36 protein-coding genes, 1 tRNA gene and 1 pseudogene are annotated in these 43977 nt (G+C 58.0%); 29 read left to right on the top strand and 9 right to left on the bottom strand.

Going from position 1 to position 43977, the window contains the following annotated elements; translation table 11 throughout:
- The 4 genes and pseudogenes from B3Q33_RS10910 to B3Q33_RS10895 all read left to right on the top strand — a co-directional run.
- Nucleotides 1–348, top strand: a pseudogene (locus tag B3Q33_RS10910) (epimerase); the annotation flags it as partial.
- Entirely contained in the window at nt 345–1142 is a 798-nt protein-coding gene (locus B3Q33_RS10905; RefSeq protein WP_272962214.1) for an SDR family NAD(P)-dependent oxidoreductase, read from the top strand. The pseudogene B3Q33_RS10910 and the gene B3Q33_RS10905, both read left to right, overlap by 4 nt.
- Complete coding sequence (locus B3Q33_RS10900; RefSeq protein WP_084573489.1) at nt 1142–1885, top strand: sulfite exporter TauE/SafE family protein; 744 nt, start codon at nt 1142–1144, stop codon at nt 1883–1885. The genes B3Q33_RS10905 and B3Q33_RS10900 overlap by 1 nt, the downstream gene beginning before the upstream one ends.
- Nucleotides 1886–2208: 323 nt before the next feature.
- Complete coding sequence (locus B3Q33_RS10895; protein ID WP_272962215.1) at nt 2209–2799, top strand: GNAT family N-acetyltransferase; 591 nt, start codon at nt 2209–2211, stop codon at nt 2797–2799.
- Between the two features lie 428 nt (nt 2800–3227).
- On the opposite strand, the gene B3Q33_RS10890 is transcribed toward B3Q33_RS10895, so the two are convergent.
- Both B3Q33_RS10890 and B3Q33_RS10885 read right to left on the bottom strand, forming a co-directional pair.
- On the bottom strand, nt 3228–3911 hold the full coding sequence (locus tag B3Q33_RS10890; RefSeq protein WP_272962216.1) for a class I SAM-dependent methyltransferase: 684 nt from the start codon (nt 3909–3911) through the stop codon (nt 3228–3230).
- Entirely contained in the window at nt 3877–4971 is a 1095-nt protein-coding gene (locus tag B3Q33_RS10885; RefSeq protein ID WP_035248567.1) for an alpha/beta fold hydrolase, read from the bottom strand. Before B3Q33_RS10885 ends, B3Q33_RS10890 begins: the two co-directional genes overlap by 35 nt.
- 212 nt (nt 4972–5183) lie before the next feature.
- Between B3Q33_RS10885 and B3Q33_RS10880 the strand changes: the two genes are divergently transcribed.
- On the top strand, nt 5184–5414 hold the full coding sequence (locus B3Q33_RS10880; protein ID WP_035248566.1) for a hypothetical protein: 231 nt from the start codon (nt 5184–5186) through the stop codon (nt 5412–5414).
- Between the two features lie 45 nt (nt 5415–5459).
- On the opposite strand, the gene B3Q33_RS10875 is transcribed toward B3Q33_RS10880, so the two are convergent.
- Entirely contained in the window at nt 5460–6158 is a 699-nt protein-coding gene (locus B3Q33_RS10875; RefSeq protein ID WP_035248563.1) for an HNH endonuclease, read from the bottom strand.
- Nucleotides 6159–6418: 260 nt separating this feature from the next.
- Here B3Q33_RS10875 and B3Q33_RS10870 point away from each other — a divergent pair, with 260 nt between their 5' ends.
- The 5 genes from B3Q33_RS10870 (at nt 6419) to B3Q33_RS10850 (ending at nt 9827) form a co-directional block, all read left to right on the top strand.
- Nucleotides 6419–7030: a hypothetical protein gene (locus B3Q33_RS10870; RefSeq protein WP_272962217.1), complete on the top strand. Its 612-nt coding sequence runs from the start codon at nt 6419–6421 to the stop codon at nt 7028–7030.
- On the top strand, nt 7030–7632 hold the full coding sequence (locus B3Q33_RS10865) for a hypothetical protein (RefSeq protein ID WP_272962218.1): 603 nt from the start codon (nt 7030–7032) through the stop codon (nt 7630–7632). The genes B3Q33_RS10870 and B3Q33_RS10865 overlap by 1 nt, the downstream gene beginning before the upstream one ends.
- Nucleotides 7633–7693: 61 nt before the next feature.
- Nucleotides 7694–7963 (top strand): hypothetical protein, encoded by a 270-nt coding sequence (locus B3Q33_RS10860; protein WP_272962219.1) that lies wholly within the window; start codon nt 7694–7696, stop codon nt 7961–7963.
- The gene (locus B3Q33_RS10855) at nt 7960–8217 is read left to right on the top strand and encodes a hypothetical protein (protein WP_035248556.1); all 258 of its coding nucleotides are present in this window, start codon (nt 7960–7962) and stop codon (nt 8215–8217) included. Before B3Q33_RS10860 ends, B3Q33_RS10855 begins: the two co-directional genes overlap by 4 nt.
- Nucleotides 8214–9827, top strand: a complete 1614-nt coding sequence (locus tag B3Q33_RS10850) for a PepSY-associated TM helix domain-containing protein (RefSeq protein WP_272962220.1) — start codon at nt 8214–8216, stop codon at nt 9825–9827. The genes B3Q33_RS10855 and B3Q33_RS10850 overlap by 4 nt, the downstream gene beginning before the upstream one ends.
- Nucleotides 9828–9896: 69 nt before the next feature.
- Here B3Q33_RS10850 and B3Q33_RS10845 read toward each other — a convergent pair whose 3' ends face one another.
- Complete coding sequence (locus tag B3Q33_RS10845) at nt 9897–11204, bottom strand: OmpP1/FadL family transporter (protein WP_272962221.1); 1308 nt, start codon at nt 11202–11204, stop codon at nt 9897–9899.
- A gap of 399 nt (nt 11205–11603) precedes the next feature.
- Entirely contained in the window at nt 11604–12503 is a 900-nt protein-coding gene (locus B3Q33_RS10840) for a fatty acid desaturase family protein (protein WP_272962222.1), read from the bottom strand.
- A 130-nt stretch (nt 12504–12633) separates the two neighbouring features.
- Here B3Q33_RS10840 and B3Q33_RS10835 point away from each other — a divergent pair, with 130 nt between their 5' ends.
- Nucleotides 12634–13650 (top strand): AraC family transcriptional regulator, encoded by a 1017-nt coding sequence (locus tag B3Q33_RS10835; protein WP_035248548.1) that lies wholly within the window; start codon nt 12634–12636, stop codon nt 13648–13650.
- Nucleotides 13651–13708: 58 nt separating this feature from the next.
- Here the strand turns inward: B3Q33_RS10835 and B3Q33_RS10830 are convergent.
- Nucleotides 13709–13785, bottom strand: a tRNA-Arg gene (locus B3Q33_RS10830).
- Nucleotides 13786–14061: 276 nt separating this feature from the next.
- On the opposite strand from B3Q33_RS10830, the gene B3Q33_RS10825 reads away from it, so the two are divergent.
- From B3Q33_RS10825 to B3Q33_RS10765, 13 genes are all read left to right on the top strand, one after another.
- Nucleotides 14062–14385, top strand: a complete 324-nt coding sequence (locus tag B3Q33_RS10825) for a DMT family transporter (protein ID WP_414431148.1) — start codon at nt 14062–14064, stop codon at nt 14383–14385.
- A gap of 117 nt (nt 14386–14502) precedes the next feature.
- Entirely contained in the window at nt 14503–15192 is a 690-nt protein-coding gene (locus B3Q33_RS10820; protein WP_035248541.1) for a response regulator transcription factor, read from the top strand.
- Nucleotides 15193–15196: 4 nt separating this feature from the next.
- On the top strand, nt 15197–16279 hold the full coding sequence (locus B3Q33_RS10815; RefSeq protein ID WP_272962224.1) for a FecR domain-containing protein: 1083 nt from the start codon (nt 15197–15199) through the stop codon (nt 16277–16279).
- Nucleotides 16280–16282: 3 nt separating this feature from the next.
- The gene (locus tag B3Q33_RS10810; protein WP_272975176.1) at nt 16283–18877 is read left to right on the top strand and encodes a CHASE2 domain-containing protein; all 2595 of its coding nucleotides are present in this window, start codon (nt 16283–16285) and stop codon (nt 18875–18877) included.
- Between the two features lie 109 nt (nt 18878–18986).
- On the top strand, nt 18987–19445 hold the full coding sequence (locus tag B3Q33_RS10805) for a c-type cytochrome (RefSeq protein WP_272962228.1): 459 nt from the start codon (nt 18987–18989) through the stop codon (nt 19443–19445).
- A gap of 2 nt (nt 19446–19447) precedes the next feature.
- Nucleotides 19448–19795: a c-type cytochrome gene (locus B3Q33_RS10800; RefSeq protein WP_272962226.1), complete on the top strand. Its 348-nt coding sequence runs from the start codon at nt 19448–19450 to the stop codon at nt 19793–19795.
- Nucleotides 19796–19956: 161 nt separating this feature from the next.
- Entirely contained in the window at nt 19957–26166 is a 6210-nt protein-coding gene (locus tag B3Q33_RS10795; protein ID WP_272980205.1) for a carboxypeptidase regulatory-like domain-containing protein, read from the top strand.
- Between the two features lie 68 nt (nt 26167–26234).
- Nucleotides 26235–29348 (top strand): transglutaminase-like domain-containing protein, encoded by a 3114-nt coding sequence (locus tag B3Q33_RS10790; protein ID WP_286827530.1) that lies wholly within the window; start codon nt 26235–26237, stop codon nt 29346–29348.
- Between the two features lie 478 nt (nt 29349–29826).
- Entirely contained in the window at nt 29827–30903 is a 1077-nt protein-coding gene (locus tag B3Q33_RS10785; protein ID WP_286827529.1) for a hypothetical protein, read from the top strand.
- A 211-nt stretch (nt 30904–31114) separates the two neighbouring features.
- Nucleotides 31115–32056 carry a hypothetical protein gene (locus tag B3Q33_RS10780; RefSeq protein WP_272961671.1) on the top strand — a complete coding sequence of 314 codons (942 nt, stop codon included), beginning with the start codon at nt 31115–31117 and terminating at the stop codon, nt 32054–32056.
- Nucleotides 32046–32306 (top strand): hypothetical protein, encoded by a 261-nt coding sequence (locus B3Q33_RS10775; protein ID WP_272961672.1) that lies wholly within the window; start codon nt 32046–32048, stop codon nt 32304–32306. Before B3Q33_RS10780 ends, B3Q33_RS10775 begins: the two co-directional genes overlap by 11 nt.
- Before the next feature lie 117 nt (nt 32307–32423).
- Nucleotides 32424–32921 carry a hypothetical protein gene (locus B3Q33_RS10770; RefSeq protein ID WP_272961673.1) on the top strand — a complete coding sequence of 166 codons (498 nt, stop codon included), beginning with the start codon at nt 32424–32426 and terminating at the stop codon, nt 32919–32921.
- Nucleotides 32922–32924: 3 nt separating this feature from the next.
- Nucleotides 32925–33395, top strand: coding sequence for a hypothetical protein (locus B3Q33_RS10765; RefSeq protein WP_272961674.1), 471 nt, complete (start codon nt 32925–32927; stop codon nt 33393–33395).
- A gap of 128 nt (nt 33396–33523) precedes the next feature.
- On the opposite strand, the gene rep is transcribed toward B3Q33_RS10765, so the two are convergent.
- Nucleotides 33524–35545, bottom strand: coding sequence for a DNA helicase Rep (rep, locus tag B3Q33_RS10760; RefSeq protein ID WP_272975182.1), 2022 nt, complete (start codon nt 35543–35545; stop codon nt 33524–33526).
- A gap of 116 nt (nt 35546–35661) precedes the next feature.
- On the opposite strand from rep, the gene B3Q33_RS10755 reads away from it, so the two are divergent.
- Entirely contained in the window at nt 35662–36351 is a 690-nt protein-coding gene (locus B3Q33_RS10755) for a pseudouridine synthase (protein ID WP_272961676.1), read from the top strand.
- A gap of 294 nt (nt 36352–36645) precedes the next feature.
- On the opposite strand, the gene B3Q33_RS10750 is transcribed toward B3Q33_RS10755, so the two are convergent.
- The gene (locus tag B3Q33_RS10750; protein ID WP_272961677.1) at nt 36646–37710 is read right to left on the bottom strand and encodes a fatty acid desaturase family protein; all 1065 of its coding nucleotides are present in this window, start codon (nt 37708–37710) and stop codon (nt 36646–36648) included.
- A 134-nt stretch (nt 37711–37844) separates the two neighbouring features.
- Between B3Q33_RS10750 and B3Q33_RS10745 the strand changes: the two genes are divergently transcribed.
- The 4 genes from B3Q33_RS10745 (at nt 37845) to B3Q33_RS10730 (ending at nt 41699) form a co-directional block, all read left to right on the top strand.
- Nucleotides 37845–38873 (top strand): AraC family transcriptional regulator, encoded by a 1029-nt coding sequence (locus B3Q33_RS10745; RefSeq protein WP_035250627.1) that lies wholly within the window; start codon nt 37845–37847, stop codon nt 38871–38873.
- A 292-nt stretch (nt 38874–39165) separates the two neighbouring features.
- Nucleotides 39166–39654, top strand: a complete 489-nt coding sequence (locus tag B3Q33_RS10740; protein ID WP_035250625.1) for an NUDIX hydrolase — start codon at nt 39166–39168, stop codon at nt 39652–39654.
- Between the two features lie 73 nt (nt 39655–39727).
- Nucleotides 39728–40483 carry an SDR family NAD(P)-dependent oxidoreductase gene (locus B3Q33_RS10735; RefSeq protein ID WP_035250623.1) on the top strand — a complete coding sequence of 252 codons (756 nt, stop codon included), beginning with the start codon at nt 39728–39730 and terminating at the stop codon, nt 40481–40483.
- Between the two features lie 19 nt (nt 40484–40502).
- On the top strand, nt 40503–41699 hold the full coding sequence (locus tag B3Q33_RS10730) for an acyl-CoA dehydrogenase family protein (protein WP_035250620.1): 1197 nt from the start codon (nt 40503–40505) through the stop codon (nt 41697–41699).
- Between the two features lie 644 nt (nt 41700–42343).
- Here B3Q33_RS10730 and B3Q33_RS10725 read toward each other — a convergent pair.
- The gene (locus B3Q33_RS10725; RefSeq protein WP_286827528.1) at nt 42344–43834 is read right to left on the bottom strand and encodes a YifB family Mg chelatase-like AAA ATPase; all 1491 of its coding nucleotides are present in this window, start codon (nt 43832–43834) and stop codon (nt 42344–42346) included.
- Nucleotides 43835–43977: the final 143 nt, after the last annotated feature.

The raw sequence follows: 43977 nt of genomic DNA, 5'->3' as shown, positions 1-43977 counted from the left end.
TTTATCTGGGATCAGGATGTGGTGGCGATCATTCAGAAAGGCGTTCTGGAAGGCAAAGCCGGTCGCTACAACCTGGCTGGTGACGGCGCCCTCAGCATTCATGAGCTGGGCCGCTTGCTGGGTAAACCGGTGGTCTCCGTGCCTGCAGGCCTGATTCGTGCGGCCCTGTGGATCGGCAACCGCCTGGGCCTTACCCGTTACACACCCGGGCAGGTGAATTTCCTGCGCTACCGGCCGGTGCTGGCCAATCGACGACTCAAGGAAGACTTCGGCTATATCCCGCGCAAGACCTCGGAGCAGGTGTTCCGCTTCTATATAGCCGGGCAACAACAGAGGAACGATGAATGAAAACAGTACTAATTACCGGGGCCGCGTCCGGCCTCGGTTGGGCCCTGTCCCAGCAGGCTTTCTCGCTGGGACATCGGGTCATCATGACCGATATGAACGCCCTGCTGCTGGCAGCACGGGCCGATGCCCTGGCCAGCCAGGATCCATCCCGGGTTTCCTTTCACCGGCTGGATGTGACCGACAGTGAGGCCATCACCGCACTGGTGGCCTTGCTCAAGGAAAAGGAAGGTGGCCTGGATGTGCTGATCAACAACGCTGGTATTACCCACCGTTCCCTGGCGGACAAGACTGACATTGCCGTATTCCGCAAGGTCATGGCGGTGGACTGGCAGGCGCCGGTGGAAATGGCCGTGGCCTGTTTGCCGCTGCTCAAGCGTAGCGGTGGTGGCATCATCAATATCGGTTCCATGGCCGGCTGGATGCCGGTGCTGGGGCGAGCTGGCTACTGCAGTGCGAAAAGCGCCCTGAGCCAGTTTTTCGAGGTGCTGCGCGGCGAGGTGGCGCAGTATGGAGTGCATATCCTGATGGTGTATCCCAGCTTCCTCGACACGCCTATTGAAACCAATGCTTTGGGCCATGATGGTCAGCCTGCCGCACACCCCCGTTCCATGGTGGGTGCCATGCAGACGCCGGAGTGGATGGCAGAGCGAGTGTTCGAGGCCTATTACCGCAAGAAAAAGCGCCTCTTCCCGGATCGTTTTACCTGGTTCGCCAGCCTGTTGTGGCGACTGGCGCCGGACTTCTACCAGCGCATGATGGTGCGCAAGTTCGCTTCCGAACTGGAACCGCATTAATGGCAGAGATGATCACGCTGCCCTGGCTGCTGCTGGGGCTGTTTATCTTTCTGGCCTTCACCACCGAAGCCGCCACCGGGTTTGGCAGCATCGTCATTGCCCTGTCGCTGGGGGCGCTGGTGTTGCCGATTGCAGAGATTCTGCCGGTGCTGGTGCCGCTCAATATTGTCATGAGCAGCACCCTGAGTTGGCGTCACCGCCGCGCCATTCACTGGCCCACCCTGTGGAAACTGATCCTGCCATTGATGGTGGTGGGGACTTTGGCCGGTTACGGGTTGCGTCCCTGGCTGGGGGACCAGTTGCTCAAGAATGCCTTCGGTGTGCTGGTGCTGTGGTTCAGCGGACGGGAGTTGTGGCGAATGTGGCGTGGCGCGACTGCCTCAGCCCATGGCGGCCTGTGGGCCCGCGTGTGGATGTTTCTGGCGGGTATCACCCATGGTCTGTTTGCCTCCGGTGGCCCGCTGCTGGTCTATGCCCTCAGCGGCCTGTCCCTGGACAAGCAACGCTTCCGCGCCACCCTGATTCTGGTGTGGCTGGCTCTCAACAGCCTGCTCACCCTGGTGTTCCTGCTGGATGGCAGCCTGCTGCCAGCAGCGCCCCGTATTGCCATGCTGGTACCGGTGGTCATCGTTGCCATGGTGGTGGGGGAAGTGTTGCATCACCGGGTCAACGAGCAGCGATTCCGGCAGGCGGTGTTTGTGGTGCTGGCCGTGACCGGGGGGATTCTGGCCTGGCCGGGGTGAGATGAGCTACGAGCTACGCTCGTTNNGGATAGGGAAGGTCTGGAAAGTTACTCGTGCTTCGTCATTTCGACGAAGCCGCTGTAGGAGCGGCGCTTGAGCCGCGAACCGCGCTTGCGCGGAAATCGACCGTAGGGCGATCAGGCCATTCAGACCTCGACAGGTCTATCCAAACACAACCAGCCCATACCCAGCCCAATGTGGATTGGATTGCCCGGCGGCGACCAGGTACTTCGTGGCTCCACTCTTACCCAAAAGGCAATTTTCCTTTCCTCTGTCATAATGCTATTGGTTTCCTGTCGTCCGGTTTATGTTCAGGAGTTGCCATGTCCCATGTGGAGATTCGTCCGGTTACCGGTTTTGCCGTAGAGCCCTGGCTGGATGAGCTGGCTGAACTGCGCATTCAGGTATTTCGGGATTTTCCCTATTTGTACGAGGGGGATCGGGACTACGAGCGTCGTTATCTGGATCGCTATGCCCAGTCTGATCGCAGCGTCTTTGTGTTGGCGCTGGAGTTCAACCGGCTGGTGGGGGCGGCCACGGCATTGCCGCTAATGGATGCGGACGAGGAATTTCAGGCACCGTTCCGGCAACTGGGCGCGGAGCTGGGTTCGGTATTCTATTTTGGCGAGTCGGTATTGCTACAACCTTATCGGGGTGAGGGGGTTGGCCACCGCTTCTTTGATCTACGCGAGCAGTACGCGGCGGATTTTGGATTTCTGCACACGGCGTTCTGTGCCGTGGAGCGCCCGGATGACCACCCTCTGCGCCCTGACAGTTATCGCCCGCTGGATGATTTCTGGCGCGGCCGGGGCTATTTCCCCCAGAGGCAGCTGGTGGCCCATTTCGACTGGACTGACGTGGGCGAGGTGACACCTACCCGCAAGGCCATGCAGTTCTGGCTACACAGTCTTTAATCGGGCCTAAGAAAAAGGGTGGCTCAGCGGCAATCCGCCGGCGGATGTCTGTTTGTAGATGACTGTTTTTGCCGAGTTTTCTTCTCTGCTGCTAGATATGCAGCTTTGCGCGTTTTTAATATTGCAATAATTGCGTATTTCGTTTGTGTGGCGCTGCCATCAATCTTTCATCTATATGAGCGATTAACCGTCAACTTGTGCCTCCTATACTCGGTGCCTCGAGTGTGAATTTGTTGTGAAGGGGGGCTTCATGGAGCGTGATTACCGCACTCATCAACACTGGGCGGCTCGCCTTGCCCGACAGGCCGTGATTATCTTGCCGCTGGCATTGCTGGCGGTGGGTGTCGCGGTGATGGTGGCAGGGTAACGACAGGTTCGATGCAGGGCGCCGGATAAAAATCTGAAACGCGAGATCTAGGGGCATTTATTTACCGATCGGTGTCGGGCGCCTTCTGCATCAACACCACCGGATTGTCCACCAGCGAGATGTGCCAGCCCTGCTTCCGGGCCAGCCAGGCGAAGGTGTCCGGCTGCCAGAAACACACATGGGTCGGGTCGCGGTGGTAATACCAGTGGGCAAAGGCGTTATCGTCGACCAGCCAGTGGGTCATGATGCCCAGCCAGCCGCCGGGTTTCACCAGCAGGGCGAATTGCTGCCATTCCCGTTCAGGGCGGTGCAAGTGCTCCACCACTTCCGTGCAGGTGACAAAGTCGTATTGCTGATCCAGCGGTGCCGGATCCGGGTCGTAGATCGGGTCATAGGTGCGACAGGCAAACCCGCGCTCGTTCAGCATCTGTGCCAGCGCCGGGCCCGGTCCGCAGCCGAAGTCCAGGCCGCAATCGCCGGGTTTCAGGCGCTCGCATAGCGGGTCCGCCAGCTGTGACAGAAATCGCCGATAGCCGGCGTCCCCGGGGGTATTGTCGTGATGGTCATAGTGGGCTTTTTCCGTTTCCGGGTCTGGCAGTGTGGCCGGGTCTGCAAAGGTCAGCTGGCAGGTGCCGCAACGAAAAAAGTCACGGACATCCAGCTGGGCAAACGGTTGTGCGAGGTTGCCGCAGAGCGTGCAATGCAGCATGTCAGCTTGATTCCAGCCACCGCTGGATGCGCGCATAAGTGCGGCTTTCCTCGATCATGGTCATATGGCCCATCTGGTAGAACAGCTCTCGGGTGAGCCCGTCGGCCTGGGGATAGAGACGCGTGGCGAGCCCGCTGTCCACGGTTACCAGCCAGTCGCCGCGGGGTTGTGGGTGGCCCGGTTCGCTGACACTGCCGGCAATGAAAAGTTGCTCCACCTGGCTATCCAGCGGCACCTTGCTGCTGGGGCGTGATTCGTCCAGGGGACGGTCCCGCCACTGGTCTTCCAGCACATAACCAAAGCGCAGGTCGCGGATGCCGTCGGAGCGCAGATTGGCCAGCCGCATCAGAGGGCGGGAGTAGGGAGTCGCGCCGAGCAGGCGGTTGGCCTGATTGCCGGCGCGTTCCAGCATGGCGCCCTGATGAGGGGAGCCCAGGCAGGCCAGGTGAGTGACCTTGTCGGTCCAGGCGTCGCCGCGCTGGCGGCCCTGATGCAGGGCGCTGCGGGCCACCAGCCCCCCCATGGAGTGGCCAATCAGGATGACCCGCCGGGGCAGGGCGGTATGGGCCAGCAGCCCGGCCAGTTTGCGGCCATTGTCGGAGATGTGCAGGCCGGTGTTATAGCGCAGATAGCGCACATCGGCTTTCATCTCACCGCGGGCCCAGTGGCTGAAGGCATCAGCCGCCGGGTTGTTCCAGCAGGCATCGTTCATACACAAGCCATGGATAAACACCACCAGGGTGTCGCCCTGCACCGGACCGGTGGGCAGTAGAGCCATCGGCAGGGAGTAGGGGCTATTCTGTTCGGCCAGCAGCTGACCGAAAATGCCGTTGACGATACTTTGCAGGTCCAGGCTGTCACGAAGTTCCCGGTTGGGGTCCGCCAGCAAGTCCGCCATGCCTGCCACATTGCCCGCCTGGCGAAAGCCGTAACGGATCAGGTTGTAGACCATCGGCGCGGGGGTGTAGTCGTTGCCGCGCAGGCCGAACGGATTGGCTACGGTGCCATGAATATCCTGCACCACCTGGGTGATTTCGTTGCCCACACGGGTAACCAGTTGCGCCAGCCCGCCCACATTTCGGCCTATTTGCTTCATGGGTTCTCCTTATCTTGCCTGCATCATAGCAGGGCGCTGCCAGTCTGTCGGAAACGACGGGCGTGGCTGCGTAAAAATCCTTCGGCGTATTGGGCTGGCAACGTAATGATTCGTAAAATGCCCGCGCTTTGCGTGTTTGTTCTTGGTGTGCGGCCCATGATGACGATACAGTCTGGATTGTCTTAATGACTGATATTTCAAGGAGTGAGTCTATGCATACTTTCGGTAAAGCAGCTTTAGCAGCATTGTTTGCCTCTTCCGCCCTGCTGGCGGGTTGCGACAGCAGCGACGGGCCGGTGGAAAAGGCCGGTGAAAAAGTGGACGAAGCGGTAGACTCCATGAACCCGCAAGGTCCCATGGAAGAAATGGGCGAAGATCTCGACAATGCCTATGATAGCGCTGAAGAATCAGCCGAGAGCATGAAAGACGCCGCCGAGCAGTAATGGCAGCGGATACATGCTGAAAAAGCCGCCTTCGGGCGGCTTTTTTTATGGGTGCCTTTCTGTCACCTGGCAGGTTGACAGCAATCTATCGATAGCTTGCTGTTCCGGTGGCGTGATCAGTAGCCGGTAGCGTTGTTTGATCTGTTGCCAGTGCTGCCCGTACTGGCACCAGTAATCCCGGTTTTCCGGTAGCCACTGGTCCGGGCTGCCCGCGCCCTTGCTGCGATTGGCGCTGGCAGAGACGGGCAACAGATTGCCCGGATCATTGGCAAACTGGCGCCGATGGCGTTCATCCCAACCATCGCCACCATGGCCGTGGGCATGGCGCAGTGGCACCAGGTGGTCGATATCCAGGTCGCCTGCGGCGGTAAAGGTCTCTCCGCTGTAGGGATCGTGCCAGCGTCCGCGGGCCACGGTGCATCGATCATCCCGGGTAAAGGTCACGGGCACCTGGCTGGTGGCAATCAGGATCTCCGCGCGGGTGTCCTGGCAGTCGCCATCCTCATCCAGCCAGTGGGGCCAGTCACTACGCTCATAGAGGCCGGAAAAGGCCCGTTGCTGTTGGCGGGCTTCCTGTTCCGCCTGTTGTTGCTGGCGATGCAGGGTCAGGCAGGGTTCACGGTGGCAGTGATACTGGTCGGTGGTCCGGTTGGTGTGGCCGCCCTGCTTGTCCAGGCCGCCGGGGTGGCTGTGGGCGAGGCTGGCGATAACGATCAGGAAACCAGCAAAGAGTCGATTGAGCAAAAGGGAAGTCCAGAGAGCAGCAATATGATCAGGATATTACCACGCTAATATGTAGGCGATATCTTACAGTGCAAATTAAGGCAATAGTCCGATAGCAGCAAGATACAAACGGCAACGAGGCAAAACGAAATTCCACTGTGGATAGCTCCGGCTCGTCGCTAGAGTGAAGCTGCCGGGCTGTAGCCGCTTCATGCGTGCGGTTTGTCCAGGGCGTTGTTTGCAGTGCATTTTGAGTAGTAGCAGTTGCAGGAGTCTCGGCTATGGGAAGCCAAACGGAAACGGATCGGTGGCGTCAGCAGGAGTTGGCGCTTACCGCCGTAGAACATCGCCTTCAGGCGCTGGGTGAGTATCTGGCGGTATATCGCGCCAGTTATGCCTCCAGCGGTGAAGGGCGCCACTACGCCAGGGTGCGAATGCTGCGCAAGGACATTGGTCGCTTGCGGGCCTGGTGGTGGTATCTGCAGGCGACTCGTAGAGGGGCTACCTGGTTGCCGCTGTTGCACCGTGTGGTGGGGTTGCTGGCGGTGTTTGTCAGTCCGATTCGTCGTGGTGGACGTCGTCGCCATTCTTCAGGGATGCTGCGCCACCTGACCAGCCACAGCCTGATCGAACGGGCTTATGCGGCCCTTGAGGACGATCTCCAGGGGCAGCTGCTGACCCTGCGGCTGGCCCAGTACCAGCGCCCCACGGAAAGCCGCAGTCGAGAGATCAACAGATTGCAACGACAACTGGAAGAAGTGGCTGGCCTGCGCAGCAGCGGGTTGCCCGAGCCGCGCCGGTTGACCGCCATTTGCCATCTTCTGCATCGGGTAATGACGGTGCGCCAGTGGTTGGGTCTGCAGTTACCTCTGGCTAACCTGGTGGACCGTTAATGTTGGCAGCGAATCGACTGGCCCCGGCTCTGGAAAGTCTGCCGCGGGTGTTTGCCCTGTCAGACCTGAAGCAGTTGCTGCCCGGAGAGGAAGACCAGGCGCTGGATGTGGCATTGCGTTGGCTGGAAGCTGGCGTCATCAAGCAGGTGGCGCCGCCGCGGCCGGTTTTCTTCAAGGTAATACTGGGCGAGGAACTGGATGAGGTGGATCGCTGCCGTGGCTTGTTGCGGGCTTTTCCCTCACTGGTGATGGTGGCAGGTTCGGTCCTGTGGCGGCAGGGTCTCAGTGCCCAGCGCGACACACTGCTGGAATGCTGTGTGTCGGAGAGTGAATTGAACTGCAACCTGCCGGGCGTGGCCCTGCGCTGGCGGCCACCGGCCTGGTGGGCTGCGGTGCGACAGGCCGGGGGGATTGCCGGCGATCACCACGGTGTGGCCATGCTGACCCCGGAAATGGCGTTGGCCGATGCGGCGGCATTCGGGGATGTGTGGATGCCGGATCGGGGCGCGGTGGATTGGAACCAGCTGTCTACCGCCAAACTGAGTGAGGCCACCCAGCACTTGCTGCCGCTGCGTGAGGAGGGGGGTGTCCGCACGGATTGACGGGGCCTGCCGGACTGTTATTAAATGAGAACCATTATCAGTTCTTCAGGGTTCTTTTCCCATGTGGTTTGCCGTTCTGGCCACCCTGGCCAGTGTTGTCCTTTTTTATCTTAGTGATCGCCAGCAGCGCTGGCTGGATCAGCCACTTCCGGGGCTGTCGCGGCTGCTGGCCTTGTTGTTGCTGGCTGCTTCCGCTGTCCTCTGGATGGTGACTTTGGGGATGGGTGTCGGGCTCTTTGTGGGGCTCTGGGTGTTTGCCCTGCCGGCGATGCTGTTGCCGTTGATGGCCGGGCATTACCGTGACAGCTTCCAGCGGGGGCTGCGCGGATGAGATATTTTCTGGGCGTTCTGCTCAGCCTTCCCTTGTCGTTGATGCTGATCGGGCTGCTGGCGGCGGCATTGCCGATGCCCTGGCAGGGATGGTTGGTGCTGCAACTGATTGCGGCCATCGTGCTATGGATGCTTCTGGCGTTGCTGGTGGCCCTGCCGGCAAAGACCTGGCCGCCGCTGATCGCCCTGGTGGTCGGTAACCTGGCTGCCTGGCTGGTCCTGCAGGCTACACCGCTATACGGGGTGGGCGCATGAAAGGAGAGCGTTTGCGCCGGATGATCGATCTGCATGCCTGGCTGGGCATGGCCAGCGGCCTGGCGCTGTTTGTGGCCTTTTTCGCCGGCGCCATCAATGTGTTTCACCACGAGCTGCATCACTGGCAGGAGCCACATTTCGCGGAGCAGACGACCACGCCCATGGGTATGGACCGACTGCTGGAGCGGGTCACCGAACAGTATCCGGATGCCCGCAAACGTCTGTACCTGCTTCCTGACGATGATGATCCCGGTGTGATGTGGTTTGAGTCCGCCGACAGTGATTGGGTCACCGCCCACGCCACGGATTTCAATGCCGAAGGGGTGCACGAAGCGACTCCCCGCTCGGCGCTGGCGGATTTTATCAATGAACTGCATTTTGCCCTGGGTATTCCCAATCCCGGTTGGCCGATCAATATCGGCATGACATTCATGGGGCTGATTTCGGTGATGTACGGGGTCGCGCTTTTCAGCGGGCTGCTGATCCACTGGCCGAAAATCCGCAAGGAATTCTTTGCTCTCAAGCACGAGGGCAACATGCGCCGTTACTGGAAAAACCTGCACAACGTGATCGGCATTATCAGCTTCCCGTTCCATCTGATCATGTCGGTGACCGGTGCTGCCATGGGCATGTTTACCGTGGTGGCGGTGTTGCTGGGGGCGCTGGTCTTCGGGCCCCAGTTGCGCGGGGTGATCACCGAGCAAACCGAAGTGTGGTCGGCGGTGGAGAGCCAGGGCAACACCGTAATCATGCCGCGCATGGGCGATGTGCTGTCCGCCGCCCGTAATGAGCTGCCGGAACTGACCGTGGACTGGCTGGAAATCCGCGGCTATGGCGATGCCGCCGGCTGGATTGATGTGGCCGGCTCCGTGCCGGGGTATGTGGGGCATCATGCCCATGTGGTGCTGGATCCGACTCTGGGGCCGTTGCGCGTGATTGCGCCGGGGCAGCGCAGCCTCAACTTTGCCAGCCTGTCACCGGTTTACTCCCTGCACTTCGGTGATTACGGCGGCCTGCTGGTAAAACTGTTGTATTTCCTCCTGGGGCTGCTGGGCTCGCTACTGTTTGTCTCCGGCAATATTCTCTGGTGCGAGCGCCGTTCGGATCGCACCGGCCCGGGGCGATCCTCGGCCTTTCTGTTGCGCCTGACTCTGGGGGTCTGTGCGGGTGTGGTGATCGGCGTTGCTTTCAGCTTCCTGGTCAGCAAGCTGTTGCCGCATACCCCGTTGAGCGGGCTGGTGGCCCTGGCTGAACGGGGTGTGTTTGCCGTGATTCTGGTGTTGCTGGTGGCTTGGAGTCTGCGCGCGTCGCCGCTGCGATTCAGCAGTCAGATGCTTCGTGTTGCGCCGTTCTGCTATCTCTCCATACCCCTGTTGCAGACGGTACTGGAAGGCAGCCATGCCTGGCTGGAAGCGGATAACCGGCTGATCAATCTGGTATTGCTGGCCGTGGCGGCCTGCCTGTGGGTGGTGCGCCGCCAGTTCCGCAAGCGGATACGTCAGGCCGAGCCCCATCCGTTGTGGGTGGGTAAGGTCTCCGAGGGCGATCCCAGGCACCTGACCGACACCGAGCGGGAAGCCGATGCGGTGGCCTCGGATTCAGCCAGGTAACGAAGACGCTTGCACAAAAAAAGGGCCGGAATATCCGGCCCTTTTTTGTTGGCGATAGGCTCCCTCACTTCAGAAGCGGTAGGTCGCCTGCAGGCTCAGGCCGTGGGCGCTGTTTTCAAACTCCGCCCGGTAGCTGGATTGATCCACCTTGCCCTTCTTCTCTTGCAGATACGCGTATGCCGCATCCAGGGTCAGGTCGGCGGTGGGGCTCCAGCCGGCGCCCAGGGTGAAGATGTCCCGGTCGCTGACCGGAATCCGCACGGTGCGGTGGGCATCGTTGGTGGGCGAGTTGTCCCGGGCGTAGCCGGCACGCACCACCCATTGCGGGTTCAGCTGGTAGGCGCCGCCGAAGGCAACTGCCCAGGTGTCTTCCCATTTCAGCTCTTCGGAAATGGTGGCGAAGCTGCCCGCGTAGGCCGGGTGTACGCCGCTGTTGTTCACTTCAATACCTCTCAGGCGGCTCCAGCGGGTCCAGGTGGTGCCCAGGTTCAGAGTCAGTTTGTCGGTGGCCCGGAAGCTGACAGAGGTATCCACGGATTCCGGCATGGTGATGTCCAGTTCTGCATCGTAGCTGCCATTGAGCCCGGGCAGACCGGTGGGAATCATCGGGTTGGGTGGAATCGGACCCAGCATGCCGTTGGCGCCGCTGACCTTGGTGCGACCTTCCAGTGAGTAGTCAGTCTTGGAGTGATAGGTCAGGCCCCAGTCCAGCCGGTCGTTCACTGCTACCAGCAGGCCCAGGGTATAGCCCACGGCCAGATCGTCGCCTTCGATATCCACCTCGGCATCGCCGCTGCCGGGGATCGGGCCGGGCACGGCCGCGTTCGGCACATTGCTGCTCAGGGCGCCGTCGATGCGGTTGAAGGTGGGGCCAAAGCCTACGGATACCTTGTCGGTGAAGGCGTAGCTCAGGGTGGGCTGGATGGTAACCACCTGCACTTCGCTTTTCAGGCCGTTGTAGCGGCCTTGCCAGCCATCCTCGTAATCACTGATGACGCCAAAGGGGGCGTACACGCCGATGCCGGCATGCCAGTTGTTGTTGAGCGGGGTGACGTAATAGCCAAACGGAATGGTGGTGAAGGGCACCATGTCACCGTCGTTGCTGCCGCCCTGGCCCAGTTTCCCCTGGGGGTTACGGATGTCGGTGCTGGCGTCAATAAAGGCCAGGCCGCCGCTGATCTCGGCGCGCTTCAGACGGCTCATACCGGCCGGGTTGCCATAAAGGGTGCTGGCGTTGGCGGCGCTGGAAGCGCGACCGGCGTAGGCGGAGCCGGCGCTGCTGGCGCTTTGTTCGTTGAGGGCCAGGCCATTGGCCAGGGCCTGGCTGGAAGTCGCGGCAATGGCTGCTGCCAGCAGGGCGTTGTTCGAATACTTCATGATAGCTTTCCCGAGTTGTTTTTTGCGCGGGCAAGTTAACATTCGGATACAGTTTATTACAGGTTGTTTATCGTCAATGTCGCCGAAAAAACAGGATAAAAGCGTCATTAATATGGAAACATGATGTTTATTGTTGTGAAGGTGGTTCGGGAATAAATTGAGTGTTTACCGCTGTTTGGCTCTGCGTGTGAGGGCTTGCTGGTGTTGCGGAATGGTGGAATGAGGGACAGTCAGCGTGGGCGGGAGGAAACCCGTTTCGGCGCCATTCAGGTATTTGCGGATGCAATGGTCGGGACTGCGAGGAGGAATGGGCGCGGCAATGGATGGTGCTGCCGCGCCGGAATGGGACAATGGAGAATTTGCTGTTGCCAGAGGCAGGCTGTCCGCCTTGCCAGGGATCTACAGGCCGGGACGTCTGCCGGGCTGGTTAACGGCCTTGCGGGTGAATATCCCGATGATGGGCGTGCCCTGATCCTGCAGAATCGGCTCGATGTCCCGGTGCAGGGCGTGGTACCGGTAAAACGGCACTCGTGGGAACAAGTGATGGATGGAATGCAGGTTCTGGCCCAGCCAGAACCACTCCAGCGGTTTCATCCAGCGGGGCATGATCAGGCTGTTGGTATTGCGATAGCGCTCACTGACCTTGTAGGGGTGATGCGGACGATAGGCAAACCAGTAGGCGGTGAAGAGTCCGCCGGTGTAGTAGCCGAGCAGAATCACCGCCACCGTGCCGGGCTGGTCCACCATGACCAGAAAGGCAATCCGCCAGCCCAGTGAGACCACCAGCTCGGCGCAATAAATCAGTTTTTCCTTCAGCGACGCGCTGCCCCAGCTGTGCTGAACAAAAAACGTATTCTGCACCCACTGGAAACGCAGGCCTGCGGCCAGCAAACCCAGTGGGCCTTTCTGCATTCCGCTGATAATGAAGTCCGGGTCCTTGTCCGGCTGGTTGGTGTAGCGGTGGTGGGTAAAGTGTTCGATGCGGTGGGAGGCATAGGGAATCGCAATGATCGGAGCCACCAGGTACCCGCACAGATCGTTGATCCATTTATGACTGTCATTCTGCCCGTGGATGTTGCCGTGGGCCGCCTCATGCAGCGGCGTATAGGACATATAGGTCAGCGCTGCCACCAAGAGATAAGCACCCCAGGCCGGCAGGGAGCCGCTGGCAAACAGAGAGAGTGTGGCAACAAATGCGGCTACCACGGCCAGGGTCAGTAATATTGTCGGCCAGGCGGTTTTCCCCATATAGTGCTTGGCGCAGGCAATGGCCTGCTTGTTCAGTGTGGCCGAATCCATGGTGTCGCCTCTTGTTGGTTTCATCAGGCTCAACACTACGGTGCTCCCACAACAACCAGAATAGCCGCCGTGGCCAATCGCCCTGCATAAGTGGCCAGAGTGTGACGGGGCGGTATCTGCGGGACGGGCAATGCAGCATTCAGACGACAAGCTTCATCCGGTGGCCATCAGTCAGGTCATGCTCAACTTCGCCCAGCGACATGGCATCGACCGGCAAACCTGCCTGCTCGGCACCGGTATTGCCGACGAAGCCTTGTCCAGTGGCGAGGGTCTGGTTACCCGCACCCAGGAAATGCGCCTGATCGAAAATCTCATGCTGGCCCTGCCGGCAGCCGGAGTGGGCGGTTTTGAGCTGGGTCGGCAATACAACCTGGCCACCTTCGGGGTATGGGGATTCGCCCTGCGCACCTGCAAGACCCTGCGCGATGCCGCCGCCCTGGGCGTACGTTACCTGCCGTTGAGCACGGCCTACTGCCGGATTACGGTCTGTGAGCAGGGCGATACGTTCGGCGTGACATTCGATCCTGACCCGATACCGGCGCACCTGCGCCAGTTTTTGCTCGAGCGAGACATGGCTACCGCCCTCAATCTGGTCAGGGAAATCACGCTTCAGGGGGTGGCGTTTACGGGTATCGAGTTCACTGGCGAACCGGATGTGGCGGCGTCCGCCGTGGCGGAGCTGTGCGGCGTGATGCCCACCTTTCATGCCCGCGCCAACCGTATCCTGGTCAACCGTGCCGGGGCCAACCAGCCGTTCCCCGGCTACGATCCGGTGCTAACCCGCATGCTCGAGCAGCAGTGTCGGCAGCGTATGGACACCGTGGAAAGCAGTGGCGTCGCCGGCAAGGTTCGCCAGAAACTGCTCGGAGAGCTGGGCTTGGGCGCTACCCTTAACGACATGGCCAGCGAGCTGGCCCTCTCTTCCCGCAGTCTGCGTCGCAAACTGGAACAGGAAGGCACCAGCTACCGCGACCTGGTTGAGGAGGAGCGCCGCCAACTGGCCTTGCAGCTGCTCAGCAACACCACCATGAAAATCGAAGAGATCGCCGCCCATCTGGCCTATACCGATGCCGGCGGCTTTGTTCGTGCCTTTCGGCGCTGGCAGGGCTGCTCGCCCAGTGAGTACAGGGGGGATTTGCCTGGGTGAAATCCACCGTGGGACACAAAAAAGGGGCCTCCCAGTAAGGAGGCCCCTTTCTTTTATATGGCACGCCCGAGAGGATTCGAACCTCTGACCTTTGCCTCCGGAGGGCAACGCTCTATCCAGCTGAGCTACGGGCGCAAAACCTGTTGCAGTCGACCGGATGAGGTTGGTCAGTTCCGACGATCTGCAGATGAAGAACTTGGGGGTTCAACGGGCGCGAATGATAGCCGGTTGTGGCGTTGGCGTCCATGGATGGGATGCATTGTGGGCGCAGATGCTTATAATCTGCGCGCGCCGTGTGATCACGGCAGTCATTTCGCGGCAGTCTGCCTCTTTCGGGTTTCCGGCAGTACTGTTTTCCTTACGAGCCCGTGTCTGTGACCAGACAAGTGTATCGGAGGAAACAGGATGAACCTGTACTGGATTGTGCTATTACTGGCAGTGATCGTGGAAATTGCCTGGGCCATGAGCCTCAAATGGATTCAGGTGCAGCCCGGGGTGGCGTCCATTGGCACGGCGCTGGTGCTCACCGCCCTGAACATGCTGATGCTGTCCTATGCCATGAAAGGCATTCCGGTGGGTACCGCCTATGCGGTCTGGACCGGCCTGGGTGCTGTGGGCATTACCGTGTTGGGCATTCTGTTCTTCAAGGACCCGGCCAGCCTGTCACGGTTGGCCTTCATGGGGCTGGTGGTGGTCGGCATTATCGGCCTCAAGTTGACGGCTTCACCGGCCTGATGACGAGTTTGGGCTCGCACGCGTGTGCCGTCCATTTTACAATCTTTTCCCATGAATTCCCCGATTAATCGGTACCCTCTGCGGGCAGATGTTGGCCGCCAACTGATGGAGAAAACTGTGCGCATTGCTTATCTGGAAGATGACATGGCTCAGGCTGAGCTTGTCACTCACTGGCTTAAGGAAGCGGGCCATAACTGCATTCACCTGGCCAGCGGGCGCGAGTTCATGTCCCTGTTGCGGCGTGACACCTTCGACATTCTGGTGCTCGATTGGGAAGTGCCGGATATGAATGGCTACGCCGTGCTGGAGGAAGTTCGGGCCAGCGGCAACCGCACCCCGGTGCTGTTTGCCACCCAGCGGGACGATGAGTCCTCCATTGTGGGAGCACTCAGTCAGGGTGCGGACGACTATATGGTCAAGCCTACCAAGCAAGCGGAATTGCTGGCCCGGATAGCCGCGTTAGGGCGTCGGGCGGGGGTATCGGATATGGATGATGACACTGCCCTGACTGTGGGGCCCTGGACGGTGGACCGGTCGCGACGGCAGATTCTGCTGGCGGACGAGCCGGTGAAGCTGACCGACAAGGATTATGAGCTTGCCAGCTATCTGTTCCAGAATGTGGGTAAGCTGATGAGTCGTGCCCACCTGCTGGAAAAGGTCTGGGGTATCATGACTCCGATCGAATCTCGTACTGTGGATGTGCATATCAGCCGCATCCGTCGCAGCCTGCAGATACGCCCGGAGCAGGGCTACCGCATCAAGACGGTTTACCAGCATGGTTACCGCCTGGAGCCGATTGAGGAATAACGCTATGAGGGTCTGGTTGTGTGCAGCCTTGCTGCTGGGACTGACGACTGCCGCAGCAGCATCCGACGACTGGCATTACACCCTGCGCCCGGGGGATACCCTGTGGAAGGTCTGCCAGCAGTTTGCCCAGGAACCGGCTGCCTGCTGGCGTGATCTGGCCAGCCATAATTCGCTGAAAAACCCTCATAGTGTCGAACCGGGCCAGAACCTGCTTGTCCCCATTGCCTGGCTGAAGGAAAAGCCGATTCCTGCGCGGATTGTCGCAGTTCGCGGTGAGGTGATGCTGTATCCCGCTGCCGGTGGCGAGGCACGTCAGGTGCAGAGTGGTGAGACAGTGGCCTTTGGCGATGCGCTGGAAACCGCTACCGGCGCCAGTGCCCGGTTAGAGTTTGCCGATCAGTCCGAAGTGGTGATCAAGCCTGGCAGCTTGCTGGTGGTCAACCGCTATCGCCGTTTTCTGGATCAACAGGGCGAGCAGACGGAACTGCGTCTGCAGCGCGGTAATATTCGCAACACGGTAACTCCGGCCAGTAACGATGATCGTACCTTCAAGGTCTTCACCCCTGGCGCGGTCGCGGCGGTGCGTGGTACCGAGTACTACGTCAGCGTGGACGCCGGTGAAACCACCCGCAACGAAGTGGTGGATGGCCGGGTGGATGTCAGTGCCCGGGGCACCCGTCGTGATGTGCAAGCCGGTTTCGCCACCCTGGCCCGGCTTGACCAGCCGCCCATTGAACCGGTGCCTCTGTTGCCGGCCCCGTCGGTGGAGCTGGCAGTAACCCACGAGGATGTGGCGGCGGCGTGGCCCACCCAGGCGGATGCGGCCAGTTACTGGCTGGAGTGGTATCGCCAGCGCGATGGGTTGTTGTTGGGCCAGGCGTCCTTGCAGGCCGGTCACTGGCAACAGGATTTACCGGTAGGCGATTACCGTCTGTTGGTGCGTGCGGTGGATGAAAACGGCCTGCGTGGCCACGAAAGCTGGACCAATTTCTCCATTGAGCCCGCACCAGAGCCCGTGCCTGAAAAGGATTCCAAATGGGACCTGTGGGTCTTCCTCGGCGGAGCCGCGTTGTTGCTGGCGCTGTAACGGATGCGCTCGCGCCTGAATGCCTATCAGCGTCGCTATCTGGCTGAACACATATCAGTGCTGTTTCTGGTGGTCGGTCTCTGCGCCCTGCTGAGTCTCAGCGGGGCTTTGTCCTTCGTTGACCGCTACATTTACGACAACCTTCTTAAAACCCTCCCGGACGACCCGTCCCCGGATCTGGTTATCGTCGGCATCGACGAATACAGTCTGCGGGAGATCGGTCGCTGGCCCTGGGATCGGAAGGTCCACGCCCAATTGATCAACCGTCTTACCGATATGGGGGCACGGGCGATACTGGTGGATCTGATCCTGTCCGAGCCGGACCGCAACAACCCGGATTCCGATCTGGCCCTGGTGCAGGCCATGGCGGCCAATGGCCATGTCTATCTGCCGGTGCACGTGGAGCAACTGCGGGCCGGTGGCCAGCTCATCGAAGTCTTGCCCTATGCACCGTTCGCCCGTGCCGCCGCCGGGTTGGGGCACGTGGACCTAGAGCTGGACAGCGACGGGGTAGCCCGCTCTGTGTACATGCGCTCGGGTATCGGTCAGGCCTGGTGGCCGCATATCACCCAGACCCTGCTGATCCAGGAAGGGATGCTCCCGGAGAATACCTTCCCGGCGAACAAAGGCGAGGAATTCTCCGGGCTGGCCAATGTGCGTCGCTACCACCGTTATGTGCCCTTTGTCAGCGGTCCCAACAGCTACCCGCAGGTGTCCGCGGTGGAGTTGCTGAACAACCTGATTCCGGAGCAGCTGATCCGCGACAAGATCGTGCTGATTGGTGCCACCGCTGCCGGCCTGGGTGACATGCTGCCCACGCCCATGGCCAGCCAGGGTGAGTTGATGGCCGGGGTGGAGGTCAACGCCAATCTGCTGGATGCATTGCGCTCGGATCGGCTGATCCGGGAGCTGCCCATGAGCAGTGTGCTGGTGCTGGGGGCCGTACTGGCGTTGTTGGCGCCGCTGTTGCTGCCCTATGTGCTGCCGCGCTGGAGTATTCCGCTGGTGGCCGGGGTGATTCTGCTCTGTCTGCTGACAAGCATGGTGGTGTTGGTCGTGTTGCGGCTGTGGTTCCCGCCATCCGGTGCCATGGCGGCGGCATTGATGGGCTACCCGTTGTGGACCTGGCGGCGCCTGGAATATTCCCTCTCCTATATGCGCCATGCCCTGGAGCGGTTATCCGAATACAGCGATTTGAATCAGCGCCTGACCCGGCCGTCCACCCTGGAGCAGATGGGACGGATGTTCGATCAGGTGTTGCCCGTGCGTGCCTGGCGATTGCTGGGTGGGGAAAAACCCTGGCGCGGTGGCGACAGCCTGCCGGCTGCCACCTGGAAAGGATCGCTGGCGCGCCAGTATCGTTTCAAGCATGAGGGGCGCCGCTACGAGCTGGACCTGGTGTGGCATCAGGCGCTGCATGCGGATACCTATGATTACTGGGTGAGGGCGATGCTGGTACGGGTGCGCACCCATGCTCCCACCGTGGGGCCCCGCTATGAAGTGCTGGAAAAACATATCGACCGGCTACGTCGGGAAGAGGCTCGTCAGGAGGCCCTGACCCGATTCTTCCAGGTGACCCTGGCACAGATCCGCGAAGGAGTGGTGATCGCTGATGCCTGTGGCGTCATTGTCTATGCCAACCCCCAGGCCTCCTTCCTGCTTGGCCTGGAAATGGGGGCGCTGGATGCGGGCCAGCCCATGGTGACGGATCTGGGGCGGGAGCTGGACCTGCGCGAGCACAGCTGGGACGAGCTGCTACGTCAGTCCCTGGCGGAAGGGCGCACCCAGCTGGAATGCCGCAATCGCCAGGGCGCAGACCTTTACCTGGATCTCCTGCTGGTGCATGCCGGTGATAATCCGGGCCGGATGATGATCATCTCTTTCAAGGACATCAGCGACGTGAAGCAGGCCCTGCGGGCCCGCTCGGAAATGCTGGATTTTCTCTCCCACGACCTGCGCTCCCCCATGGTCTCAGTGCTGGCTCTCACCGAGAAAATGCGTCAGCAGGGTGATGGACAGTCCCTGGATGGCTTCCTCGATAACGTGCAGCATTATGCCCAGCGCAACCTGAGTATCGCCGAGCAGTTCCTGCAGCTGGCCCGGGTGGAAGCGGTGGAAACGGTGGAAATGAACGAGCAGGACATGCTCGACGTGGTGGAGAGCGCCATCGACATGGTGCAGATCCAGGCTCAGCAGGCCGATATCACCCTGCGCTTTGATTATGACCCCCATCAGGAGGTCTGGGTGCTGGGTAATAACGAATTGCTCGAGCGGTTAATGGTGAATTTGCTCACCAATGCCATCAAATACAGCCATGCGGGCAGTTCCGTTGATGTGCGACTGTATGCCCGGGAAGAGGCCGTACTCTGTGAGGTGCGCGACCGGGGTGTGGGTATTCCGCCGGAATTCCTGGAGCGGCTGTTCCAGCGTTTCAGTCGCGCCAGCACCAGTGGTGGCGCCCGCACCCGCGGCGCGGGCATGGGACTGCGCTTCGTCAAGGTAGTGACGGAGCGCCACGGCGGTGACATTCAGGTGGATAGTGCGCCAAACGAAGGTAGCCGCTTCACCCTGTCATTACCTCGGGTGGAGATAGACTAAATCAAGCAGTGTAACAGCAAGCGTTTTGTCCCCACGCCCTGAGCGGGTATAATGCCGCCGCAGCGCCCTCGGGCGAATCACAGAGAATAGAGGTGGAATCGTGAAAAAGATGCTGACTGCCAGCTTGGTACTGGTCGCTACCCTGTTTGCCGCCGGTAACGTGGCTGCCAAGAGCGCCAAGGAAATTTCCCCGTATCCGCTGGGTGAGCGTTCTGTATTCAGTGAGCGGGCCATCGCCGAGCGTCTTCAGCCGGTGGGTTCTGTGTGTGTCGAGGGTGAAGATTGTGGCACCGCTGCCGCAGCCGAAGAGCAAGTGGCCAGTGGACCCCGCAGCGGTGAGCAAGTGCACCAGTCTGCCTGTGCGGCCTGTCATACCACTGGTGCTGCCGGTGCCCCGAAGACCGGCGATTCCGCTGCCTGGGGTTCGCGTATCGCCAAGGGTAATGCCACCCTGGTCAAGCACGCGATTGAAGGCTTCAACGCCATGCCGCCCAAGGGTATGTGCATGGATTGCTCTGACGACGAGATCAAGGCCGCCGTCGGGTATATGGTTGAGCAGAGCCAGTAACCTTGCTGCGATCTCTGGGAATTCTGCTGTCGGCCCTGTGGCTGGCAGCCTGTTCCGACGATAGCGCTCCGGCCACTGCGGATGCTTCGCAGACGCGTGACGGGGCGCAGTTGTATCGCCAATACTGTGTTACCTGCCACGGTTCCGGCGCCCTGGGCGCTCCCCGTGTTGGCAAGGAACACCGCCTCTACTGGTCCCACGAAATCGAAGAAGAAGGTTTCGACACTATCGTTCAGGAAGCCATCGCCGGCATCAACTCCATGCCCCCTCGTGGAGGCTGCTTCGACTGCAGCGACGATGAAATCCGCAACACCGTCATCTACATGCTGCAGTTGAGCGGCGCTAAATAACTGCATTCCAATGTTTCTTCAGCCGTAAAGGTTTACCGACTCTTTAGGTAAAACGCTTACGCCTTGCTTAAGAGATGTCCTACATAATGGCTTGTGCCTTGCTGGTAGCCTTTGCGCTCTATCTCATAAAAGAAGCGTAGGGTTTTCAAGCGGGGGATCGCATGGCTGCGTCACGTTCAGGTATCTGGGGCTGGGTTCGGGCTCTTTTCTGTCTGTTGTTGTTTTTTCCTGTACTGGGGGTGGGCAGTCAGGACGCTGCAAAGCAGTGGCTTGTTGATCAAATTCAGGCCGATGGAAGTCTGGATTCTCCCGCCTCCAAAGCCATCACTTTTCAGTCCTCCACAGAAGCCACAATCAACCTGCTTGATGCGGATCAGAGTCTTGTCGGTGCTTTGAGTGGTGTGACCAACTATCTTGCCTTCGTCGATGCAGACCACAGTGCGGAGAACCTGTCCCGAAGTATCCGGACGACTTACGCGCTGGGCCAGGAGTTTGGTGAGGCACAGGACGAATTGCTTAAGCGCCAAATAGCCGGTTCCGGATTTGGGGCTTTCCCCGGCTATGCCCCAGACCCATTAAGCACAGCCTACGCACTGGAAACACTATCCTTGTTGGGCATTACTCAGGAGCCTGCTGCCTATGCGCTGCAATATCTGATCAATGCCCAGAATGATGACGGCAGTTGGGCATTGGCTGGCGATGTGGGGCGAGTCCAGACTACCGCTCTGGCTATGCATGCGCTTTGGCAGTATCGCCATGTCTATGATGTGGAGTCTCCTCTGCAAGCAGCCGAGGATTTCTTGCTGGCCCAGCAAGAGGGTCAACTCTGGGGCGATACTGAAAGTTCTGCATTGGCGTTGTATGCCCTGGTGTCGCGGGCAGTTGATCGGACTTCTCTCCAGCAGGCACTGGATGCGCTGCAAAACAGGCAGAACCCGGATGGGGATTTCGAGCAGGATGTGTATGTTACGGCTCTGGCCCTGCGTGTTCTGTCAGCGGCGTCCCGTCCCGCTGAAGACATAACAAGCCTGACCGGTACCCTCGTGGATGCCCAGAGCGGCCAGCCTCTTGCAGGCGTTGATATTGCTCTTGCCGGGTCTGAATCCCGTCAGCTTGTCACCGATTCAGATGGCGGCTTTTTTGCCAATCGACTGACGCCAGGCCATTACCAGCTTTCCATGAGCAAAGGAGGGTACAGCACCCTGGTGCTCAACACGGTCCTGCAAACCGGTGACAAGCGTGATGTCGGTAGGTTGGCGCTTAATATCCAGAAAACTGATCCGGATACCGGCGAGCCCCTGCAAACCGGCATTGTCCGCGGCACCATCACGGATCGGGATAGCGGGGCTCCGTTAGCGCAGGCAACGGTAACGCTGGCCGGCACGGGCCTTTCCTCTGGCACGGCGACGGATGGCTCCTACCTGTTCAGTGAAGTTCCGGCGGGACCGCTTAGTATTATTGCTTCAGCGCAAGGCTATGAGTCAGTAACCGGTAATGCGGACATGGTGGCCGGCCAAACCCTGCTGTTTTCCCCCGGATTGAAGGCGTCGGTGCCGGAGGATGTGAGTGTTTTTGGCACCATCAGCAGCAGTCACCAGGGAGCCTCGATTAGCGGTGCAATGGTCAGCGCTGAAGTGCAGGGTGTTGCCAAATCGGTCACTACGGATGCACAGGGTCAATATCGTCTAGAGGACTTACCTGCAGGTAACCTGACGTTGGGGGTGTCGGCAGCAGGTTTTGAGAGTGTATCCGCTGAAGCAGAGGTATCTGACGGGGCCAGCGTGGAGTTTTCCCCGCTGCTTGCCCCCTCTGGCGATGCACCACAACAGCAGCCGGGTGGATTCCAAGGTGTTGTCATTGACGCGATTACCGGCCGGGGAGTTATGGGAGCGCAAGTATCCGTCGATTACCTGGATGGTACTGCACCGATAACCGTCGCTACCGACAGTGATGGGCGTTTCCAGCTCAGGGAGCTTTCGGCGGCTGAGGTAGAAATTACCATTACCGCTTCCGGCTATAGTGCCATTGGCGCCACTGCACGCGTTGAGGCGGGTGTTATCAATGACTTGGGGGAGCTGGAGCTGGCGCCACTGGATAGTGCGGTGAACAGTATCAGCGGCAAGGTGGTTGATGTGCGTACTCAGAATCCGTTGCTGGGGGTTCTGGTTAAGGTCAAGGTTTCATCCTCGACAGTGGCCGGCGAAGCAATGACGGATTCCTCGGGTCGTTTTCAAGTGAAAGGCCTGCCTCTGGGCGAATACACGCTCGAATTTTCACAAGTAGATTATCAGCCCCTGTCGTTCCCGGTTGTCATCGCAACAGGTGGCGATCTTGATCTGGGTGAAGTCCGTCTCCGCCAACCAGGGATTGATGCCTTGTTGCCTGATCTTGCAGTGCAAAGCACTCAGTCTGGAGGTCTGCTTTCAGATCCGGACACCTTCGAGGTGTCGGGTGAACTTGATGTTGTGATTATTAATCGCGGGAATGCTGATCTGACGCAGCCTTTCTCTGTACGGGTGTTCAGCGATTCAAACCGTGACGGTGCGTTTAGTCCGGACCATGATGCGGTTCTTGGCGAAACCACCGTTGAGGGGATATTGGAGGTAGATACCATTCAGCGTATCAGTGTGCCGTTTCAGGGTGATTTGCCGTTCCGTGATGCTCCTTTACATATCCTGCTTGATGCGGGCGAGGCTATTTCCGAGCTATCGGAAACCAACAATATTGAAAGCACGGCTGGTGAGTGTGCTAGCAATCAGAAGCCCTATCTGGATTTGGCCTTGTGTCTGGATTCTTCCGGTAGCGTCAGTTCTCCAGAGTTCATTTTGCAACTAGAGGGAACTGCGCAGGCTATAGAAAATCCAAATATTGTGCCACGAGATGGTTCAATGCGGCTAACCCTATTTCAATTTAGTAATAACGGCTATCTTGAAATTGATCCAACAATAGTGGAAGAAGATAATGTTTCTGAATTGGCTGATGCGATCCGGTCAGTTCGAAGAAATACTGGCGGAACGGCAATTCATCATTGTATCGATAGGGCCACAGAGGTATTAAGTGACGCCTCCCCTGAAACTGCGCTGCAGGTGATTGATGTATCAACGGATGGCCAATCCAGCCAAGCTCTTGCAGTGGCAGCTTCAGAGAGAGCCAGGAATGCTGGAATAGATGTGATCAACGCCATTGGTGTTGGCCGAGGAGCTAATGAAAGCCTTTTAAATTATATAGTATTCCCCAAACCGGCGGGCGGAGAGCGCGGTTTTGTCCTCATGGTGGATAGCTATGAGGAATACATCGAAGGTATTTCCTCGAAAGTTGCAAAAGAAACAAAGATCCCCGATTTGACTCTTGGTGCCCTTCAGTTCGTGGACAACGGCGTGGGAGAGCTGGCCTCAGTTACCATGGTTATCGGTAATGCGGGATCTGCCGACATTTCAGAAGATATCCATATCGCGCTGTTTGGTGGACACCCTGACACCGGTGCAGAAATTGGTGAGTTGGTTGTTAGTGGCGGAGTTGAAAGTGGCGCTCACAAAAATGCGGTGATGGACGATGTTGATCCCGACCAGCTGCAGGATGTCACTCTTTATGCTCGTGCTGCTATCGAGGGCCAGGTGGCAGAATGCAATAACACCAATAATCTCGCTCAGAAGAAAGTGGCCGCACGCAGAGGATCGCTCACGCTGACGCTGTCAGATAGCCTGCTAGCTCCAACCGAAGCAATGAACGTGGACTCCCTGGTGACCAATACCGGCGGGGTGGAAGCAGACTATTCAGTGCAACATAGCATTCTCGATAGTAGCGGCGCCCTGGTTGCAAATCTTGGTAGTAAACCAGTGCCAGCTTTGCCATCCGGTGAGCAGCGTTTGCTGGGCGTGGTCTGGAATAGTGGGGTGACACTGGCAGGTGATTATCAGGCGATTGCCGAACTATATAGCCAAAGTGGAGAGCGGCTTGACTCGCAGACGGTGCCCTTCTCAATCCGGGAGGGTGGAGATGTGTCTTCCCCCGTTGCGACGGTGGGTGTGGGTACTGATAAAGCCAGTTATTACCTGGGTGACAAGGCTGTCATTGAGAATACCCTGCTCAATAGCAGTAGTGGCACACTGATACAGCCTGCCAACTATCGCCTGGTTGTCAGTGACGAGAGCGGCGACGTGTTGCTCAATAAAGAATATGTATTGGCCGGTCTGGCTATTGGCCAGGTTGTGCAGCTCTACGAAAACCTGTCTCTGGAAGATGTGACCGCCGGCAACTATGAAGCGGTAGGCACCTTGACTGACGATGATGGGGATGTGCTGGCCAGTCACAGGCAGGCATTCACCGTCAGCATCAGCTCAATCAGAGCCGTGGAAGGTGAGGTCCAGGCCCGTGCTGCTAACGTGTACCAGGGGGATCCGCAAACCTGTGATTTCACGCTCCGCAATATCAGCAGCGAGGCGATACAGAACCTGACAGTGATCAACACTCGACTGGATGTGGATAACCAGGGCGAGCTGCATCGCGATACACGAACAGTGAGCTTGCAGCCAGGTGGGACAATCACTTTCTCGGATGTGTTTGGTACGGCAGGCTTTAATCTGACTCGCCATGCCTGCGCCCTGCAGGTGGAAGAAAATGGCGAGCAACGCGATATAGACAATGCGGTTTTCCAGATAGAGGAACCGCCCATTTCTCTGCAAACCACGCTCTCCGTCTCTGGGAAATCGAGATTGCTGGTGCTGGCTGATAAGCCGCAAGATACCTGTACCGCTGTCGACTGGCTGACTTTGCGCGCAGAGTTTCCGAAGCCATTATCGGCTAGCACACTGGTAAGCGTGAAGGCGCTAAATTCCCTCTTCTTCACCCTTGATCTGGAGGCATCGACACCTCAAGCCTTTACCGACTTGCTAGACAGCAATATCAGGGCCGATATGAATGTGGCGGTGACCAGCCTGACCCGGGAGGCCGTAGAGGTGCGGGTATCCGGCTCGGCGCTGCTAAGCGGCAAACACAATATTGTCGCCAAGTACCCCATATTCCTTTTCCTGCAAGGAAAGCTGGAAACCGGCCTGACCGGATTCAAGTGCGGGTATTTTCCGGCGCTTGGCCAGAAGTTGGGCGATTTTGAAGTAGTGGATATCAATGTTGCGGAAAGGCAGAGCGCCTCGCATGCTCAGGGGCATCCGGAAACGCCATCACTAGTAGAGCAGCAGCAATGGTTGGACGCCTTCCTGATGGAAAATGGCTACAGCTACACCTTGGTGGATTCTCTGGATGGTTTCCGTGATGCCTTGTTATCGGGAAATTATCAGCAGTATCTGCTGCTGGCAGACCGGGTGCCGTTAGGGCACTGGACTGCCAAGCAACTGCGGGAAGCGGTTAATCGAGGCGATGGCCTTGTGTATGCCGCCGGTGACAGGCCGCGCACTCTGCCCCTGTATCAGACCCTGGGGGTCCATCCACATGAGAGTCTGCTTGGCAACTATCTGTTTAGTCTGCTGGGTTGGGATGGCCATAGGGCGGATGGCGTGGAATTTATGCAATCCCCGCTCTCCGAACCGACCTACCTGCCACTGGCTCTGGATCGTCGGTTGCCGCGCATACATCATCACCAAGCCAATGTTGCCGCCTTGTATCAGGGGGTCAGTGACCATTCGCTTCAGTGTCTGGCTTATTCCAGTGAGCACGATGCCGTTACCTATCGCGATTACGGCGAGGGGCGGGCTGTGTATGTGGGTTACGACCTGCTGGCCGAAGCGGTAGCCGAAGGTGGCAGTGAGCACCATGCCGGGTTGCTGTCGCGGGCATTGGAATACACCACAGCAGAAAATCTGATAAATCGCCCGGGCACAGTGTTCCCTGTCACGCTGTCGTTGCAAAACACGGGGCCCGCTGTCGATGTACAGGCAGATCTGGCTATGTCTTCAGGTGGCGATGTGCTGAACACTTTGCCTGCCACACAGAATGGTCCCTTGTCCTGGCAGTTGGCTTTGGGTGAAGCCGAGCAGCGTAATCTGCACGCCTGGCTGGTTCCGAACTTCTCGCAGGGCTCGGCCGCATTAAGCGCGGAGGTGACGGCCAGCCTTGGTAGCGGTGCCTCGCTGACGCTATCGGAAATGCTGCCACTGCAGGAAGGGCCGGACACCCAGACCCTCATGGAAGTGACCCAGGCCGTACAGGCGGCCTACGGTCAGTCCCTGCTTGACCTGAAACTGAAGAAAGCGGCGCTTCTGCTGGAAATGGCGGTGGTGGCCAATAATCACGGGCACGAAGCCCTCGCCATCAAGAAGGCCCTGAAAGCCACATCGGCCCTGGCAGGCTCAAGTCACCCGGATGCCCCATCGCTACGCGTAGATCTGGATTGGGCAATTTGGGCCTTGAACCGGTAATGGGGGGCGAGAGTGTTATGAACGGAACAAGAATCGAGGCTAAGCGTATGTTACGGGGGAATGGACTCATGGAGCACAGGGGAAAGGTGCATAACGTAGACGCGCCAGCCATGGAGAAAATCCGTGAGTCCGGCCGATTTGCCCGCACCATTGCGATGGCGGCAGTGCTGTTCCTCCTTAATGGGGTGATCTGGCCATCCTGGGCAGTCGCACTGGAGGTAGAGCGCCAGAAGGACATTACCGAGCAGGCTCGCTGGGAAGCGAAGAACCAGCATCTGGATCAGGTGCTCAAGCATGTTCGTGACAGGGTCCGTGACCGTAAGGCGGTGATTGACCGGCGTTTGGCCAAGGAAGGCGGCATGCTGGACAACATGCTTTCAGCCATAGGGCTGAGCCAGCTGACCCTGGAAGGCGTGGACGATCTCAGTTGGCTATCTGGCAGGGCCGAGCATCTGCATCAGCAGGCGCTGAAAGAGTTTGATACCACCGCCAAGCGGCTGCGCGAAAAGCAGCTACCGGAAAAAATCCAGCAGCGGCATGCCAAGGCTCGCCAGCAATACCTGGAGCGCTACCAGACCATGCAGGCCCGCATGGCCGCCATGCTGGAAGCAGAGAGTCTCCAGGAGCAGCAGGACGCGGCGGCATCGCTGAAAGAGTGGATGGACAGCTTCACCCTGGAAAAACCCCGTGACCCTTTCGATCCGAACAACCTGCCCTGGGGTACCCCTGACCCGAGCCTGACCCCGGAACCGGCGACCACGGCCAGAGAATTAAGCGCCAGGAATGCGCTTCCCCTTTTCGAACGTGGCGTGCAACTGGCCAGTAACGTCATTACCCCCGACATGCTCGGACAACCCGGAGGCCCCACGGAAGAGGACCTGGCCGCCACGCTGGACGCCCAGCTCACCGATGCCATCCGTGCAAAGGCGGAAGCGCTGGATCACGATCCGGTGAAAATCTACCAGTGGGTTCGCAACAATATCGAGTTTATTCCCAGCCATGGTTCCATCCAGGGTGCGGATTACACCCTGCAACACGGTAAGGGCAATGCCTACGACACAGCCAGCTTGCTGGTTGCCTTGCTTCGTGCCGCCAACATCCCTGCCCGCTACACGTTCGGTACCGTACAAATGCCTGCCGATCAGGTGATGAACTGGGTAGGCAACGTCAACACCCCGCAAGGCGCCAGCGATCTTTTGGGGCAGGGCGGTATCCCCAATGTTGGCATGGTCAGCGGAGGGGAAATCACCCACATCAACCTGGAGCATGTGTGGGTAGAGGCCTGGATCGACTATCACCCCAGCCGTGGCGCCAAACATAGCGTGGGCGATAGTTGGGTGCCCATGGATGCCAGCTTCAAGCAATACGAGTACACCGAGGGCTTGGCCCTGGAAGAGCAAGTGCCCTTCGATGCTCAAGGTCTGGCCCAGACCATTGAGCAGGAAAGCACCATCAATGAAGAGGAGGGCTGGGTGCAGGGCGTGCCCCAGCAGGCCATGGAAGATGCCTTTGCCGACTATCGCGCCCAACTGGAGGCTTTTCTGGAAAACCAGGCCCCTGACGCGACGGTAGGGGAGGTGCTGGGCACCCAGAACATCAAGACAGTGATCCACCAGCAGCTGGCCGCCGGGCTTCCTTATCAATTGCTGACACGGAAGTTGGTAGCGTCCGAGTTATCGGATAGCCTGCGCTGGAAATTCCGTTACCAGCTCTATACTAACCAGTTTGGTCGGCAGGGCAGCGAATTAATCAGTATTCAGCAGCCCACGGTAGCCTTGGCCGGTCGCAAACTCGCCCTGTCCTTCAAACCGGCCACACCAGAAGATGAGGAGACCCTGGCCAGCTATTTGCCAGAGCCGGATGAAAACGGCGAGGTCGACCCCAGCGATATTCCCGATACTTTGCCGGGCTACCTGATCGATCTGACAGGTGAATTCACCATAGGCAACGAGGTAGTGGCCACAGCAACCTCCAATACCACCATGGGCTCCGAGCTACAATCCGAAATGGGCTATTGGCAGCCCAATCAGGGATGGCGCACCAGTCAGAACGAAGCTGTTGCTGGCGAATACAGAGCTCTGGCGCTGAACCTGCAAGGCATCAGTCAGAGTCAGGCCCAAGATCTGCAAACCGATCTGGAAAGCACCCGACAGAAACTGGAAGCGGAAGACTTCGCAGGCCTGACCAAGCGGCAGGTAGTCGGTGACCTGCTCTACAGCACCATACTCAGCTATTTCGCTCTGAATGATATACAGGACAAAATTAGCGAAAAGCAGGCCCACAGTGTGGGCTACCGTGCCCCCAGCTACGGTCTGTTCAAAACCAGCCTGTCTCCGGTCTATTTCTACGGCATTCCCCGCAACGTCAAAGCCACCGGCCTGACTATGGACGTGGATCGCTTCGCGGGAACACGCGTCGACAAGGATGGTAATGTGGAACGCCGGCTGGCGTTCAACCGTGCCCGTGGTGCCCGGCTATCAGCTATGGAACACCTGGTACCGGAACAGATGTACAGCACGGATGATGCGCCGGCCCATGGTATTAGTGCGGTAAAAGCCATCCAGCTTGCCGCCGCCGAAGGGCAGAAGATCTGGACGATTACCCAGGCTAACCTGGATCAGGCGCTGGCCAGTATCGAGTTGTCCGATGAAGTGGAAACCGATATCCGTAACTCGGTATATGCGGGCAAGGAAGTAACGGCCCATGAGAGAGCGGTGAATTTCTTTGGAAGTGAGTCCTCCGGTTATATTGTGCTGGATCCCTATAGTGGGGCTGGGGCTTATTTGATTGAGGGTGGGGAGAATGGGGGGAATATATTCTCAACGATTAAAGATATTCTTGTGTGGATAAGCTGGGAGTTTGAAAGGCCATACTTTGACTTTAGTAAATTTGGTGAGAAACTTCTCAGAATCGCTTCTTTTGTTGGTTTTTCAGCTACAGCGGTTAGTGCTTTTTCCGACCTGAAAGGCCCCTGTGGGGCTGTGTCTGCGGGCGTAATATCTGGATTTATTGCGTACTTAAATGGCTTTCTGAGCACGTTCCTGTTGGCTGTTGCATTTTCATTTATTGGTCCATTGGTTGTTGTGGCTTTGATTGTTATATTTAGTGTTTTCATGAGTATGATAAATGAGATGCTGATTGCTATGGCAACAACAGGCTGCGCTGCTGCGCGGGGGAGGTAAATGAAGAAGCCAGGTTTTTCAAGAATACTGAGAAGGTTCTATGGGGTGGAAAAAATAGACTCTAATTGGAGTTTTAGTGATTTCATAGAGTCTTTTTCACTGCTGAGTGTCTTTTTCAGCCTTTTTTTTATTGAGTATTTTGTATATGAGGTAAGTGTCCGTAATTATCTCTATAATGTTAGCGTGCCCATAATAATTGGCGCCATAGCGTACTCTGTGGTCACTAAGAATTATGCTTTTGGGCCAGCTTCTGGGGCGCTCATTCACATGCTAATAGCGTTGATTAGCGCATTTTTTTCCTATGCTTTATATTCTTGGGTCTAGGTAATCGGTCTGCTATTTGGGCTCAATGGATAGCTGCTCTAAGAAGGGTAAGTACGCTGTTAAATGATAAGGAAAGTTCTTCCTCTGTTCGACGATTTTTTATAAGGGGGCAGAGGGGCGGATATTCAGAATAACACAAGGCGGTCATTATGGAGTGGTTGTTTCGAGGGAGTGCCGTGCCCTGTCGCTGAACCTGCAAGGGATCAGCCAAAGTCAGGCCCAGTCCCTGCAAACCGATTTGGAAAGCACCCGGCAAAAACTGGAAGCGGAAGACTTTGCAGGTCTGACCAAGCAGCAGGTAGTCGGTGATCTGCTCTATAGCACCATCCTCAGTTATTTCGCCCTGAATGACATGCAGGACAAGATTAGCGAAAAGCAGGCCCACAGTGTGGGCTACCGTGCCCCCAGCTATGGCCTGTTCAAAACCAGCCTGTCTCCGGTCTATTTCTACGGTATCCCCCGCAACGTCAAAGCCACCGGCCTGGCCATGGACGTGGATCGCTTCGCGGGGACTCGCGTCGACAAGGATGGCAATGTGGAACGCAGGTTGGCGTTCAACCGTGCCCGAGGTGCCCGACTATCAGCCATGGAGCACCTGGTACCGGAGCAGATGTACAGCACGGATGATGCGCCCGCCCATGGTATTAGTGCGGTAAAAGCCATCCAGCTTGCCGCCGCCGAAGGGCAGAAGATCTGGACGATTACCCAGGCTAACCTGGATCAGGCGCTGGCCAGTATCGAGTTGTCCGATGAAGTGGAAACCGATATCCGTAACTCGGTATATGCGGGCAAGGAAGTAACGGCCCATGAGAGAGCGGTGAATTTCTTTGGAAGTGAGTCCTCCGGTTATATTGTGCTGGATCCCTATAGTGGGGCTGGGGCTTATTTGATTGAGGGTGGGGAGAATGGGGGTTACCTTAAGCAAGCGGGAGGCGGGGGTGTTATTGCAGCAGCTATTACTGCGTTGGTCTTTAATGGTTTGCCTGCAGCAGCAGCGGCTGCAGTCACTGCATCATTAGCGCTTTTAATGGTTGGGGCAATGCTGTTGTTGACTGCTTATGTAAAATTGCAGCAAGGTGAAGTGATAGCAGCCGAGATTCTTTGTAATGCTGGTGTTGTTTTTTTGACGGCGGCGCTGACATTTTTGCCAGGAGTAACAAGCAAGTTGGTTCAATTGTTTATTTCTCTGTTTGGTGGGGCGGCTGCATATAAAGGATGCTCATTGTCATGAGAAAGGTTTTTTACGTTTTTTATACTGTAATAGGAATATTGGTGTCTGAGTTTTACCCTGAATCTTGGGGGGCAGGCTGGGCTGGAGGATACTTCGCACTATTCTCTGGTTTTCTAGTTGTGATATTACTTTACTCCGTTGATTATTTTATTCTCGATTTCTGTCAAAAGAAGAGAGACTCTTAAAGTGGTGCAATAATTCTGTGGTTTTTATGGGCGATGCGTCCCTTGGCCGCTTCGCCCTGAATGACATGCAGGACAAGATTAGCGAAAAGCAGGCCCACAGTGTGGGCTACCGTGCCCCCAGTTATGGCCTGTTCAAAACCAGCCTGTCTCCGGTCTATTTCTACGGTATCCCCCGCAACGTCAAAGCCACCGGCCTGGCCATGGATGTGGATCGCTTCGCGGGCACGCGCGTCGACAAGGATGGCAATGTGGAACGCAGGCTGGCGTTCAATCGTGCTCGAGGTGCCCGGCTATCGGCCATGGAACACCTGGTGCCGGAGCAGATGTATAGCACGGACGATGCACCGGCCCACGGTATCAGTGCGGTAAAAGCCATCCAGCTTGCCGCCGCCGAAGGGCAGAAGATCTGGACGATTACCCAGGGAAACCTGGATCAAGCATTGGCCAGTATTGAGCTGTCCGATGAGGTAGAAACGGATATCCGTAACTCGGTATATGCGGGCAAGGAAGTGACGGCTCATGAGAGGCCGGTGAATTTCTTTGGGAGCCAGTCCTCCGGCTATATTGTGCTGGATCCTTATAGTGGGGCTGGGGCTTATTTGATTGAGGGTGGGGAGAATGGCTCATCTACGCAAACTTCTTCCAGTGATGTCCTTTCTTGGTTATCTACAGTTGCTGAAGAGTTTGTTGATTTGTTTGGTGGTGCTTATTCTAAGGCCTTCGTTAGCATAAAAGGCTCCATTGAAAGAATGCTTGGCTATTTAGATATTCTGAGGAGCTGCGATCCGCTAACGGCGTCAGCTGCAATTACTTCAATTGGTCTTCTTGTTTCAGGTTTGGGGGCGATTTTTGCTCTTTATGCTGCAATTCTGCCCGTTCTAATTGTTTTGATATTGGCGGTTCTGAAATCCATTATGGTTGCAGTATTTATTGAAGCTTGGACAGGAGTTTGCAAGCGTGAAGATTAATAATGGTAAAGCTCCTTTTTGGTGTTATTGGGTATTTTTTTCTGTTGCTTCAGTAACATCGATTTTTCCTCTTCATTTAGGAGGGGTTATCTGTGTTTTTATTTGGCTGAGCCCGGTAGTATTTTTAGACATGTCTTGGCGTAAGCAGAGAATGGTAGCTTTTCCTTTAATTGTGTTAGTAATCTGGTTTTTTGCAATTCTGGTGGGAAGTTTTTTGTCTGGAACCAAAATGTACTTCAATCCGTTGTAACGTCTAATAAATATTTTATCCTGGTATGTACCATATGGGGTGGCGAGCTAAAGCCTTCAAACCGACCTGGAAAGCACCCGACAAAAACTGGAAGCAGAATACTTCGCAAGCCTGACAATGGACGTGGATCGCTTCGCAGGCACGCGCGTCGATAAGGATGGCAATGTGGAACGCAGGTTGGCGTTCAACCGTGCCCGTGGTGCCCGGCTATCGGCCATGGAGCACCTGGTGCCGGAGCAGATGTACAGCACGGACGATGCGCCCGCCCATGGTATCAGCGCAGTCAAAGCCATCCAGCTTGCCGCCGCCAAAGGGCAGAAGATCTGGACGATTACCCAGGGGAACCTGGATCAGGCACTGGCCAGTATCGAGTTGTCCGATGAGGTAGAAACCGATATCCGTAACTCGGTGTATGCGGGCAAGGAAGTAACGGCCCATGAGAGGCCGGTGAATTTCTTTGGGAGTCAGTCATCTGGCTATTTTTTTACATATTTAGTGATTACATTTACGGCAGGGCTTGCGGGGGCCGTTATTCCCTTGATTATAGGCGAGATGGTGGGGCTTTTTCAGTCTCAAATTAACGAATTGGCAAGAAAGTATGCGTGTTTAGGATGATTTGTGAAAAATAAAAATATAGAAGCTTTTACTTTATGGGGTGTTTATTTTTTTTCCTCATTGGTTGTTCTTGTTTATGCCTTTTTATTTATGGAACGCTGTCTTTTTGATGGTATTGAAAAGGGGGAGGTTGCAGTTCTGTCTGAAGGGTTTTCTCCGCCGTGGTATAAAGCGTATCGTTTTTCGGATTTTGAGGATGCGGAGGCTGTAATTAATGGAGTGAACTTTTCGGTTCCCTCTGACGTGGCAAATGAAATCAGCGGAAAAAAAGTTGATTTTGTTTATGGTGAGTATACTGGCGTGGCGTATGAGGTTTCAGGTGATAAGAATGTTTATTGGAGGCTGTTCTCATTTTTTAATATATGTATAGTGATATTTCTCGCTATTTTTTTAGTAACAGTTCTCAGAGAGCTACAGCTTGTTTGCCTTCTGGCATTTGTTTTTTCAATGAGAATGCTATTCCAGATATTATGATTTTTGAAGGGTGATCTATCCATTTGAAAAAAGAAAATGACAGGTTTAAACACACTAATCCAATAACGTACGCCAATCCAAGGTCTTGGCCACAGCGACCACCAATGCCGTGACTTTTCAACAGCCTGCTAGTCCAGCAGCGCCCGAAGATTGGCAATGCTGGCCTCTGCCACCGCTGTTTCCTTTGCTTCGTCTTTAATCATGCCGATGCCCAGAAAGTCGATATCATCCTGGGGTATTTCGTCCACGAAGCGGCTGGCGGTGGTATCGATTTTCTCGCCGTATTGTTTGCGGGTCAGCGCCTGGGTCATGGCCAGGGTTTCCCGGGCGCGAGTGATGCCCACGTACATCAGCCGGCGTTCCTCGACGATGTTGTCTTCTTCAATACTGGTGCGGTGAGGGAGGAATTCTTCTTCCACGCCCATCATGTAGACGTGGGGAAACTCCAGCCCTTTGGAGGCGTGCAGGGTCATCAGCTGTACCCGGTCGGAATCGTCCTCTTCCTGTTGCTGTTCGAGCATATCCAGCAACACCAGTTTCTTGATCACCGCTTCCAGGTCGCTGGCGCTGTCTTCTTCGTCTTCCTGTTTTTCCAGCATGCGTTCAATACTGCGCACCAGCTGCCAGATATTTTCGATATTCTTTTCGCCGATGCGTGGGCTGGAGGCGTTCTGCATCAGCCAGCCCTCATAATCCATGTCGGAGATCAGCTCGGTGACCGCCTGCAGGCTGTTGTGGCCGAAGCAGAATTTTCGTTTGGCATCCAGCCAGGCCTTGAACTTTTGCAGCTTCTCGGCGGCCTTGGGGTTCATGACTTCACTGAGGGCAATATCGTCACAGACATGGTAGAGCCCCTGTTCCCGTTTCAGGGCCCAGGTGGCGAGTTTTTCCAGGGTGGCAGGGCCGATCTCCCGGCGCGGGGTGTTGATGATGCGCAGGAAGGCGTTGTCGTCATCCGGGTTGACCAGCAGGCGCAGGTAACACATCAGGTCCTTGATCTCGCTACGCGAGAAGAAACTTTTGCCGCCGGATACCTTGTAGGGAATCGACAGGCTCTGCAGTTTCATTTCCAGAATCCGCGACTGGAAATTACCTCGGTACAACACCGCAAAGTCTTTCCACTTCAAGCCCTGTTGCAGACGGCGATGGAAGATGTCGCTGGCAATCCATTCGGTTTCTGCTTCTTCATCGCGCAGGGCGGAAAAACGAATTGGCTCGCCGTAGCCATAGTCGGACCACAGGCTCTTTTCGAACTCGTGAGGGTTGTTGGCGATCACCGTATTGGCGGCTTTCAGAATGCGCCCGGTGGAACGGTAATTCTGCTCCAGCTTGACCACTTTCAGGGTGGGCCAGTCCTGCTGCAGTTGCGCCAGGTTTTCCGGGCGAGCACCACGCCAGGCGTAGATGGACTGGTCGTCATCGCCCACCACGGTGAACTTGCCTTCCGGCAGGGTGAGCATTTTTACCATTTCGTACTGGGCACCGTTGGTGTCCTGGTATTCGTCCACCAGCAGGTACTGGATGCGGTTGCGCCACTTTTCCAGAATACGCGGCTGTTCGCGGAACATGCGCGCCGGCATCAGGATCAGGTCATCGAAATCCACCGCGTTGCACACTCGCAACATGCGGTCGTAGCCACCGTAGGCCATGGCAGCGCGCTGGTCCTCATCGGTGTCGGCGGTACTCACCGCTTCTTCCGGCAGCACCAAGGCGTTCTTCCAGTCGGAGATGCGCTTGTGGATCACGTCCACTGCGTCCAGATCCCGTTCCGATTCCCCCTGACGCAGGATTTCCTTGAGGATCTCCTTGCTGTCGGCGCCATCGAGAATGGAGAAGCCATTGCGCAGGCCGCAGGCCTTCAGCTCGGATTTGAGAATGCGCAGGCCCAGGTTGTGGAAGGTGGAGACGATCAGCCCCCGGGTCAGGTCCCGGCTCACCAGCGACTGCACCCGCTCCTTCATTTCCCGGGCGGCCTTGTTGGTAAAGGTCACCGCGGCAATATGCCGGGCCGACATGCCCCTTTCCTGGATCAGCCAGGCGATCTTGCGGGTGATCACGCTGGTCTTCCCGGAACCCGCCCCGGCCAGTACCAGCAACGGGCCATCGGCATAGTGCACGGCTTCCTGCTGGCGGGGGTTGAGCTGACTCATAGGGCTCCGGAAAATCTGGGGGGTGAAATAGGGTCGCTATGATACCAGCGATGGCCCTGCACTCCAGACACCTTATGTCGGTTATCATGGCGGTTTGGCAAGTAACGGTTTTGCCTATGCGCCTGGACTATTTTCTCGCCCACAGTGCCGGCCTGTCTCGTAAAGAGGCCAAGCAACTGATCAGCCGCGGTGCGGTCACCGTGGAGGGCGAAGTGCGTCCGAAAGCCAACCTGCAACTGCGGGATGGGCAGGGCGTCTGGTTACATGACCAGCCAGTGCAATTGCCTGGCCACCGTTATCTGATGCTGCATAAGCCGGCGGGAGTGGTGTGTTCCACGGATGACCCGGAACATCGCACCGTACTGGACCTGCTGCCTGTGGCGCTGCGCCAGGATCTGCACCCGGCGGGGCGCCTGGATCGGGATACCACCGGCCTGGTGCTGTTGACCAGCGACGGCCAGTGGTCCCACCGGCTTACTTCCCCGAACCACCAGTGCGACAAGCGCTACCGGGTGAGCTGCGCGGACCCGGTCAGTGATGAAGATCTGCAGGCCCTGCGTGATGGCATTCTGCTGCGTGGCGAAGACTCTCCCACCTTGCCCGCCAAGGCGGAGCGGGTAGGTGTGGACCAGTTGCTGCTGACCATCCGGGAAGGGCGTTACCATCAGGTAAAACGGATGCTGGCGGCGCGGGGAAACAAGGTGGTGGCCCTGCACCGGGAGCAGATCGGTGAGATTGTGCTGGATGCGGATCTGGCGCCGGGAGAGTTCCGGGCCCTGAGCGAGGAAGAGATTCACAGTCTGTAAGGTTTTCCATAGGAGCGTCGCTGGCGGCGCGATCACCAGCGACGTTTAAAGCGAAGCCGCTGCAGGAGTTCCTCTTGAGGGACGAACCACGCGTCAGCGTGGAAATCGCCCGCGGGCAATCAGAAGAGAGCGACGTCGTCAGCGTGATCTGACGGTATCAGCATAGTCCGTTTCCTCGCCCAGGCTCGGATTCGTCCCTCAAGCGGAACTCCTACAGCGGCTTCGTTTTGGCCGTGTGAGTTGTGCTTTTACGCTGATGATCGCGCCGCGAGCGACGCTCCCACGGGTGCCCGCTTAGTTCAACTGCCCCTGCAGCTCCATCACATCCACGGTCCGTTCCCGGTTAAGGGGATCGACCAGGGTGTTGGCATCCTGATAGACGCGCGGGGTCTTGTAGAGCATGGCCACCGCTTTGACATGGCTGGGGCACACGTAACGCTCAGGCATTTCTTGCTGCAGCCAGGCGCGTACTTTCGGGGCCTGATCGGAACCCATCTTTGGGAACAGGTGGTGCTCCACATGATGGCTGAAGTGGAAGTGCAACGGATCAATCCAGCGCCAGGCCCGCACACTCATGGAATTGTCCACCGGATGGTTGTTGTCCATCTGTGGGCGCAGCATGTGGTTGGTAAGGATATAGCTCTGGCCGATGAAGTTGATGATCATCATCGGGATCAGCACGGTAAAGATCGCCAGTGGGCCGGATACGATGGCCAGTGTGATCCATGCCGCCATGCAAAGGTAGGACTGGCGGATCGCTTTCTTGCGGTTGAATCCCTTGAACTCCTCACGCTTGCGGGTCTGCATGCGCAGTACCAGCTGGCCGTGGAACATGAAGGAATAGAACAGGAACAAAAAGCTGTACCAGGTGCGCCCACCCGGGGCCAGCTTGGTAAAGTTGGCGGTCTGCGGGTGTTTCTCGTAGCGGTACAGGGTGCCGAAAGAGTCCGGGTCCTTGTCGCCCAGGTTGGTGTTGGCGTGGTGAGCCACATTGTGCCAGCGGCGCCAGAATTCCGGGGCGATCAGGGCTGGACCAAAGCCGACCCAGCCGAGAAAATCCTGCATGCGACGGCTCATGCCCAGCGCGCCGTGTAGCACTTCGTGGGCCAGCAGGGCCTGGCAGGCCAGGGTGTGGCCGGCGAGGATGGCAAGCAGCAGGTTGCCCCACCAGGGCAGGCTGAGCATCAGGATGGCAGCGATGCTGCCGATGATCACCGCGCTCATGGGAATAAACCACAGGGCGCGCAGTGGGCGGGCCTTGAACGTGGCCGGGCCCAGGTCCTTCTTCACGGCATCGCGGATGGCGCGGGCATCATCGGCACCAAAATGGCGGCTGTAAGTGGTGTCTTTCATGGTCATGACTATCCTTGACGGTCGAGGCCGGGAAATTCGGATGCAGGCATTCTGGTGAACAGTTGTGTTTGGGCGAAGTGCAAGGCTGGACAGAAAACAGTCATTTTCGGACAGGTGCAAAATTAGCGTATAGTAGAGCCATGAATCACGAGCGCTTTATACAGCTGGACCCTGGTACTGGTCGTTCCCCGGTCCCGGTCAACTATGTGCGCAACCTGGTGGAACTGATCGCCGAGGTTGGCGTGGATAGTCGTCGGCTGCTTTCCCAAGTGGGGCTGAGCGAGGATGAGGTCTATAACCCGGAACCGGCGCTGCGCTTCGAGCAGTTCCGCCGGGTCATGGTGGGCGCCCGTGAAATAACCGGTGATCCGGCCCTGGGCCTGGCGCTGGGTCAACAATTGACCCTCACCGCCCATGGCCTGCTCGGCTATGCCGCCATCAGCAGTGCTGATCTGGGCGATGCCCTGCGGCTGCTGGAGCGCTACTTCCGCACCCGTACCCGCCTGTGCGTTCCCCGTATCGAACCCTCCCAGGAAGGGGTGCGTTTCTGCCTCATGGAAAGCGTGCCGCTGGGCGATATCCGTGAAACCTATCTGGAAGTGGTAGTGGCTGCGGTGGTCGGCGGGATTCGCTATCTGCTGGGCGATCGTTTCCAGGGAGCGGTGCTGGAGCTGCCTTATGCGGCGCCGGCCCATGCGGATCGTTACCGCGAATTGTTGGCCATGCCGGTGGAGTTCGGGGCCGAGGTGGCGGCCCTGCGGTTACCCAAGGCCCTGCTCAACGAGCGTTTTACCCTGTCTGATCCGGCGTCCCGGCAGATGGCCGCACAGAAATGCGAGGAAGAACTGCAACGGCTGGAAGCCGATCAGGACTGGGCCAGCCGCGTGCGCGCCCGGTTGATGCAGGCAGAGGGCATGCTGCCCAGCCTGGAACAGCTGGCGTGCAATTTCCACGTTACCTCCCGCACCCTGCGTCGTTATCTCAATGCCCTGGGCGTGAGCTACCGCTCCCTGCTGGAAGAGGTACGCATGACCAAGGCCATGGCGTATCTGCAGGCCAATATCACCGTGCAGCAGGTGGCCTCGAAACTGGGCTATGCCGACCCCAGCAATTTCGCCCGTGCCTTCCGCAAATGGACCGGCCACCCGCCGAGTCACTTCCAGCCGTAAATTTTTTACCACAGAGGTCACTGAGATCACTGAGGTAAAACCTCAGGGCGACCGGTTGTGGGGGGAATTAGCTCCTGCAGGAGTTCCCTTCCAGGCGACGCGAGGCGGCAACCTATCCTCTTCAGCAAACCCGGCGAAACCGGATCGGGTTTCCCCAATTTCGCGTTGACGCGCGCGGTTCGTCCCCTGAAAGGGAACTCCGACATAAAGGTGCTCCCTGGCCTTCTCCCTGTAGCAATCCCTTTCTCATGACGATAGTGTTCCTGTCCGCGTCAGCCGAAAACAGCATCCCATGAGCAACAGCGAACCGGTCCTTCTGGTCAGCCGGCACAACCAACCCCGTGGCAGTTGTCAGCGTGGGCGCATGCAGCGTCAGAGGCTGATTCATCGCGCGTCCTACGTGGTGGTGCGGGATCTGGCCGGGCGGGTTTGTGTGCAACAGCGTGCCGCCGACAAACATTTTTACCCCGGTGGCTGGGATCTGGCGGCTGGTGGTGTCATGCGCCCCAATGAAACCGTGGGCGAAAATCTGTCGCGGGAATTGTTCGAGGAAGTGGGCGTGCAACGTCAGTTTTCCCGTTGGCAGTGGTTCTTCTTTACCAATCCCCATCACCAGGTCTGGGGCGCGCTGGCGTCCGTGGTGGTGTGTCCGCAGGCGGTCTCGCTCAGCGATGAAGTGGTCGCCATTGAATGGCTGCCGGGCCGGGACGCGCTGCTATTGCCCGATGCCACCCCTGATACCCGCCACGCACTGTCCTTGCTGTTGTCATCCTCCTCCTGAGCGTTTTCGTCCTTGTGGCCGGCTGGCGGGCTGGGTAGCTTCTCTCACTGATGCAGAGAAGGGTGAGGAAGTTATGTCCCAACGATTCAGTGTGGCCGGTAAACGTATTCTGATCACCGGCGCGTCCAGCGGCTTTGGTGCCCACTTCGCCATTGCCCTGGCCGAAGAAGGGGCCAACGTGGTGCTGGCGGCTCGCCGGGTGGAAAAGCTCGAAGCCACTGCCGAAGCGGTACGGGCTCTGGGCCGTGAGGCCACCGTGGTGCCCATGGACGTGAGTGATCACGGCAGTGTGGAAGACGCCTTTGCCGCTATGCCGGCGGTGGATGTGGTGGTCAACAATGCTGGCATATCCCACGAAGGCCCCACCGACGAGCTTAGCGAAGAAGACTGGGATGCGGTGGTGGATACCAACCTGAAAGGAGTCTGGGCGGTGTCCAAGTTTGCCATCCAGCAATGGCGGCGGGACGATCGCCCGGGCAGCCTGATCAACATCGCCTCCATTCTCGGCCTGCGTGTGGGTGGCCGGGTGGCGCCCTACACCGCCTCCAAGGCGGCGGTGGTGCAGCTCACCAAGTCTCTGGCGCTGGATTTTGCCCGCTACAACATCCGCTGCAATGCTATCTGCCCCGGCTATGTAGAAACCGATATCAACCGGGACTTCTTCAACAGCCCGCTGGCGGAAAAAATGCTCAAGCGCATTCCCTATCGCCGCTTGGGGCAGATCGACGAACTGGTCGGCCCGCTGTTGCTGCTGGCGTCCGATGCGTCGTCCTACATGACCGGTTCGGTGATCGCCGTGGATGGCGGCCACCTCTGCAATACTCTCTAACCTAGATCGAGGACAGACCATGGATTTCTCCCTGACCCCGGAGCTGGAAAGCCTGCGCCAGCAAGTGGCCGCCTTTGTGGAAGCGGAAATCATGCCGCTGGAAAACGACAAGGCGAATTACGACGACCACGAAAACTTCAAGGAAAGCGTGGTCGATACTCTGCGAGAAAAAGCGAAAGCCACAGGACTCTGGGGCTTCCAGTTGCCCAGGGAGCGTGGCGGCCTGGATGTGGGCGTGGCCGGTATGGCGGTGCTCTACGAAGAGGCCGCTCGCAGTCCGTTCGGGCCGGTCGTATTCAACTGTGCGCCGCCAGATGACGGCACCATGATTCTGCTCAACAAGATTCTCAACGACGAACAGAAAGCCCGCTGGCTACAGCCGATGATCGACGGCAAGGTGCGGTCCGCTTTTGCAATGACCGAGCCGGAAGGTGGCTGTGGCTCTGACCCGTCCCTGACCTATACCTCTGCCACCAAGGACGGCGACAACTGGATCATTAACGGTCGTAAGTGGTTTATCACCGGCGCGGAAGGGGCGCAAACCTTCATCCTGATTGCCAAGACCAGCGATGACCCGCGAAAGGGGCTTACCGCCTTCCTGTTTGATGCGGATCAGCCCGGTTGGGAAATCGTTCGTCGCATCCCGATCATGGGGCCGGAAGAGCATGGTGGTCACTGCGAGCTGAAATTCGATGGTCTGATTATCCCGGATGAAAATCGTCTTCTGGAAGTGGGCGATGGCCTGAAAGTCACCCAGATCCGCCTCGGCACCGCTCGTCTTACCCACTGTATGCGCTGGCTGGGTCTGGCCAAGCGTTGCATGGAAGAAGCCGCCGGTTATGTGGAAAACCGCATGAGCTTTGGCACCACCCTGGCCGAGCACGAAGGCGTGCAGTGGATGCTGGGTGACGTGGCCAAGGATATCGAAGTGGGCCGTCTGCTGACCATGCAGGCCGCCTGGAAACTGGATCAGGGGGATTTCGCCAAGAAGGAGATTTCCATGGCCAAGATCCACGTGGCCGACACCCTGCACAAGGCCGCCGATACCGCCATCCAGCTATGCGGTGCCCGTGGCTATTCCAAGGACACCCTACTGGAATGGATCTACCGCTACGCCCGCCAGGCGCGTCTGGTGGACGGTGCCAGCGAGGTGCACAAGATGGTGCTGTCGCGGTTCTATCTGAAAGAGAAACGCGATTTCTTTCAGTGGGGTTAATGTCGTCTGCTAGCGACAACCCTGTGTTCCAGTCCTTGCCGCCGCGCACCACCTTCTGGGCGAGGCGGCGGGGAGTAACCCTGTTGATGGCTGTGGCCAGCAAAGTCATTCTAAAGCAACGACTTGTCATGGCTGAGTCGTCATGTCTTCATCATGTCTTGGTTTCCTGGTCACCACGATACCGGCAGCGTTCCTTTCCCTGAATGTCGTATCGGTATCCTGCAAGGTTTGCGTGTGTCAATTGAGACCAATGCAATATGTAAAATAATGCTAACTGGTAAATGCTTATTTTTTCATAACTATGATAGTCTGGAAAAAATGACGTGACGCTAGTCACGCCTCCCTCATTGCCTTGCGTGTGCCAATTGGTAAGAAAGGCGTTCTGTCAGAAGTCCGCTGTTGGTTGGCACCGTGTATGGGGGGATTCAGTAAAAGCGTCTTTCTACGGGGGTAGTGGCGCGGTTGTCATTTTAACGGGTTATGGGGAAATACATCATGCTGGATCAATACACCAGACATCTCTATGTAGAGAAATTCCTCAAGAGCGCACTCATCATCATGCCACTGTCACTTCTGGCTGTGCTGATGGCGATATTGATCGCTGGCTGACCAGCGTCAGCAGACCACAGGAAACCTGACTAGGGTTACCGGGTGTCCGCTACCGTTTGTCGATAACTCAGGGCTTCGCGTAGGTGATCCCGGTCGACGGTATCTGTTCCGGCCAAATCGGCAATGGTGCGTGCCACCCGGGCACTGCGATGCAGGGCCCGGGCGGACAACCCCATGAGGGTCATGACGTTGGCCAGCCAGTCCCGATGAGGGCGTAGCAGCGGATCCAGGTGATCGCTGCCCAGTTCCCGGTTCAGGCGTCGCTGGCGCTGCCATTGCCGTTGCCAGGCGTCGCGTACCCGGGCGCGGACTGTCGCGCTGGTTTCTCCCTGCCGGTCGCCCAGTAGTTCCCGGGCTTCCACCGCGGGTACGTCCAGGTGCAGATCAATACGGTCCAACAAGGGGCCGGACAGTTTGTTCTGGTAGCGCTTGGCCTTGTCGCAACGATAGCCGCAGCCCTTCTCCGGGTCGCCCAGGTAACCGCAGGGGCAGGGGTTCATGGCGGCGATCAATTGAAAGCGGGCCGGGAAGGTGAGCTCTTGGGCAGCCCGGGCGATGCTCACCTCACCGGTTTCCAGCGGTTCACGTAATACCTCCAGTACTCGCCGGTCGAACTCCGGTAACTCATCGAGAAACAGGATGCCGTGGTGGGCCAGGGAAATTTCCCCGGGCCGCGGGTGGCTGCCGCCTCCGACCAGGGCGGTGGCCGAGGCGGTGTGGTGGGGCGCCCGGTAGGGGCGCTGGTGGAACAGGTGAGCCGGGCGCGGCTGCTTCAGGGAATGAATGGCTGCCACTTCCAGAGCCTGTTTCGGATGCAGCGGCGGCACCAGCCCCGGCAGGCGCGAGGCCAGCATGCTTTTGCCGGCACCGGGCGGGCCACTGAGCAGCAGTGAATGGCCGCCAGCGGCGGCAATCTCCAGTACCCGCTTGGCGGCTGCCTGGCCGCGGATTTCCGAGAGGCAGCCTCCTTCATAGGTGGTGGTGTCCGGGGCCGGGTGATCGTGCAGTGGCAGCGGGGACTGGCCCACCAGGTGGGCTGCCACCTGGGCGAGTTGGTCGCCGGCCACGGTGCTGGCACCTGCCAGTGCGGCTTCATCTGCGTTGTCACGGGGAACGATCAAGGTGCGGCCGGTGGGCTGGCAGGCCAGGGCGCAGGGCAACATGCCGGGAACCGGGCTCAGGGCGCCATTCAATGCCAGCTCGCCGATAAATTCGTACTGGTTGCTGTCCAGTTTTCCGAGCTGCCCGCTGGCCAGCAGGATGCCCAGGGCAATGGGCAGATCAAAACGGCCGCCATCCTTGGGTAGATCCGCCGGGGCCAGGCTCACGGTGATGCGCCGCTGGGGAAACTCGAAGCCGCTGTTGACCAGCGCCGAGCGCACCCGGTCCCGGCTTTCTCGCACGGCGGTGTCGCCCATGCCGACAATGGTGAAGGCAGGCAGGCCCGGTGCCAGATGGGTTTCCACCCGCACTTCCCGGGCCTGGATGCCCAGTGGTGCCCGGCTGTAGAGCAATGCATGCGTCACGTGTTCTCGCAGAATTCAGTGTGTGCGAGGCAGTGTACGGGGAGGGGAGCGTGCTACGTGTGCGAGGTTGTCGGCGGTAGATGTAGGAAATCAGACTTTCGTAGGAGCTAGGCTTGCATGGCGAACAACCGCAATCGCGAGCC

The sequence above is a fragment of the Alcanivorax sp. UBA3183 genome (assembly GCF_002364155.1).
In the GTDB taxonomy this organism is placed as follows: Bacteria; Pseudomonadota; Gammaproteobacteria; order Pseudomonadales; family Alcanivoracaceae; genus Alcanivorax; species Alcanivorax jadensis.
This window is presented reverse-complemented; position numbering and strand designations above follow the sequence as displayed.

Excerpts from the sequence above, each read along its gene's own strand:
- B3Q33_RS10840 (WP_272962222.1), bottom strand. The coding sequence starts at position 12,503 with ATGGATTCGGCCACACTGAACAAGCAGGCCATTGCCTGCGCCAAGCAC.
- B3Q33_RS10815 (WP_272962224.1), top strand. The coding sequence starts at position 15,197 with ATGAGGGTCTGGTTGTGTGCAGCCTTGCTGCTGGGACTGACGACTGCC.
- B3Q33_RS10860 (WP_272962219.1), top strand. The coding sequence starts at position 7,694 with ATGTGGTTTGCCGTTCTGGCCACCCTGGCCAGTGTTGTCCTTTTTTAT.
- B3Q33_RS10905 (WP_272962214.1), top strand. The coding sequence starts at position 345 with ATGAAAACAGTACTAATTACCGGGGCCGCGTCCGGCCTCGGTTGGGCC.
- B3Q33_RS10895 (WP_272962215.1), top strand. The coding sequence starts at position 2,209 with ATGTCCCATGTGGAGATTCGTCCGGTTACCGGTTTTGCCGTAGAGCCC.
- B3Q33_RS10870 (WP_272962217.1), top strand. The coding sequence starts at position 6,419 with ATGGGAAGCCAAACGGAAACGGATCGGTGGCGTCAGCAGGAGTTGGCG.
- B3Q33_RS10805 (WP_272962228.1), top strand. The coding sequence starts at position 18,987 with ATGCTGACTGCCAGCTTGGTACTGGTCGCTACCCTGTTTGCCGCCGGT.
- B3Q33_RS10755 (WP_272961676.1), top strand. The coding sequence starts at position 35,662 with ATGCGCCTGGACTATTTTCTCGCCCACAGTGCCGGCCTGTCTCGTAAA.
- B3Q33_RS10810 (WP_272975176.1), top strand. The coding sequence starts at position 16,283 with ATGCGCTCGCGCCTGAATGCCTATCAGCGTCGCTATCTGGCTGAACAC.
- B3Q33_RS10850 (WP_272962220.1), top strand. The coding sequence starts at position 8,214 with ATGAAAGGAGAGCGTTTGCGCCGGATGATCGATCTGCATGCCTGGCTG.
- rep (WP_272975182.1), bottom strand. The coding sequence starts at position 35,545 with ATGAGTCAGCTCAACCCCCGCCAGCAGGAAGCCGTGCACTATGCCGAT.
- B3Q33_RS10845 (WP_272962221.1), bottom strand. The coding sequence starts at position 11,204 with ATGAAGTATTCGAACAACGCCCTGCTGGCAGCAGCCATTGCCGCGACT.
- B3Q33_RS10780 (WP_272961671.1), top strand. The coding sequence starts at position 31,115 with ATGGGCGATGCGTCCCTTGGCCGCTTCGCCCTGAATGACATGCAGGAC.
- B3Q33_RS10865 (WP_272962218.1), top strand. The coding sequence starts at position 7,030 with ATGTTGGCAGCGAATCGACTGGCCCCGGCTCTGGAAAGTCTGCCGCGG.
- B3Q33_RS10900 (WP_084573489.1), top strand. The coding sequence starts at position 1,142 with ATGGCAGAGATGATCACGCTGCCCTGGCTGCTGCTGGGGCTGTTTATC.
- B3Q33_RS10790 (WP_286827530.1), top strand. The coding sequence starts at position 26,235 with ATGGAGCACAGGGGAAAGGTGCATAACGTAGACGCGCCAGCCATGGAG.
- B3Q33_RS10880 (WP_035248566.1), top strand. The coding sequence starts at position 5,184 with ATGCATACTTTCGGTAAAGCAGCTTTAGCAGCATTGTTTGCCTCTTCC.
- B3Q33_RS10855 (WP_035248556.1), top strand. The coding sequence starts at position 7,960 with ATGAGATATTTTCTGGGCGTTCTGCTCAGCCTTCCCTTGTCGTTGATG.
- B3Q33_RS10730 (WP_035250620.1), top strand. The coding sequence starts at position 40,503 with ATGGATTTCTCCCTGACCCCGGAGCTGGAAAGCCTGCGCCAGCAAGTG.
- B3Q33_RS10885 (WP_035248567.1), bottom strand. The coding sequence starts at position 4,971 with ATGAAGCAAATAGGCCGAAATGTGGGCGGGCTGGCGCAACTGGTTACC.
- B3Q33_RS10795 (WP_272980205.1), top strand. The coding sequence starts at position 19,957 with ATGGCTGCGTCACGTTCAGGTATCTGGGGCTGGGTTCGGGCTCTTTTC.
- B3Q33_RS10770 (WP_272961673.1), top strand. The coding sequence starts at position 32,424 with ATGGACGTGGATCGCTTCGCAGGCACGCGCGTCGATAAGGATGGCAAT.
- B3Q33_RS10740 (WP_035250625.1), top strand. The coding sequence starts at position 39,166 with ATGAGCAACAGCGAACCGGTCCTTCTGGTCAGCCGGCACAACCAACCC.
- B3Q33_RS10745 (WP_035250627.1), top strand. The coding sequence starts at position 37,845 with ATGAATCACGAGCGCTTTATACAGCTGGACCCTGGTACTGGTCGTTCC.
- B3Q33_RS10735 (WP_035250623.1), top strand. The coding sequence starts at position 39,728 with ATGTCCCAACGATTCAGTGTGGCCGGTAAACGTATTCTGATCACCGGC.
- B3Q33_RS10750 (WP_272961677.1), bottom strand. The coding sequence starts at position 37,710 with ATGACCATGAAAGACACCACTTACAGCCGCCATTTTGGTGCCGATGAT.
- B3Q33_RS10835 (WP_035248548.1), top strand. The coding sequence starts at position 12,634 with ATGCAGCATTCAGACGACAAGCTTCATCCGGTGGCCATCAGTCAGGTC.
- B3Q33_RS10890 (WP_272962216.1), bottom strand. The coding sequence starts at position 3,911 with ATGCGCGCATCCAGCGGTGGCTGGAATCAAGCTGACATGCTGCATTGC.